Source organism: Acinetobacter sp. YH01010 (assembly GCF_013420775.1).
In the GTDB taxonomy this organism is placed as follows: Bacteria; Pseudomonadota; Gammaproteobacteria; order Pseudomonadales; family Moraxellaceae; genus Acinetobacter; species Acinetobacter amyesii.
In genome coordinates this window covers 173,014-230,684 of sequence record NZ_VOYF01000004.1, presented here as the reverse complement: position 1 = coordinate 230,684, position 57,671 = coordinate 173,014, and the positions used below count along the sequence as shown (strand labels likewise).

At 40.9% G+C, this 57,671-nt stretch carries 59 protein-coding genes and 1 pseudogene (1 of these 60 running past the window's edge); 14 read left to right on the top strand and 46 right to left on the bottom strand.

From position 1 onward, the window contains the following. Positions 1-577, bottom strand: the 5' portion of a protein-coding gene (locus FTT77_RS05635) for an acetyl-CoA carboxylase carboxyltransferase subunit alpha (protein WP_078189570.1). It extends 248 nt beyond the left edge of the window; only the first 577 of its 825 coding nucleotides appear in the window; its start codon is at positions 575-577; the stop codon falls past the left edge of the window. A gap of 33 nt (positions 578-610) precedes the next feature. Further along, positions 611-2,131: an exopolyphosphatase gene (gene ppx / locus FTT77_RS05630; RefSeq protein ID WP_078192628.1), complete on the bottom strand. Its 1,521-nt coding sequence runs from the start codon at positions 2,129-2,131 to the stop codon at positions 611-613. A 266-nt stretch (positions 2,132-2,397) separates the two neighbouring features. Between ppx and trxA the strand changes: the two genes are divergently transcribed. The 3 genes from trxA (at position 2,398) to FTT77_RS05615 (ending at position 4,974) form a co-directional block, all read left to right on the top strand. After that, positions 2,398-2,724, top strand: a complete 327-nt coding sequence (trxA, locus tag FTT77_RS05625; RefSeq protein WP_078192629.1) for a thioredoxin — start codon at positions 2,398-2,400, stop codon at positions 2,722-2,724. 323 nt (positions 2,725-3,047) lie between these two features. Beyond that, a complete protein-coding gene (gene rho, locus FTT77_RS05620) occupies positions 3,048-4,316 on the top strand; it encodes a transcription termination factor Rho (RefSeq protein WP_067731074.1) in 1,269 nt (422 codons plus the stop codon). Between the two features lie 412 nt (positions 4,317-4,728). Beyond that, entirely contained in the window at positions 4,729-4,974 is a 246-nt protein-coding gene (locus tag FTT77_RS05615) for a hypothetical protein (RefSeq protein WP_078192631.1), read from the top strand. A gap of 302 nt (positions 4,975-5,276) precedes the next feature. On the opposite strand, the gene FTT77_RS05610 is transcribed toward FTT77_RS05615, so the two are convergent. The 3 genes from FTT77_RS05610 to pheS all read right to left on the bottom strand — a co-directional run bounded on the left by FTT77_RS05610 (position 5,277) and on the right by pheS (position 9,062). Then, positions 5,277-5,573, bottom strand: coding sequence for an integration host factor subunit alpha (locus tag FTT77_RS05610; protein WP_004649746.1), 297 nt, complete (start codon positions 5,571-5,573; stop codon positions 5,277-5,279). Further along, a complete protein-coding gene (pheT, locus tag FTT77_RS05605) occupies positions 5,570-7,951 on the bottom strand; it encodes a phenylalanine--tRNA ligase subunit beta (RefSeq protein WP_180040897.1) in 2,382 nt (793 codons plus the stop codon). Before pheT ends, FTT77_RS05610 begins: the two co-directional genes overlap by 4 nt. Before the next feature lie 130 nt (positions 7,952-8,081). Further along, positions 8,082-9,062, bottom strand: a complete 981-nt coding sequence (gene pheS / locus FTT77_RS05600; protein ID WP_078192633.1) for a phenylalanine--tRNA ligase subunit alpha — start codon at positions 9,060-9,062, stop codon at positions 8,082-8,084. Between the two features lie 159 nt (positions 9,063-9,221). Between pheS and FTT77_RS05595 the strand changes: the two genes are divergently transcribed. Beyond that, positions 9,222-10,250: a hypothetical protein gene (locus FTT77_RS05595; protein ID WP_180108986.1), complete on the top strand. Its 1,029-nt coding sequence runs from the start codon at positions 9,222-9,224 to the stop codon at positions 10,248-10,250. An 84-nt stretch (positions 10,251-10,334) separates the two neighbouring features. On the opposite strand, the gene FTT77_RS05590 is transcribed toward FTT77_RS05595, so the two are convergent. Next, positions 10,335-10,547: a hypothetical protein gene (locus FTT77_RS05590; RefSeq protein WP_111884721.1), complete on the bottom strand. Its 213-nt coding sequence runs from the start codon at positions 10,545-10,547 to the stop codon at positions 10,335-10,337. Between the two features lie 110 nt (positions 10,548-10,657). Next, positions 10,658-11,209, bottom strand: coding sequence for an adenylate kinase (locus FTT77_RS05585; protein WP_180108987.1), 552 nt, complete (start codon positions 11,207-11,209; stop codon positions 10,658-10,660). A gap of 573 nt (positions 11,210-11,782) precedes the next feature. Between FTT77_RS05585 and FTT77_RS05580 the strand changes: the two genes are divergently transcribed. Beyond that, the gene (locus FTT77_RS05580) at positions 11,783-12,925 is read left to right on the top strand and encodes a hypothetical protein (protein ID WP_180108988.1); all 1,143 of its coding nucleotides are present in this window, start codon (positions 11,783-11,785) and stop codon (positions 12,923-12,925) included. Positions 12,926-13,002: 77 nt separating this feature from the next. On the opposite strand, the gene rplT is transcribed toward FTT77_RS05580, so the two are convergent. After that, positions 13,003-13,362 (bottom strand): 50S ribosomal protein L20, encoded by a 360-nt coding sequence (gene rplT / locus FTT77_RS05575; protein ID WP_004647525.1) that lies wholly within the window; start codon positions 13,360-13,362, stop codon positions 13,003-13,005. A gap of 11 nt (positions 13,363-13,373) precedes the next feature. Next, the gene (gene rpmI, locus FTT77_RS05570) at positions 13,374-13,568 is read right to left on the bottom strand and encodes a 50S ribosomal protein L35 (protein ID WP_065994397.1); all 195 of its coding nucleotides are present in this window, start codon (positions 13,566-13,568) and stop codon (positions 13,374-13,376) included. Positions 13,569-13,791: 223 nt separating this feature from the next. On the opposite strand from rpmI, the gene FTT77_RS05565 reads away from it, so the two are divergent. Both FTT77_RS05565 and FTT77_RS05560 read left to right on the top strand, forming a co-directional pair. After that, positions 13,792-15,045, top strand: a complete 1,254-nt coding sequence (locus FTT77_RS05565) for an MFS transporter (protein ID WP_180109054.1) — start codon at positions 13,792-13,794, stop codon at positions 15,043-15,045. Between the two features lie 104 nt (positions 15,046-15,149). Continuing rightward, complete coding sequence (locus FTT77_RS05560) at positions 15,150-15,884, top strand: energy transducer TonB (protein ID WP_180108989.1); 735 nt, start codon at positions 15,150-15,152, stop codon at positions 15,882-15,884. Positions 15,885-15,939: 55 nt separating this feature from the next. Here the strand turns inward: FTT77_RS05560 and FTT77_RS05555 are convergent, their stop codons facing one another. Further along, positions 15,940-16,368, bottom strand: a complete 429-nt coding sequence (locus FTT77_RS05555; RefSeq protein WP_180108990.1) for a YqaA family protein — start codon at positions 16,366-16,368, stop codon at positions 15,940-15,942. Positions 16,369-16,380: 12 nt separating this feature from the next. Beyond that, complete coding sequence (locus tag FTT77_RS05550; RefSeq protein ID WP_078189584.1) at positions 16,381-16,665, bottom strand: hypothetical protein; 285 nt, start codon at positions 16,663-16,665, stop codon at positions 16,381-16,383. Between the two features lie 179 nt (positions 16,666-16,844). Between FTT77_RS05550 and FTT77_RS05545 the strand changes: the two genes are divergently transcribed. Beyond that, the gene (locus FTT77_RS05545; RefSeq protein ID WP_257224703.1) at positions 16,845-17,258 is read left to right on the top strand and encodes an energy transducer TonB; all 414 of its coding nucleotides are present in this window, start codon (positions 16,845-16,847) and stop codon (positions 17,256-17,258) included. A 30-nt stretch (positions 17,259-17,288) separates the two neighbouring features. Here the strand turns inward: FTT77_RS05545 and FTT77_RS05540 are convergent, their stop codons facing one another. After that, positions 17,289-17,906, bottom strand: coding sequence for a glutathione S-transferase N-terminal domain-containing protein (locus FTT77_RS05540; RefSeq protein WP_168378472.1), 618 nt, complete (start codon positions 17,904-17,906; stop codon positions 17,289-17,291). Positions 17,907-18,177: 271 nt separating this feature from the next. Between FTT77_RS05540 and FTT77_RS05535 the strand changes: the two genes are divergently transcribed. Beyond that, entirely contained in the window at positions 18,178-18,573 is a 396-nt protein-coding gene (locus FTT77_RS05535; RefSeq protein WP_180108992.1) for a hypothetical protein, read from the top strand. Between the two features lie 59 nt (positions 18,574-18,632). Here the strand turns inward: FTT77_RS05535 and infC are convergent, their stop codons facing one another. Further along, entirely contained in the window at positions 18,633-19,181 is a 549-nt protein-coding gene (infC, locus tag FTT77_RS05530; protein WP_078189588.1) for a translation initiation factor IF-3, read from the bottom strand. A 5-nt stretch (positions 19,182-19,186) separates the two neighbouring features. Next, on the bottom strand, positions 19,187-21,109 hold the full coding sequence (gene thrS / locus FTT77_RS05525; RefSeq protein WP_078189589.1) for a threonine--tRNA ligase: 1,923 nt from the start codon (positions 21,107-21,109) through the stop codon (positions 19,187-19,189). 401 nt (positions 21,110-21,510) lie between these two features. Here thrS and FTT77_RS17580 point away from each other — a divergent pair. Beyond that, positions 21,511-23,048 (top strand): annotated as a pseudogene (locus tag FTT77_RS17580) (glutamate synthase-related protein). Positions 23,049-23,111: 63 nt separating this feature from the next. On the opposite strand, the gene FTT77_RS05515 reads toward FTT77_RS17580, so the two are convergent. Beyond that, on the bottom strand, positions 23,112-24,263 hold the full coding sequence (locus tag FTT77_RS05515; protein ID WP_180062964.1) for an alanine racemase: 1,152 nt from the start codon (positions 24,261-24,263) through the stop codon (positions 23,112-23,114). Positions 24,264-24,320: 57 nt separating this feature from the next. Beyond that, a complete protein-coding gene (locus FTT77_RS05510) occupies positions 24,321-25,601 on the bottom strand; it encodes a D-arabinono-1,4-lactone oxidase (protein ID WP_180109055.1) in 1,281 nt (426 codons plus the stop codon). Between the two features lie 535 nt (positions 25,602-26,136). Between FTT77_RS05510 and FTT77_RS05505 the strand changes: the two genes are divergently transcribed. Beyond that, a complete protein-coding gene (locus FTT77_RS05505) occupies positions 26,137-27,777 on the top strand; it encodes an acyl-CoA synthetase (protein ID WP_180050163.1) in 1,641 nt (546 codons plus the stop codon). 175 nt (positions 27,778-27,952) lie between these two features. Here the strand turns inward: FTT77_RS05505 and yjgA are convergent, their stop codons facing one another. From yjgA to mazG, 9 genes are all read right to left on the bottom strand, one after another. Then, positions 27,953-28,486, bottom strand: a complete 534-nt coding sequence (yjgA, locus tag FTT77_RS05500; protein ID WP_078189593.1) for a ribosome biogenesis factor YjgA — start codon at positions 28,484-28,486, stop codon at positions 27,953-27,955. A 2-nt stretch (positions 28,487-28,488) separates the two neighbouring features. Further along, complete coding sequence (locus FTT77_RS05495) at positions 28,489-28,758, bottom strand: HPr family phosphocarrier protein (protein WP_067763492.1); 270 nt, start codon at positions 28,756-28,758, stop codon at positions 28,489-28,491. After that, entirely contained in the window at positions 28,755-29,606 is an 852-nt protein-coding gene (rapZ, locus tag FTT77_RS05490) for an RNase adapter RapZ (protein ID WP_078189595.1), read from the bottom strand. The genes FTT77_RS05495 and rapZ overlap by 4 nt, the downstream gene beginning before the upstream one ends. A gap of 22 nt (positions 29,607-29,628) precedes the next feature. Beyond that, entirely contained in the window at positions 29,629-30,477 is an 849-nt protein-coding gene (panC, locus tag FTT77_RS05485; protein ID WP_078192648.1) for a pantoate--beta-alanine ligase, read from the bottom strand. Between the two features lie 3 nt (positions 30,478-30,480). Further along, a complete protein-coding gene (panB, locus tag FTT77_RS05480) occupies positions 30,481-31,290 on the bottom strand; it encodes a 3-methyl-2-oxobutanoate hydroxymethyltransferase (protein ID WP_180108993.1) in 810 nt (269 codons plus the stop codon). Positions 31,291-31,336: 46 nt separating this feature from the next. Next, the gene (gene folK / locus FTT77_RS05475; RefSeq protein WP_180005386.1) at positions 31,337-31,822 is read right to left on the bottom strand and encodes a 2-amino-4-hydroxy-6-hydroxymethyldihydropteridine diphosphokinase; all 486 of its coding nucleotides are present in this window, start codon (positions 31,820-31,822) and stop codon (positions 31,337-31,339) included. After that, complete coding sequence (gene pcnB, locus FTT77_RS05470) at positions 31,819-33,288, bottom strand: polynucleotide adenylyltransferase PcnB (protein ID WP_180059693.1); 1,470 nt, start codon at positions 33,286-33,288, stop codon at positions 31,819-31,821. Before pcnB ends, folK begins: the two co-directional genes overlap by 4 nt. Before the next feature lie 134 nt (positions 33,289-33,422). Next, on the bottom strand, positions 33,423-33,854 hold the full coding sequence (locus FTT77_RS05465) for a ComEA family DNA-binding protein (protein WP_180108994.1): 432 nt from the start codon (positions 33,852-33,854) through the stop codon (positions 33,423-33,425). Next, entirely contained in the window at positions 33,832-34,626 is a 795-nt protein-coding gene (gene mazG, locus FTT77_RS05460) for a nucleoside triphosphate pyrophosphohydrolase (protein ID WP_180059691.1), read from the bottom strand. The genes FTT77_RS05465 and mazG overlap by 23 nt, the downstream gene beginning before the upstream one ends. A 104-nt stretch (positions 34,627-34,730) precedes the next feature. Between mazG and FTT77_RS05455 the strand changes: the two genes are divergently transcribed. Both FTT77_RS05455 and FTT77_RS05450 read left to right on the top strand, forming a co-directional pair. Continuing rightward, positions 34,731-35,507 (top strand): SDR family oxidoreductase, encoded by a 777-nt coding sequence (locus tag FTT77_RS05455; protein WP_180108995.1) that lies wholly within the window; start codon positions 34,731-34,733, stop codon positions 35,505-35,507. A 165-nt stretch (positions 35,508-35,672) separates the two neighbouring features. Then, a complete protein-coding gene (locus FTT77_RS05450; protein ID WP_180007221.1) occupies positions 35,673-36,092 on the top strand; it encodes a hypothetical protein in 420 nt (139 codons plus the stop codon). An 86-nt stretch (positions 36,093-36,178) separates the two neighbouring features. On the opposite strand, the gene FTT77_RS05445 is transcribed toward FTT77_RS05450, so the two are convergent. Then, positions 36,179-36,820: a 4'-phosphopantetheinyl transferase superfamily protein gene (locus FTT77_RS05445; RefSeq protein WP_180007220.1), complete on the bottom strand. Its 642-nt coding sequence runs from the start codon at positions 36,818-36,820 to the stop codon at positions 36,179-36,181. 277 nt (positions 36,821-37,097) lie between these two features. Between FTT77_RS05445 and FTT77_RS05440 the strand changes: the two genes are divergently transcribed. Beyond that, positions 37,098-37,667 carry a hypothetical protein gene (locus FTT77_RS05440; RefSeq protein WP_180050144.1) on the top strand — a complete coding sequence of 190 codons (570 nt, stop codon included), beginning with the start codon at positions 37,098-37,100 and terminating at the stop codon, positions 37,665-37,667. Between the two features lie 74 nt (positions 37,668-37,741). Here FTT77_RS05440 and der read toward each other — a convergent pair whose 3' ends face one another. The 20 genes from der to FTT77_RS05340 form a co-directional block, all read right to left on the bottom strand. Beyond that, positions 37,742-39,151, bottom strand: coding sequence for a ribosome biogenesis GTPase Der (gene der / locus FTT77_RS05435; protein ID WP_078189606.1), 1,410 nt, complete (start codon positions 39,149-39,151; stop codon positions 37,742-37,744). A gap of 173 nt (positions 39,152-39,324) precedes the next feature. Beyond that, positions 39,325-40,470 (bottom strand): outer membrane protein assembly factor BamB, encoded by a 1,146-nt coding sequence (gene bamB, locus FTT77_RS05430; RefSeq protein ID WP_078192659.1) that lies wholly within the window; start codon positions 40,468-40,470, stop codon positions 39,325-39,327. Then, positions 40,467-41,165, bottom strand: a complete 699-nt coding sequence (locus FTT77_RS05425; RefSeq protein ID WP_078189608.1) for a tetratricopeptide repeat protein — start codon at positions 41,163-41,165, stop codon at positions 40,467-40,469. Before FTT77_RS05425 ends, bamB begins: the two co-directional genes overlap by 4 nt. Positions 41,166-41,195: 30 nt before the next feature. Continuing rightward, positions 41,196-42,491 carry a histidine--tRNA ligase gene (gene hisS, locus FTT77_RS05420; RefSeq protein ID WP_180005380.1) on the bottom strand — a complete coding sequence of 432 codons (1,296 nt, stop codon included), beginning with the start codon at positions 42,489-42,491 and terminating at the stop codon, positions 41,196-41,198. Between the two features lie 3 nt (positions 42,492-42,494). Then, positions 42,495-43,616 (bottom strand): flavodoxin-dependent (E)-4-hydroxy-3-methylbut-2-enyl-diphosphate synthase, encoded by a 1,122-nt coding sequence (gene ispG / locus FTT77_RS05415; protein ID WP_078192661.1) that lies wholly within the window; start codon positions 43,614-43,616, stop codon positions 42,495-42,497. 23 nt (positions 43,617-43,639) lie between these two features. Beyond that, on the bottom strand, positions 43,640-44,434 hold the full coding sequence (locus FTT77_RS05410) for a RodZ domain-containing protein (protein WP_180042023.1): 795 nt from the start codon (positions 44,432-44,434) through the stop codon (positions 43,640-43,642). After that, on the bottom strand, positions 44,425-45,228 hold the full coding sequence (gene pilW, locus FTT77_RS05405) for a type IV pilus biogenesis/stability protein PilW (RefSeq protein WP_180108996.1): 804 nt from the start codon (positions 45,226-45,228) through the stop codon (positions 44,425-44,427). Before pilW ends, FTT77_RS05410 begins: the two co-directional genes overlap by 10 nt. A 15-nt stretch (positions 45,229-45,243) precedes the next feature. Beyond that, positions 45,244-46,479, bottom strand: a complete 1,236-nt coding sequence (rlmN, locus tag FTT77_RS05400; protein WP_180024403.1) for a 23S rRNA (adenine(2503)-C(2))-methyltransferase RlmN — start codon at positions 46,477-46,479, stop codon at positions 45,244-45,246. Positions 46,480-46,602: 123 nt separating this feature from the next. Further along, the gene (gene ndk, locus FTT77_RS05395) at positions 46,603-47,034 is read right to left on the bottom strand and encodes a nucleoside-diphosphate kinase (protein WP_078189614.1); all 432 of its coding nucleotides are present in this window, start codon (positions 47,032-47,034) and stop codon (positions 46,603-46,605) included. A 109-nt stretch (positions 47,035-47,143) separates the two neighbouring features. Next, positions 47,144-47,344: a Fe-S cluster assembly protein IscX gene (gene iscX, locus FTT77_RS05390; RefSeq protein WP_078189615.1), complete on the bottom strand. Its 201-nt coding sequence runs from the start codon at positions 47,342-47,344 to the stop codon at positions 47,144-47,146. A gap of 121 nt (positions 47,345-47,465) precedes the next feature. Continuing rightward, positions 47,466-48,017: a phosphatase PAP2 family protein gene (locus FTT77_RS05385; protein WP_180108997.1), complete on the bottom strand. Its 552-nt coding sequence runs from the start codon at positions 48,015-48,017 to the stop codon at positions 47,466-47,468. A 192-nt stretch (positions 48,018-48,209) separates the two neighbouring features. Then, positions 48,210-49,487 carry a glycosyltransferase family 4 protein gene (locus FTT77_RS05380; RefSeq protein ID WP_373686702.1) on the bottom strand — a complete coding sequence of 426 codons (1,278 nt, stop codon included), beginning with the start codon at positions 49,485-49,487 and terminating at the stop codon, positions 48,210-48,212. 119 nt (positions 49,488-49,606) lie between these two features. Next, positions 49,607-49,891 (bottom strand): sensor histidine kinase, encoded by a 285-nt coding sequence (locus tag FTT77_RS05375; RefSeq protein WP_168378455.1) that lies wholly within the window; start codon positions 49,889-49,891, stop codon positions 49,607-49,609. A 57-nt stretch (positions 49,892-49,948) separates the two neighbouring features. After that, entirely contained in the window at positions 49,949-51,031 is a 1,083-nt protein-coding gene (locus FTT77_RS05370; RefSeq protein WP_180108999.1) for a 7TM diverse intracellular signaling domain-containing protein, read from the bottom strand. Positions 51,032-51,043: 12 nt separating this feature from the next. Continuing rightward, positions 51,044-51,523: a hypothetical protein gene (locus FTT77_RS05365; RefSeq protein WP_180109000.1), complete on the bottom strand. Its 480-nt coding sequence runs from the start codon at positions 51,521-51,523 to the stop codon at positions 51,044-51,046. A 369-nt stretch (positions 51,524-51,892) separates the two neighbouring features. Continuing rightward, on the bottom strand, positions 51,893-52,303 hold the full coding sequence (locus FTT77_RS05360; RefSeq protein ID WP_078189619.1) for a hypothetical protein: 411 nt from the start codon (positions 52,301-52,303) through the stop codon (positions 51,893-51,895). Between the two features lie 13 nt (positions 52,304-52,316). Further along, positions 52,317-54,626, bottom strand: coding sequence for a fimbria/pilus outer membrane usher protein (locus FTT77_RS05355; protein WP_180109001.1), 2,310 nt, complete (start codon positions 54,624-54,626; stop codon positions 52,317-52,319). A gap of 5 nt (positions 54,627-54,631) precedes the next feature. Next, the gene (locus FTT77_RS05350) at positions 54,632-55,360 is read right to left on the bottom strand and encodes a molecular chaperone (RefSeq protein WP_180005391.1); all 729 of its coding nucleotides are present in this window, start codon (positions 55,358-55,360) and stop codon (positions 54,632-54,634) included. A gap of 92 nt (positions 55,361-55,452) precedes the next feature. After that, positions 55,453-55,953, bottom strand: coding sequence for a hypothetical protein (locus FTT77_RS05345; protein ID WP_180005392.1), 501 nt, complete (start codon positions 55,951-55,953; stop codon positions 55,453-55,455). A gap of 834 nt (positions 55,954-56,787) precedes the next feature. Further along, on the bottom strand, positions 56,788-57,612 hold the full coding sequence (locus FTT77_RS05340; protein ID WP_257222505.1) for a hypothetical protein: 825 nt from the start codon (positions 57,610-57,612) through the stop codon (positions 56,788-56,790). Between the last annotated feature and the right edge of the window lie 59 nt (positions 57,613-57,671).

The following is a 57,671-nucleotide window of genomic DNA, read 5'->3' as shown; positions in this document are numbered from 1 at the left end:
TTTCTGCAGTTTTCCACAAAATAGATGCACAGCCTTCCGGTGAAATCACTGAATAAATACTGTGAGATAACATAATCACACGGTCAGCTACGCCGATACCGAGCGCACCACCCGAACCACCTTCACCCAATACCGTTGCCACTACAGGCACCTTAAGTGAAGACAGCTGAGCCAAACTAGTTGCAATCGCTTCAGCCTGACCACGTTCTTCTGCACCCACACCTGGGTAGGCACCCATGGTATCAATAAAGGTAAAGACTGGCAGATTAAAACGCTCCGCCATATCCAATAAACGCTGCGCTTTACGATAACCTTCTGGGTTACTCATACCAAAATTATGCTGTAATTTTTCACGTGTACTACGACCACGGTGCTGACCTACGATCATCACAGGCTGACCATCTAAACGAGCCAAACCACCAATCATCGCACCGTCATCACCAAATAGGCGGTCACCGTGCAAAGCATCGAACTCTGTAAAAATTTCGCCAACATAATCCAAAAACTGCGGACGTTCAGGATGACGTGCGATCTGAACCGTAGTCCAGGCTTTAGATTGAGCTGCTTTATTTTTCATAGGTCGATCATTATCCCTAACTTAACTGGTCTGTTAATTGATAAATTGTTCCGACTGGATATTCAGTTCAATATCCCAATGCTTAAATTGCACCTGCTCATCATGCAAGTCTGCAACCAACAAAGGCCACTGTTTGGCATCACCAGAAACACTAAGTTGCCATTGTTGCGCATTGTCCACGCTTAATTCAATGGCAGGAAGCATCTCATCGCTGCGACTATGATTTAATAAAACTGCTAAACGAAGCAATAGACATAAGTAAACAAGTTTGTTACCACCGACTTTCATCACATCAATGCGCGCGTCACTACGTAACTTACGACGATGATGCGCCACTAAATGTGACAAATGGTTTTGATCAATTTGTGAGAAACCCGGAATATCTGAATGTTGCAGTAAATAAGCACCATGACGATGGTAACCACTATGACTGATCGCTAAGCCAATTTCATGCAAATACGCTGCACGACGCAGTAAATCACTGTCATCACTGGTCAAATTCAGTGCGGTCGCCACACCATTAAACAGTTGTTGAGCGGTATTTACCACACGTTCAGCTTGTTTCATATCTGCGTTGTAGCGACCCATCAACGCATGTACAGAACGGTCACGAACATCTTCATGTTGGAAACGTCCCAATAGGTCGTACATCACGCCTTCACGTAACGCGCCATCAGAATAAACCAATTTATCGATATTCAGCACATCAAAGACTGCATACAAAATGGCAATGCCGGCTGGCAAAACTGCTCGACGGTCTTCTTTTAGACCATCAAATTCCATTTCATTGACATGCTTATATTTAAGCAATTTATCTTTGAGTTTAAATAAACCGTCACGTGTCAGTTCTTCCTGATCGTTGCTCCAGCCCATATTGACACAAATCTGACGACATGCTTTGATCGTGCCACTTGAACCGACAACAGTATCCCAGCCCGCAGCTTTATAAGTGTTGGCAATGCCTGCGATTTCCTTGCGAGCAGCATTTACCGCTTTATCAAAACTTTTCAGGTTAATTTCACCATCAGCAAAAAACGCTTTGGTAAAAGCGACACAGCCCATTTGCACAGATTCTGTATGAATCGGTTCAAACTCTTCACCAATAATCAACTCTGTTGAACCCCCACCGATATCAATCACAAGGCGGCGACCACTATTTGCCATAGTATGTGAAACCCCTAAATAAATTAGACGGGCTTCTTCACGACCAGCAATGATTTCAATTGGTTTTGGTAAAATTTCAGCGGCTTTTTGGATAAATTCATGACCATTTTTTGCTTGACGCAAGGCATTAGTCGCCACAATACGTAAACGGTTAGCTTGTACAGGATTTAAACGCCCCACAAAACGTGCTAGGCAGGCTAATCCTCGTTGCTGTGCGGCTTCAGTCAAATTTTTATTTTCGTCTAGACCTGCGGCAAGCTGTACTTTTTCTGACATTGATGCAACTTTTTTCACTTCACCATGGTCTACGCGTGCGATAGCCAAGTGGAAGCTGTTCGATCCCATATCGATAGCAGCAAGTAATTCTTCATCAATCAAAAAATCAGACATTATTCAAAAAAACCTGTTCAGAATTGTGCTTAGATTAATTCACATACATGCAATTTAAAAGCCATTTATGAGTAGTTCGGGCGGAACTTATCGATTTTTTATCTAAAGCAATGATAGTCATACACGATCATCGGCATCGTGATCATCCATTAGACAAACTGACCATTCAGGTCGAAAATTTACATAACCCCCTACATTGTTATAGTTGGCTATGTAATACTTATAAACATAGAGTCAACTTAAAAATTAATTCCGGAGCAAAATCCATGTCTGGCAATATCGTAAATACAACTGATGAAAACTTCCAAGCCGATGTACTAGAGTCTGATACTCCTGTACTTGTAGATTTCTGGGCAGGTTGGTGTGCTCCTTGTAAAGCCATTGCACCTGTACTTGAAGTACTTTCAACTGAGTTTGAAGGCAAAGTTAAAATCGTTAAAGTAGACGTAACTTCTTGCGAACAAACAGCTGTAAACTACAACATCCGTAACATTCCTGCATTATTAATGTTTAAAAACGGCGAAGTTGTAGCAACCCAAGTCGGTGCCGCACCAAAATCTAAATTGACAGCTTTCATCGAAGAAAACATCTAATATTTTTTCGATAATAACACTCGAAAATACGCTGTTTTACACAGCGTATTTTTTTGGTTGATAAATTGACAAATGCTGTGTTCTCTCTTATATTGTTTACTCAAGAAATTAAGGATCTCAAATCCTGTCATTTTCTTACAACACAACACATAAAATGCCGCTCGGCAACAGAATTGTTTTTCACATCTCTCTTCATATAACGAATCAGATCTCTGAATTGTTTTGTGCAAACCAATTGCTATCGTTTCTTGCATGATCGCGGCACATTTGTTGCTCCCTTTTCCAACCTGTACCTCAGAATTTTAGATTCTATCTGACCACCTATGAACTTAACCGAACTCAAGAAAAAACCGATTGGCGAACTCATCAAGATTGCCGAGTTTATGGGCCTCGAAGGAATGGCTCGTAACCGTAAGCAAGATATTATTTTTGCCATCTTAAAGCGCCACGCAATGAACGGCGAAGAGATTTTTGGTGATGGCGTTCTAGAAATTCTGTCGGACGGCTTTGGTTTCTTACGCTCTGCAGCGGGTTCTTACCTAGCCGGCCCTGACGATATCTATGTGAGCCCATCACAAATCCGTCGCTTCAACCTTCGTACTGGTGACACTATTACAGGTACGATTCGTCCACCTAAAGAAGGCGAACGTTACTTTGCATTATTAAAAGTTAATCAAATTAACTACGACACACCAGAAAACTCACGTAATAAGATTCTTTTCGAAAACTTAACACCTTTATTTCCAACCGAACAATTGGTAATGGAATTAGGTAATGGTACAACAGAAGACTTAACTGCGCGTGTGGTTGACTTGGTTGCTCCGATTGGTAAAGGTCAACGTTCAATTATCGTTGCACCGCCAAAAGCGGGTAAAACCATGTTGTTACAAAACATCGCACAGTCGATTGTTCGTAACAATCCTGAATGTTTCTTGATTGTCCTTCTAATTGACGAACGTCCTGAAGAAGTAACAGAAATGGAACGTACTGTTCGTGGTGAAGTAGTTGCTTCAACATTCGATGAATCACCAGCTCGTCACGTACAAGTTGCAGAGATGGTGATTGAAAAAGCTAAACGTCTTGTAGAACACAAAAAAGATGTAGTGATTTTACTTGACTCAATTACTCGTTTAGCACGTGCTTACAACACTGTAATCCCTTCATCTGGTAAAGTTCTTACTGGTGGTGTGGATGCCCATGCTTTAGAACGTCCAAAACGTTTCTTCGGTGCAGCACGTAATATTGAAGAAGGTGGTTCACTGACAATTATCTCAACTGCGTTGATTGAAACTGGCAGTAAGATGGATGAAGTGATCTACGAAGAATTCAAAGGTACAGGTAACCAAGAAATTACCCTAGACCGTCGTATTGCTGAAAAACGTGTGTTCCCTGCGATGAACATCAAAAAATCAGGTACACGTCGTGAAGAGCGCCTAATGTCTGAAGATAACCTCCGTAAAGTTTGGATTTTACGTAAATTGCTTCATACACAAGACGAACTTGCAGCGATGGAATTCTTGCTTGATCGTATGAAAGAAACCAAAACCAATGATGATTTCTTTGATCAAATGAAACGTAAAGCATCCAACTAAGTTGAATGTTTGACTGAAAAGGCCATCTATAACGATGGCCTTTTTATTTGGTTGACTTTGGTTACACAAAGAAACATTTGATGGATTTCCATGTAAACTTATTTTCAAGTTTATGATTATAAAAAATATATTTTAAAAAACCCTATTCTTTTTAGTAGTTTATTTGCTATTTCGCCAATATAAAACTTTCTCTTAATTGTTATTTTCTGTTAAAAAATGGCCGTTTTTCACCTATTTTTAACGGTTTTTTCAAAGTCACTAGTAGCATTTCAAAATACTCAGTGATAGCATACACGCAGACCAGTTAGACTGCTCTATGCATTTTTAATACCTATTCAAATTAGGCATAATAAAAGCACACAACAGACTAACGCAGGTTATTTTTTAATCTCATATTTTAGAGAGTGATGCCATGTTATTCAAAAAAATCGCTATTGCTGCTGCAGTTGCTACTACTTTAGCTTTCGTTGGTTGTGCTAAAAAAACTGAAGAAGCTGCTCCTGCTGCTGCATCTGAAGCTGCTGCTTCTGAAGTAGTTGCTGCGTCTGACGCTGCTGCTGTTGAAGCTTCTGCTGCTGCATCTGAAGCTACTGCTGCTGCTTCTGAAGCTACTGCTGCTGCATCTGAAGCTACTGCTGCTGCTTCTGAAGCTCAATAATCTAACCGATTATTCAGCACAAAAAGAGAGCCCTATGGCTCTCTTTTTTATTGCTTCAAACTTTAAACCCTAGTTCATAAAAAGAGCTAAAATTCAAAATACTAAGCCCATGCTTATTGAAAAATAAAAACTGACAATTTAGCTAAAGGAAAGCCACAATCAACCTCTACGACAACTCAACTCAACTCAACTCAACTCAACTCAACTATATCGTCTCATTTTAAAACGAATATTCTTCAACATGACTTGTGCGATAGATGATGAACACTGCACCTCCTAAATCAAAGGCAAAAAAAAGCAGATCAATCGATCTGCTCATTTCCAACACGTTGACGGAATTTTTGTCCCGCACGGAAGGTCACTACACGACGGGCAGAAATCGGAATTTCTTCACCCGTTTTCGGGTTACGGCCTGGGCGTTGACGTTTATCACGCAACTCGAAGTTACCGAAACCAGAGAGTTTAACTTGTTCCCCAGAGATTAGCGCTTGGCTAATCTCATCGAAGAATAACTCGACCATTTGTTTTGCTTCACGACGGTTTAAACTCGTGAGCTCACTTAAATGATCAGCCATTTCTGCTTTTGTTAATGCTGTCATGAAGCCCTCAATGTCGCCTGGTAAGTGTTTTCCAACACCTGAAGTATGTTATCCATACCGGTTTTGATTTCAGCATCTTCTAATGTACGTGTTGGATGTTGCCATTGAATTGCAAATGCCAATGAGCGCTTGCCTTCTTCGACACCTTGACCAGTGTACACATCGAATAACCAAACTGCGTCTAAAAGCTCACCGCCGGTTTTTTCGATAAGTTGCTGAATTTCACTAACATTAATCTTATCACTAATTAAAAGCGCAATATCACGTCGAACCGACGGAAAACGTGATAATTCTGTAAAATTAGATACATAAGTTTGCAAAACAGCCAATTGATCCAATTCAGCTACCCAAGTAGTCGCCAAATCCAACTCATCTTCTAAAGATGGGTGTAAACGACCGAAGTAACCAATTGATTGACCATTGACTAAGATTTCAGCAGATTGGCCTGGATGCAACCACGTACGTTCTGAACGTACATATTCAACATTTAAACGTGCAGAATTTAAAATCTCTTCTACATCGCCTTTAAAGTCAAAGAAATCCATAGGCTGTGCTTTACCATGCCAAGATTCAGTCGTACGCGAACCTGTTGCAACTAGTGCAAAGGTTGGGATCTGTTTGAGATCATGAATGCTGTTCGCACCTTGATAATCAAAACGTAGACCAAGCTCATAGAAACGCACACGGTTTTGCTGACGGTTCACGTTGTATTGCACACATGGGATCAAACTTGATAATAAGGTTGAACGCATCACTGCAAGGTCGCTAGAAATCGGGTTTGCAAGCGCTAGTGGTTGAACCTGTGGATTCAATTGTTTCTCTAGTTTCGCATCTGCAAAGCTAAAGCTAATCGCTTCTTGATAACCCAAAGCCACTGCAGTTTGACGTAACTGAACCAATTCAAATTGGTCTTGGTATTTCGCTAGTTTGACATCAATCACCGGCAAGCTGATTTGAATATTGTCGTAACCGTGAATACGTGCAACTTCTTCGATGAGGTCTTGATAAATTGCCATGTCAAAACGGTGTGATGGTGGTACAACTGTCCACTCACCTTCTGCTTTCACAGTGACATTACAACCCAAACGCGTTAAAGCATCGGTAATAAATGCAGATTCAACTTTATAACCGAGCAGTTGATCGACTTGCGCTTGGTTCAGTTCAATGGCTTCACGTTTTGGTAATAACTCTACTTTTTCAGCAACAGTAATTGGACCAAACTCACCACCAGCTAAATCAGCAATAAGCTGTGAAGCACGGTGCATTGCCGTCATCGGCAATTCAAAGTCTACGCCACGTTCATAACGCTGAGATGCATCGGTATGCAAACCAAAACTACGCGCACGACCTGCGATATAGAGTTGATCAAAGAACGCCGACTCAAGGAAAATTTCAATGGTGTCATCAGAAACCGCTGAACTTAGGCCACCCATGATTCCTGCAATCGCCAAAGCTTTTTGATCATCCGCAATCACCATCACGTTTTCAGATAATTCAACTTCTTGTTCATTCAACAACGTTAATTTTTCTGCTGCTGTTGCTTGGCGTACACGAACAGAACCTTCAACTTTACCGCCATCGAATGCATGTAGAGGTTGACCCAGCTCCATTAAAACGTAGTTGGTAATATCGACCAAAATACTGTGCTGACGGATGCCCGCACGAGCCAATGCACGCTCCATCCACTCAGGAGTTGGTGCTTTGGTATTGACGTTTTTGATTACACGGCCTAAGTAACGTGGGCAACCATCAGTTTCAACAACAACGTTCTTCTCATCAGTAATTGTTGCAGCAACTTCTTTAATTTCAGGGGCAGTTACAGGAAGTTGATTGATCACACCAATTTCACGTGCAATACCACGAATACTGAAGCAGTCACCACGGTTTGGCGTGATGCTGATATCAATCACATTGTCATCAAGATCTAAATATTCACGCACATTTACACCAACAGGTGCATCGGCAGGAAGCTCTAATAGACCGTCGATTTTATCTTCAAGATCAATTTCAGACGCACCGCACAGCATGCCTTGTGATTCAACACCACGAAGCTTGCCTTTTTTAATTTTGAAATCGCCCGGAAGTACTGCACCAATGGTTGCTACAGGAGCTTTCATGCCTACACGTACGTTTGGAGCACCACAAACGATTTGTAACGGCTCGCCTGAACCGATGTTTACAGTAGTGACACGTAAACGGTCAGCATCGGGATGTTGAACCACTGTTAAAACTTCACCGACTACTACACCAGTAAATGGTTTTGCAGCAGGAGATAAATCATCAACTTCTAAACCTAACATGGTCAGTTGGTCAGAAAGTGTATCGCTATCAATGGCTGGGTTAACCCATGTACGCAACCAATTTTCGCTAATTTTCATTGTATAAAAACCTATTAATTCTAAATTTCTAATCCCCTCTAGCGCCCCTTTAAAGAAAGAGGACGAACCCTAAGTCATGATGGACACCCCCTCTCCTTTTAGGAGAGGTTAGGGAGAGGTATAAAACTGTTTAAGCAAATTGGCGTAAGAAACGCACATCATTTTGGTAGAACATACGCAGGTCATTAATGCCGTAACGCAACATGGCAAAACGCTCTACACCTAAACCGAAGGCAAAGCCTTTGTATTTTTCTGGGTCAATGCCAGCGGCTTGTAAAACGTTTGGATGCACCATACCGCAGCCCAAAACTTCCAACCATTTACCACGTTCATCCATGATATCCACTTCTGCACTTGGCTCTGTGAATGGGAAATAAGATGGACGGAAACGTACTTTCAAATCTTTTTCAAAAAATTCATTTAACAAGTTAACCAACAAACCTTTTAGTTCTGCAAAGCTGGTGTTTTCAGCCACATACAAACCTTCGATTTGATGGAACATTGGAGAATGCGTTTGATCTGAGTCACAGCGATAAACACGACCAGGACACACAATACGGATTGGAGGCTGCTGATTTTCCATCGTACGAATTTGCACGCCTGAGGTATGCGTACGAAGTAAATGATTCGCATCAAAATAGAAAGTGTCGTGCATCGCACGTGCAGGATGATGACCCGGAATGTTCAATGCTTCAAAGTTGTGATAATCATCTTCAACTTCTGGACCAGTCGCAACAGTAAAGCCAGCTTTGGTAAAGAATTGGCAAATACGTTCTTGAACTTGAGTCACAGGGTGAATACTACCCACCGTTTGACCACGGCCGGGTAAAGTAATATCAATCGTTTCGCTAGCAAGCTTTTGTTCTAATGCAGCTTTTTGTAATTCAGCTTGACGAGCAGTCAGTGCGCCAGTAATCGATTCACGAACGGCATGAATTTGAGCACCAAAAACTTTACGTTCTTCTGGGTCCATTTTACCGAGCGACTTCGATTGTTCCGCGAGCTGGCTTTTCTTCCCTGTAAATTGCACTCGCACTTGGTCGAGTGTAGCAAGGTCCTCTGCTGCTGCAATCGCAGCGAGCGCTTCAGTGGTCAGGGCTTCCAGTGACATAGTAACTCTCAAAGCAACAATTTAAAAAAATAATATAAACCCCTTATTCTAACAGTTTTTAGCCGTTATGATGAAGCGCATTCACAAGTTAAAATTGCATTAGCATCAAGTTTTAAAAAAAGTATAAGATAAACACAATATCAATGGGATCCAATCTTTATGGCACTCGATCCAATCTGGAAACAACAGCTCACACTCGTCACTTATGGCAATGAATTTCTCAACCAAGGTTTGAGTTTTCATCGTTGGTTGAATCACCACATTTTTGATCAGCACAGTTTCCATTTTCGTGATTTGCTTTCACAGCATTTATTGGCTCAACATTTCCAAATTTGGCTAGAGGGCTTAAAAAAACAAGGGGTACAACGCTTAAGTTTACATAGCTCTAGCTTGCTGAATGATGAACAAAATCCGAATGCTAACGTTGAACTTCTTCCCTTTGCCCATTTTATTGTGAGCCACGAACAAAATAAAAAGCAGGCATGGATTTTTGGTAAAGAACTTGCCGAGTGGTATAACGCAGAAAATGACTATGAAGCACCGGCATCCCAACAACTGCAAATTCGTCGAGAAACCTTTTGGCGCTATGAGCTGAACCATAAACTCATTAAACGCATCGAAGCAGATATGCAGTTACCAAAATGGGATGATATTCATAACTTCACTGAAGCAGAATTATTTTTACAAAAACCTGCGGAAGGTTTTATTGAGCCGGAGGTGTTAGGCACACCTTATTATGGTACGCAGCCCGATCTAAGCAGCGAATCGAATGAATCCGCAAAACTCGCACTCTTGCCAACGGATGCACAAGCAGATTTCGCACATGACAGCTTACATCGCTTAGATGCATTAAACCGCCATATACAGTCTAAAATTCAGCATCCCTATCATGCAGATGGCAGCATCTATACACCTGAAGAACAGTTAAATTTACGCCATTTTGCTCAAAAAACTGAAGATTTAACGGCTAAATTTATTGTAAAAGTCGCCAATCACTATAAAACTGCACGTTTAACTCCTGTGGTCGAAAGCTCTCCTCTGGATGGATTTAAAACTGAGCAAAGAAAATCAAATCCTCAGCATGCACACACGCCAAATCCAACCCATAAACCCGGTGCAGGTGGAGTGATTACCTTAATTATTATTACGGTAGTGATTTGCTTATTGGCTTATTACTTCGGACTTTAACTGTATAAATGTGATCAACACTAAAAAGCCCTTCTCATGGAAGGGCTTTTTTATGAACATGCTTATGTATGAAAGACCTCAAAATTATGAGGTCGTTAAATAATTAAACGGACGAATTTCTAATCGAACGCGATGCTGATCGGCATGTTGATTAATATAATGACTGACAGAGACTACTTCCCCCTCAAGCTCTGCGTCTGCACCATACATGATTTTGACTGCCTCACCTTTGCGGGGAATCATTTCGAGCTCTACAGTAATGCTACCTTGACCCATACCAACTATTTCAGCCAACATTTTATTTTCCTTTTGTTCTTTTCTATCCATACATTAGGCATGTCGCAAAGCGCGGTATAAAGATTATTTCTGTAACTTAACTGCACTTTTTATTGATAAAACATCAAAACTTAAACATCAAAAACATAAGAGTCCAATTGTTCTAAAAATGCATCAACTGCATTTGCAGACTTTAAACGAATCCATTGAATATGTTGATATTCAGGTGCATTCATCATCTGTAGATATTTTTCACGATTCTTTTTATGGGTCTTAATCATCCACCAGACAATGGAATCTCGACCAAACATCCGCCACAAACTTTCCTGATTATTTGAATCTGGCCAAAGATCTTGTTTGGACTTAGCCCGAGAAAATGCGCGCTTTACAGAGCGGTATAAATTGACTGGAAACGGAAGGTCTAACCATATCACCGTATCTATTTCAGACCATTTAACAGGAATCGTTCGAGTATAGTTGCCATCAATAACATAACCATTTTTCGCTTTAGCAATTTCAGCTCCGATACGTGCAAAAAAGATTTCGTCAGGACACTCCTGCCAATCATCTAGCCAAAATAGATTATCCAGTTCTATATAATTTAGTCCTAATTTGTCCGCCAAAGCTCTGGAAAAGGTTGATTTTCCAGTGGCCGATGTACCGACTACATTTATTCTTTTCATTGTCATGATGATCTACTTGAGTCTGGTGAATCTACTTCAAGATAGCAGCATTGGATCTGTAGGTTAACTTTTATTCTTCACGATAATCTAAAAGATCTGCATCGATATTGATAAAGTCAGGTTCAATTGCAGTATAAAAACACACTTTTCACAGACTATATTGATCCAATAATTTTTCAGTTGGTATTTATCCATTCATTTATGGCCGCCCCCCTATCTGCACGCCTTATAAAAAAAACAGATTCTAGCTGTCCCCAGATGAATGAATTAATTCTGCCCGCAATTATGATGAACATGCGCAATATAAATACCTTCCCGTTCTGAGCGAAAAGCGCCGTGTGCATGTGCGGGCCTTCAACTGAGCATTAAACAAACCGGCCAGGCAACAAGATCGAAGCTAAACATTGAAATCACGACATAATACGCACAAACCGTGGCTCGGGGCGCAGCACCTACCTAGCCTATTCATTTTCAGATATAATTTAGCGCTAAGCATCGATCAAATATTCAAAATTTAAATATAGTAACCAAACACTTAAATATAAAATTTCAACATAATTATTATGAGACTTTATGAAAACAGAATTTGACATTTATGCTAAAAAACCGCTGATTTCATGGCCAACAATTTTAATGCTTATTTTACTAGGCATTGCGATGGTCTTTATTATACCTTTTTTCAAATGGTTTAGAGATCAAGCTCAACCGCTTAACGTCAGCATAGTGATTGAATACCTGCAATTCACCCTAAAAAATTTCCCGATTTACAAGCTGCAAGCCGATCATGCCCAGCTGATCCTGCTCTACATCGTATCTATAATTGTCATTGATTACTTAAAAACGCAGATTAAACTGGTCATTACGCCTGATAAAATTTATTACCGCTTGTGGAAAATACCTCTCAGCACATTCATTCAGCGGCAGGAGGTAGAATACTGTCAATTTGCCATTCTTGGTATAAAACGCCCAAAACGGATCTCATGGCTGCAGCGTCCCATTTATCAGACTGCCAACAAAGAAAATCCACAGCTTTTATTCTTCCCCCTTAAAAATGTTCAATCTCAACTGCACCTTGCATGCTTAAGTGAACATGAAAAAGGGCAGCTGATTCAAATACTCAAACAATATTATAATTTTCAGGATGAGATTGCGGCGCTGACGCTTTCTCAAGAAGATTTGCAAAATTTAATTCTGCAAACCAAGATCAGCCCGCGGATCGCCTACCTGCTTATCGGCAGCGTTCCTATTGGTATTTTGGGCTTATATTTAAACGCGCAAGCGCAGTTCTTTTACATTTCCAATTATCCGGTTTTGCTGTGTTTGGCCATTATTTTTCTGCTGATTTTCATTCCAAGCGTATTGTGGATACAAAAAGATATTCCCAAAATGGCGTTTACAGGAAGCGTGCTGTCCAGTACATTTTTAACGCTGAGCCTGAGCTTTTTTCTAATGCCGGTATTGCATAGTTATTATGCTTTGCATTTTGGCACTCATAAAATGACCGATGCGCAATTACTCTCAATGGATGCAGATGGTCAGAAATGGTTGTTATTAGACAACCAGCAAACTTTTCATATTTTACCCAAAACACCTTTCTACAACACGCACTTTAAAATAAATGCAATTTATGAATTTCCCATTTATTATCATTGGCATAACTATCATTTTCAGCACCGAGACCTTGCTTATGTCCAGCTTAAAACAAAAACCGATTAATATTGGTTAAGCTTACATAAGAATTTAAAGCCCAAAAAAAGACCGCTAAAAGCGGTCCCTTTTTAAGTCATAAAGACTTATGCAGCTAATGCATCTTTAGCTTTAGAAGCTAAAGCAGCAAACGCAACTGCGTCATGCATAGCGATGTCAGCAAGTACGCGACGGTCGATAATCACTTGAGCTTTTTTCAAGCCAGCGATCATACGGCTGTACGACAAACCATTTTGACGAGCACCAGCATTGATACGCGCAATCCATAGAGCACGGAATTGACGTTTCTTTTGACGACGGTCACGGTAAGCATATTGACCTGCTTTGATTACTGCTTGGAACGCTACGCGATATACGCGTGAACGAGCGCCGTAGTAACCTTTAGCACGAGCAAGAATTTTTTTATGACGGCGATGAGCCTGTACACCACGTTTAACACGAGCCATTTATAATCTCCTTAGATGTATGGGCACATACGGCGAACTGAAGCAACGTCACTTACGTGAACCATTACACAGCCGCGTAATTGACGGATACGCTTAGCAGATTTTTTGGTCAAAATGTGTCGTTTGAACGCTTGGTGACGTTTAAAACCGTTTGCAGTTGGCTTGAAGCGTTTAGCTGCACCACGGCGAGTTTTCATCTTAGGCATAAGAACCTCTTTTGAACACCTGTTCGGCACGTCTGCACCATTGCAAAGACGCCCTGCAGGTAAGGGAGCGAGTATTCTAAAGCATCTTTGCTCAAAACAAAAGCGAATCTTTCTACCGAATATCGAACTTAATTAATTTTCTGATATAGATTTTCCGATGATTTTATAAGCGATGCCCAATAAGGCTTATATAATGTCGGCACGCCAACTATTAATGTCCATTATGAAACCTGCACAGGATGCTTTTGCAGCCCTACGTTATCGGGATTTCTCGATTGTTACGCTCAATCAATTTTGTCTGACCTTAGCCATTTTGATTCAAGAAATTATCGTTGCTTATTCACTGTATCAAATCACCAAAGACCCCTTAACACTGGGCTTAATTGGTTTAGCCGAAGCAATTCCTTTTATTGCTCTCTCTTTGTGGGGAGGATACTTTGCAGATCGTTTCAATAAACAGACCATTATGAAAATTTGTCTGTTTTTTTCTGTACCGATGCCACTGATTCTTTGGGGGTTATTTCACCAATATGGTCTCGGCCAAATTGATGTCACCCAACTGTCTTGGGGGATTTATGCGGTCATTTTTGGGCTTGGAACGATCCGTGGTTTCTATAATCCCTCGGCAACGTCGCTTAAACCTTTTTTAATCCCGCGGGAGCTCTATGCCAATGGTGCAACATGGACAACGATTGGTTGGCAAAGTGGGGTGATTATTGGGCCAATGCTTGGCGGTTTTATGTTGGCATTTTTAGGCCGTGAAACCAGCTTACTCAGTGTTGCGGCGCTACTAACGGTCTGCTTCGTTCTCATTAACCTACTCAATAAACGCAGTTTTCCTAAAATTGAATCTGACAATTTAAAAGATAGTTTAAGTGAAGGTTTTCGATTTATCTGGAAGACCAAAATTGTCCTTTGGGCGATTTCACTCGATTTAGTTTCTGTGCTTTTTGGTGGCGTGATTGCCCTCTTACCGATTTTTGCCGAAGATATTTTAAAAGTGGGGCCTGAAGGTTTAGGCTACTTACGGGCAGCACCGTCTATTGGCGCCCTGATCACCATGATTGCATTGACCAAATTCCCTCCAACTCATCATGCATGGCGTAATATGTTATTGGCTGTAGCGGGTTTTGGTGTATTTACCATTTTATTCGCATTTTCAAGCCATCTTTGGTTATCACTCTTTGCACTAGCAATGACCGGCGCATGTGACAGCATCTCTGTAGTAGTTCGCCAAACCATTTTACAGCTCTACCCGCCCGAAAATATGCGGGGTCGTGTTGCTGCGGTGAATGGCATGTTTGTTTCTAGCAGTAATGAACTTGGAGCTTTTGAATCTGGATTGGCTGCAAAATATATGGGCACGATCATGGCGACAATCTTTGGTGGCTGTATGACCATGGCTGTAGTTGCAATCAGTTGGGCAAAAACCCGTGACTTGTTTGGGATCGACATTACCCATCAGTCAAAAAAATAATGGCATATTTTCCATTTAAACCTTGCCAGTATTTCCAATACAGGAAATACTGCGCAGCAATATCGACGCATTCATCACTCACTTTGTGATCTTAGAATAGACTTATGAAACAATATCTGTGCTTAACCCTTTTGGCCTGCGCTCCATTTTCTACAGCGTTTAGTGCTTCAACCAAAACCCATCAACTTCCGGCACAGAATATTGAAGTTGCTCCTGCGCATTTAACCACGCGTTTAAATTGGTCGGTTTTCCCAAAACCAGTATATGCCAATGAAGACCTCAAGCAACGTGATCGCGCAGCCATTATTCGTGTCACAGCGAATGCAAAAGGTACAATTACCGATGCAAGTGTTGAAGAAAGTACAGGTGTCGATCAACTCGACCGAATCTTAATTTCTGCTGTCAAAAAAGCTAAAGTCAAACCACATTTAGAAAATGGTGAAGCCAAAGCCATTATTGGCTATCAAGCGTTTAATTTGAGAGTTAAAGGCAATACACCTGAATGTGATTTCAACTTTGATTCAAAAGTTTGGAATGCACAAAGTGCAGATAAGAAAACGCCATTCCAATATGTATCTCAACCAAAATTAGATCTCACTAGTCATGAGTTGAAACAGCATGATCGTAAAGTCAAATTTAACTTTAAAGTGGATAAACACGGACAAGTAAAAAAGGTCAAGATCAAGCAAGGCTCTGGCATTTATGCACTTGATCAGAAAATCGTTGAAGCATTGAGAAATAGTCAGATCTCGGTTAAACGTACTGCGAGCACCCTATGGGTCTACAAAAAGTCGAACTTTAAAGATGAAATTCAGTTTAAAGTGAACGGCTGTAAATAAATAATAGATGCAACATTTCAAACAGGGATTGAATGTTTCAATGCCCTGTTTTATCTCAGAAAAAACCTAAAAATATAAGATAAATACAGAGATAACGTCCTGTTTTCGCCACGGTCACCATGAACACAAAGCGCCAGAAGTCTGCTTTCATTAAACCCGCGATTAAAGTAATTGGGTCTCCAATAATCGGCAGCCAACTCAGTAGCAAAGACCAATAGCCATATTTGTGATAAATACCCTGTGCCTGCTGCATTTTCGACTCTGACACGGGAAACCATGTTTTATTTTTATAATGTTCTACTTTTAAACCGAGCCACCAATTCACACAAGAACCGAGAATATTACCAATACTGGCCACCACAATCAGCAGCCATGGATTATGTTGACCATAGCTCAACAAGCCGAGCAATACGGCCTCGGACTGTAAAGGAAGTAAGGTCGCAGCCCCAAATGCCGCGAAGAATAAAACTAAAAATGACCACATCGAAACAAATGCTTAAAGACCTAATTTTTTCTTCGACTTCAAATATTCAAAATTTGACCAAAGCACTGCGGCAATAATCACAACGATTCTCGACCATTTATATTGTGAAGAAATCGGTTCAATCGCAGCCCGCATCAAGTTTTGATCCTTGGTATGTAAATCTGCAAGAATATTTTGCACATGCACAATTTCCGCGACAAATAGCACTAAGCAGCCTGCAATACCAAAAATAATACTCCAATAGATTCTTGGGTTATTTTCAACAATACGGGTAAAATTTAAGAAAAAGTCTTTCATCGCAAAATCGTCCAACTAAGCCGTCAACAACGCGTTCTTTTCGGCAGCGCCGCATTCTAACACAGCGTTAGAATTTTCTTCCGTCCTATCTAAAATCTTAAGGTGAGTCTTTCCGCACTTTACTTTTATGCATGAAACTTCTAATCTGCCACGCAAATATTGAAAAATTTAAAAAATTTATGAAAAAAATTCTCAGCCTAAGTTTTATCGTGTTCTTACAAAGTTTGACTGCTTTATATGCACAAGTTCCTTCTGAGATTGCCAAACAACACGTGATTACACAAGATCAAATTATTTGGAAAAAGCGACCTATTTTCAACTTCAACAATGACGAACTTGGCAATCAAAATCGTGACCTCAGTTTCAAATTATATGTTTTAGCCACTGGCGAAGTAAAAAAAGCAGAAGTAATCAAAAGCTCTGGACTCACGCACATTGATAAGCGGGTTGAACAGTCACTTTTACGTGCCAAGTTCAAACCTTATATCAAAAATGGTGTCGCTTACCCCTTTGTTGCCGTACAGCCCTTTTCACTCAAGACACTGAAAGAAAACCAAAGACCTTGGTGGAAAAAGCTTCTATTCATTTCATAAAAAAAAGAGCATGTTTCCATGCTCTTTTTTTTAAACGTGTATTGCTAAGGCTTTTTGTACCGCTGGACGGGCCGTCAGTCGATCGATATAGTCTTTCACGTATGGATAATCTTCCAGCTGAATTTGCTGCCATTCATGACGCAGTGCCCAAGGCAGAATAGCCATATCTGCAATCGAATACTCTCCAGCCACAAATTTTTGACCAATCAACTGATGGTTCAAAACTTTATATAAGCGTTTAGACTCATTTACATAACGTTCAGTTGCATACGGAATACGTTCAGGTGCAAAACGACTAAAATGATGATTTTGTCCTAACATGGGCCCAAAACCACCCATTTGCCACATCAACCATTGTTCAACTTCAACGCGCTCAAACTCATCTTCTGGATAAAACAAACCTGTTTTACGTCCAAGATATTGCAGAATCGCACCAGACTCAAAAACTGAAATCGACTCTCCTCTTGGGCCATTCTGATCCACGATTGCAGGGATTTTATTGTTCGGAGAAATTCTCAAAAAGTCTGGCTGAAATTGATCATTTTCCAAGATATTAATCGGAAAAATTTGGTATTCCAAACCCATTTCTTCTAAAGCGATGGTAATTTTATGTCCATTGGGTGTGCCCCAATAGTAGAGGTCAATCATATATTTTTCCTATGAATATTCTCGTTTTTAGTTCAGGTTATGCAATTTTATCTGCATTTTATAACATGAATTTAATACAAAAGCCTTAAGCCTAACTGAATTTTTCAGCGACATTTATGCACTTTATTTATTTAGTATTCTCTAAAATTTTGGCTTTACAGTATTTATAATTTAGCTCATATTTTATGCTAAGAAATGATTTTTCCAATATATTCCAAACAAGACAAATCCAATAATCTCAAATAAAAAATCAACTTATACAGGTTCAATTATGAGCTATATGCGACAAAACACACTCAATCCCCTCGGTATTTTTGTGGTTTTATTCTTTTTATTGGTTGTACTGCTGCTCCTGATGTTTGCTTGGCCACATTATAAAGTCTGGAAACAAGGCATGGACGGTCAGGCTGCTCTAGCAGAAGCTGAACAATCGAAAATGATTCAGGTCCAAGTGGCAAAAGCTGAACTTGAAAGTGCCAAACTGCGCGCCCAAGCCATTAAACTCGTGGGACAAGCCGCCAAAGAATATCCCGAATATCGAAAGCAAGAATTTATTGGTGCCTTTGGTGAGGCACTAAGAGATGGTCGTATTCAACAAATTATTTATGTCCCAACTGAAGCCAATATTCCTATTGTTGAAGCAAGCCAGCAACGACTAGCTGAATAATTCAAAATTCAGACATAAAAAAGCCCTGCATCCGCAGGGCTTTTTTCATCAAGAGATGCTTACTTTTTCTTTTTAGGACCAAGTAGCATACCCATTTGACGACCTTCCATTTTCGGTGATTGTTCAACAACACCTACTTCAGCAACGTCAGCTTCAATTTTTTGTAATTGAGCAAGACCAAGCTGTTGGTGTGCCATTTCACGACCACGGAAACGAAGCGTGATTTTTACCTTGTTGCCTTCTTCAAGGAACTTGATAATCGCACGTAGTTTAACGTTGTAGTCACCAACATCAGTACCAGGGCGGAGTTTGATTTCTTTCACCTGTACTTGATGCTGTTTTTTCTTCGCTTCTTTTTGCTTTTGTTTTAGATCAAACAAATGCTTGTTGAAGTCCATGATTTTGCAGACTGGTGGCTCGGCATTGGCAACGATCTCAACAAGGTCAAGATCTACTGCTTCAGCAGCGCGCAAGGCGTCAGTAAGAGATACAATCCCTTTTTGCTCGCCATTTTCGTCTACTAGACGGACTTCTTTTGCACGAATTTCATCATTCAAGGCAGGACGGTTTGATTTTCCGCCCTGTTGATTACGGTCAGGCTGTTTAATCGCTTTTACTCCACAATGTACCGGCCGCGTTCGGCTACGGCTGCTTTTACTAGGTCAACGAATGCATCAATTGACATAGTACCCAAATTTTTTCCAGAGCGAGTACGGACGTTTACAGTACCTTCCTCAACTTCACGGTCCCCAAGAACCAATAAGTAAGGAATACGCTCTAAAGTACGTTCACGAATCTTAAAGCCGATTTTCTCATTTCTCAAGTCTGAAATCGCACGGATACCGCTTTCTTTAAGTTTAGCGACGACTGACTCACATGCTTCAGCTTGTGAATCGGTAATGTTCATCACACATGCTTGAATTGGAGACAACCAAGGTGGCATGAAACCAGCATAGTGTTCAATAAGTATACCAATAAAACGCTCGAAACTGCCAAGAATTGCACGGTGCAACATTACAGGCTGATCACGGTCGTTATCTTCAGTCACATAAGATGCGTCAAGACGTTCTGGTAAGTTAAAGTCACATTGAATTGTACCGCACTGCCATACACGACCTAAGCAGTCTTTCAATGAGAATTCAATTTTCGGACCGTAGAATGCGCCTTCACCCGGTTGAAGTTCCCACTCTAAGCCAGCAGCATCTAAAGCGTCTGCTAAAGATTTTTCTGCCATGTCCCAAAGTTTGTCATCACCCACACGTTTTTCTGGTCGTGTCGACAACTTCATTTGTACTTCTTCAAAGCCGAAGTCTTTATAAACGTCTAATGTCAGTTTAATAAAGTCTGCAACTTCAGTACCGATTTGTTCTTTAGTACAGAAGATATGCGCATCATCTTGTGTAAAGCCACGTACACGCATAATGCCGTGTAATGAACCCGATGGTTCGTTACGGTGACATGAACCAAACTCAGCCAAACGAATTGGAAGATCACGGTAAGATTTCAAACCTTGGTTGAAGACTTGCACGTGACATGGGCAGTTCATTGGTTTTACAGCATAGTTACGGTTCTCTGAGTGAGTCGTAAACATGTTTTCAGCATAGTTTGCTGCGTGACCTGATTTTTCCCAAAGCGTGAAATCAACCACTTGCGGTGTACGGATTTCTTGGTAACCGTTGGCTTGTTGAACTTTACGCATGTATTGTTCAAGCACTTGGTAAATCGTCCAGCCGTTTGGATGCCAGAACACCATACCCGGCGCTTCTTCTTGCATATGGAACAAGTCTAACGCTTTACCAATTTTACGGTGATCGCGTTTTTCAGCTTCTTCAATACGTTTAATGTAGGCAGCTAACTGTTTTTTGTCCGCCCAAGCTGTACCGTAAATACGTTGTAGCTGTTCGTTTTTCGCATCACCGCGCCAGTAAGCACCAGAGATTTTAGTCAACTTGAACGATTTTAAGAATTTAGTATTTGGAACGTGCGGACCACGACACATATCCAAGTAGTCTTGATGATAGTACAAGCCCATTTCAGTTTCTTCAGGCATGTCTTCTATCAGACGCAGTTTGTATTCTTCGCCGCGTGCAGTGAACTCTTTGATCACTTCATCACGTGGAGTCATTTTTTTGATGACATCATAGTCTTGGTCGATGAGCTTTTTCATGCGCTCTTCGATTGCTGCCATGTCATCTAAAGTAAACGGACGTGGCATCCAGATGTCATAGTAGAAACCTTCTTCAATGACAGGACCAATGACCATCTTTGCTTCTGGGAACAATTGCTTAACTGCATGACCTACCAAATGCGCACAAGAGTGACGAATGATGTGAATACCATCTTCATCTTTAGGCGTGATAATTTGTAGGCTAGCATCTTCTGTAATTAAATCAGATGCATCAACTAAACGATCGTTTACACGACCCGCAACTGTATTTTTTGCTAGACCAGGACCGATGCTTTGAGCAACTTCCATCACAGACACGGCATGATCAAATTCTTTTTGATCGCCATTAGGCAAAGTGATAATTGGCATATAAAAATCCTTAAGGAGTGATGCCCCGTACAATGGAGCATGTCACCGCGAGATTATGATCGAGGGAGACCCTCAAAAGATAAAAACGGTGGATAAATAAAATTCGACCTAAATTTTACACGCCCTGCCAACTTTAATAAACCTCTAATCCCATAGAAGTTGATTTTTCTGCCGCCTTTTACAAGACTCCTGATAATTCAAACAGATTTCAGCCGAAATGCGCTTTATGCTGTCAACATAATAATCACGTTCTAATTCATAAAATTATTCCGAATTTCGAACACCTATACCCACTGAACTCTCTATGTAGGCAGGTATCATGCAAGCACATTCACTTATATCTTGGTCTAGTTTAAAACCGCTCCAAACCCGCTTATGCCCTTGCAGCCAATGTCGATCTTGTGGTCTTACGGCTCGAAGATGATGATGTAGAACAAGTCGTGGTCATGTATGGTCGCTGTCAGCATCGCGGCGCACTCATGGCCGATGCCCATATTCAAGGAGATAAAATCGTCTGTGGGCTGCATGGCTCTCACTATATTTATAAAACTGGCATCAACCCACGTTATCTGAATAAAAATCTGCAAAAGTTTAAAGCGTGGGTGGAAGGCGATCAGGTGTATGTCGATCTTGAAGAAATTCAAGCGTGGGAAAAAAGAAATCCTCAACAATATAAGCGTGATCAATACCAAGGCCTATATGCTGACTCCGCGCCCGCGCCAGAAGAACCATATAATAAATTGATCTTGGAACTCGCACGAAATGGCTTAAGTAAATTTGGACATCATGGCCCGACAGCGGCAATGGGCGTGCCTTTCAATCAACTTCCGAAATGGGATGATATTCAACTGATCACCGCACAACTGTGGAAAATTCCATTGTTAGATAATGCACCCGTAGCAACCGAAGTGGTGATTGGCCCAAATGCTAAAAAACCTTTAAAACTCAACATTCCCGTGTTTGTGTCAGATATGAGTTTTGGTGCGCTATCTCAAGAAGCCAAAGTTGCCCTTGCAACAGGTGCTGAACTTGCAGGTACAGGCATTTGCTCAGGTGAAGGCGGAATGCTTACTGAGGAACAAGCGGCTAACTCCCGTTATTTTTATGAACTCGCGTCTGGTCGTTTGGCTATGACATCGAAAAAGTCAAAAAGTGTCAGGCCTTTCATTTTAAAGGCGGTCAAGCTGCAAAAACAGGTACGGGAGGACATCTTCCAGGCCATAAAGTGATTGGAAAAATTGCAGAAGTACGTAAATTACCAGAAGGCACCGCTGCTATTTCTCCTGCAACCTTCCCCGACTGGACGCATCTATCACAATACCGTGAATTTGCAGAATATGTCCGAGTAGAAACCGGCGATATCCCGATCGGCTATAAACTCTCTGCACAGCATATTGAACGTGATATTGACGCAGCACTGAGCATTGGTGTGGACTATATTATTTTAGATGGACGTGGCGGTGGTACAGGTGCAGCCCCAACCTTGTTCCGTGACAATATCTCAGTACCAACCATTCCTGCGCTTGCACAAGCACGTCGTCATTTAGACCGTTTAGGACGGTCAGATATTAGTTTAGTGATCACAGGTGGACTTCGTGTACCCGCTGACTTTATTAAGGCACTCGCTTTAGGTGCAGATGCCATCGCGATTTCAAACTCTGCCATGCAAGCCATTGGCTGTTTAGCTATGCGTGCCTGTCAGACCAATGATTGTTCTGTCGGCATTGCCACACAACAAGATCATTTACGTCGTCGTTTAGAAATAGACAAATCGGCACAACAACTGGCGAATTTTCTAAATGCATCTGTTGAACTGATGCAAGTCATGGCTCGTGCCTGCGGACATCATCATCTGAATCAATTCTGCAAAGATGACCTGACCACATGGAAAAAAGAAATGTCGAACCTCACGGGTATTCACTACAGTGGATTTGAGTAAGCTTCAAATCATGAGCTTTTTTCAAAACCATTGAACCTAAAAAGAGTCCATACGGGCTCTTTTTTATTCTCTGAAGGTTTCAAAGGCCATGAATTGAGCGGCTTGGTACAACCAAAGCTGTGCAAATTGAGGGATGATCATTTCACTTTGTGCAGGACGTAAAAAAATATAATCATCTACGTCTATGCTGCTTGTCTGTGGAATTTGCACAAGTTCCTGATTACTACTGCGACCATATAATGCATGGGGCTGACTGCCTTGAGGATAAACATAGTCCCCACGCCAATAACCTCCATAAATAAACACAGCCTGAGACTTTGCCCAACGACTGAGCCATTCTAACTGTGGTAATTCTGTCCTTGGCAACACTTTTAGCACGGGTGCGGCGATCCATAAGGCACTTTGAAAAGCGTGCAATTTTTTCAATTCAAAATCTACGGGTTTTAATAACATCGAGCCAAATGAAACTTCGTTACAGACACTTTGCTGACAATGAAAATTAAAACTAGGACTACCACCACCATTCCAACAGGTGTGTTCATCACAAAAGGTTGGGTAGCGCTGTTCTACATAAGCTTTGAATTGTTGATAACTTTGCTGGGACTGTTGATAAGTCTGTTCAGCAGATTGGATCAGCCGTGGAATCTTCGCCACATGTGCGTCATAGCCCATTAATCCTGAAAATTTTAAATGTTGGGGATGTTGAACGATTACATCCAAAACAGCCTTTAGCTCATCGATCGTTTTCAGACCTCCACGGTGTAGCCCCACATCGATTTCAATATTGATGCGTAGACACAGTTGATGCTGCTCAGCAAATTTGAGGTATTGGGCTAAACGCTGTTCACTATCAATCAGCCATTGCACTTGCGATTGCGTTGCCTGCAAAAATGCCTTGTCTGCATGGTGCAAGGCCTGAATCGGCATCGGTTTCCCAAACAACACATCGGCTTGCGGCATCGATTCGAAAAGTGTTTTCAGATGTGCAAAATGAAATAGCATGAAACGCTGTGTCTGAAGCTGTGTAGCACAATGTTGGAGCAATGCCATGCACGCCAAGGATTTCACTACCAAGCGCGGATACAGACTATGTGGTATTTGCTGCTGAGTGATCACCAAGTTGTGATTTAATGCGTCAACATCCACGATTAACTGGGGCATCCCCGTCCCGTTTTGCTTTAACAGCGTATTCAACTGTTGAAAATATGCATCCATGCCATCCCCTTTTTCATATCGTTCAATTGGTCTTCAGTGTTTAACCTTCCACGACGCTTATTCAATCAGTAATTGCTGTAGCTCTGGACTGAGCCACTTTTGCTGAGGATCTAATTCTTGTCGAATATTCAAAAAATCTTGCCACTTGGGGTACACATTTTGAAGCTGCCGCGCATTTAGGCTATGCAATTTCCCCCAATGCGGACGCCCGCCATATTTTAAAAAAATCGGCTCCACGAGCTTAAAGATGACTTGATAATCTTGCTTATAGAACTGATGCACCGAAATTGAGGCCGAATCTTGCTGATAAAACGGACTGAGCCAAATATCATCCCCACGTACAAGTCGATATTCTAGCGGGAAAAACATCGGAACCTTATGTCGTCGAAGGGTATGCAAAATTTCTTCTAAACAATTCATCCCGTGTTGCAGCGGAATCTGGTATTCCATCTCATTAAATTTGGTACTTCGAGCAGAAGGAAAAATTCGACTTGACCAGTCTACGTTGATCGAAGGTTTGACAAAAACACCTAATAATTTTTGTAGCCATGGATTCAGTGGTGGAAAAATTCGCGTCAATTCTGCACAAAGTTTGAGTAATACGTCGTCATCTAACCACTGTTCTTTTCGAGGTTGAAGGTTATCTTCCGTCTCATCTAAGGTTTTTAAAATAACCTGATCGGCATGACTAAATGCCCAGAACTCAATATGTCGATGTTCATATTGCCATTGCTGCATATTCTGCAAGACATCTTTCAGCGGACATAATCGCGTTTGTTCTTTGAGTTTATACATCGGTCGGTTTTGCAGCTTTACATGCGTCAGCACGCCTAAACTCCCGAGTGAAACACGCCCTGCTTGGAAAATTTCGCTGTTCTGTTCAGCACTGCATTGTATTAATTCGCCCTGCGCGGTTAATAACTCAAAACCCGTAACCAATGCCGATAAACATGGTAATTCGAGTCCGGTACCATGTGTTCCTGTTGCGATAGCTCCAGCCAAACTTTGACGATCAATATCTCCTTGATTCATCAGTGCTTGATCAAAAGCCGCGAGCTTCTCCCCCAAATCAAATAATCTTGTGCCAGCTTGGACGGTACTTTGGCAGCGTTCAGCATCGATATCTAGAATGCCTTTGAGATGATCTAAACGTACTAAGGTATCTGTAGTTTTTGCCAAAGGGCTAAAAGAATGCCCTGCACCGACCATACGAATCTTGGGATGGGATTGCACTATATCCATTAATTGCTCAAGATTTTGCGGTTGTATAAATGACTTCGGGATCGACTTCTGAGCACCTGACCAATTTTCCCATGCAATGTCGTGTTGAATTGTCATATTCATCCTTGTCGCCATACTTTTTATTGTATTTAGCCGTATTGTTTTATTTTTGATTTCCGCTTTTGCAATGTTAATGCGCAAGCCATCTTGATTTTTTACTTAGATTATACGAAGTTAAGCATCTTCTCAAATTTAAGTTTATTGTTATAAAACAGTAAATAAGCCACGATCAATTAAAGAAAAAATCATTCGTTTATACCCCCACAAAGACTATTCAAGGCGCTCTACATTATTCGTTAAGCATCATTCAAACCGAATCAACAAAGAAGATCACACACGGAAATATCTGCCAAATTAGTATAAAAAACCAACAAACCCTGTATATTTTTCAACTAAATTATTTATGCTAAAAAATCAATTTTGAGAACCACAGGGTTCATTTTCGTCACTTTACTGTTTTTATTTTATTCAATTTCAATAACTTAAAAATTTAGTGTAAATACTCGACTAAAGCATAAATGCAGAGAAGCTACGGACTGAATTATTGTTAAGTTAGATTTAAAACAAATAGACATGGACTTGGAGTACCACGATGGTTAGCGCATACGATGAATTGCCACGGACCCCGGCAAATTTTGTGGCACTTTCGCCTCTACGTTATTTAGAGCGTGCAGCTTATATTTATCCTGATCAGGATGCCATTATCCATGGCAATCGTCATATTTCATGGCGCCAAACGTATAACCGCTGTCGTCAATTTGCACATCAGTTGCAACAATTAGGCATTGGCAAAAACGACACTGTGTCTGTGTTATTACCGAATGTTCCTGCTATGGTTGAAGCACACTTTGCCGTACCAATGGCCGGTGCTGTACTGAATACGCTAAATACACGTCTTGATGCGAAAACCATTGCCTTCATGTTGGAACATGCGGAAACCAAAGTCCTGCTGGTTGACCCTGAATTCACTCAAGTAGCCACAGAAGCTTTAGCTTTAATCGATCAAGACATTTATGTCATTGATGTGGCAGATGCTGAATTTGAAGGTACAGCACAACCGATTGGACAAATCGAATTTGAAGACTGGTTGGCGCAAGGTGATGCCAACTTTGAATGGCACTTACCTCAAGATGAATGGGATGCCATTAGTTTAAGCTATACCTCGGGTACCACAGGGAATCCAAAAGGCGTGGTGTATCATCACCGCGGCGCATATATCAATGCAGCGAGTAACATCATTGCTTGCGGCATGACGCCACGTGCAACGTATCTGTGGACGCTTCCTCTATTCCACTGTAATGGCTGGTGCTTTGCTTGGACAATGGCAGCCAATGGCGGAACCAATATTTGTCTACGTAAAATCGACCCTGAACTGATTTTCAAATTGATTGCAGAACACAAAGTAGATTATTTCTGCGGTGCGCCAATCGTACTTTCAATGATGATCAATACGCCTGAAGAGAAAAAAGCACAATTTGACCATCGCGTTGAAGTGATGGTTGCTGGTGCAGCGCCACCTGCTGCGATTATTGAAGGGATGCGTAATATTGGTATCAATGTCACACATGTTTACGGTTTGACTGAAACCTATGGTCCATCAGCACTTTGCGCATCGCAAGCTGGTTGGTCTGATCTTTCCATTCAAGAACAAGCACAGTTGCATTCTCGCCAAGGTGTGCCATACCCGCTTCAAGATGGCATGAAAGTCATTGATCCTGAAACCATGTTACCTGTTCCGCATGATGGCCAGACCATGGGTGAAATCATGTTCCGTGGCAACATCGTAATGAAAGGCTATTTGAAAAACCCAGAAGCAACGGCTGAAGCCTTTGCCGGTGGCTGGTTCCATACCGGCGACTTAGCAGTCTGCCAACCTGACGGTTATGCCAAAATTACTGACCGCTCTAAAGATGTGATCATTTCAGGGGGTGAAAACATTTCATCGCTCGAAGTAGAAGAAATTCTATATCAACACCCTGCTGTACTGACCGCTGCAGTGGTTGCAAAACCTGACCCTCGTTGGCAAGAAGTGCCTTGTGCCTTTATTGAATTAAAAGCAGGTAAAGAAGCAACGCCTGAAGAACTGATCGAATTCTGTAAGCAGCACCTTGCACGTTTCAAAGTACCTAAAGATGTAGTGATTACCGAAATTCCAAAAACCTCGACAGGTAAACTTCAGAAGTTCGTTCTCCGTGAATGGGCTAAAGAGCGCGCTGTTGGTGAATTTGGTTAATATTAAAACTCAAAAGCCAAGCATGATTTTTTCAATCATTTAAGCAAAAAAAGCGACCTAATCAGGTCGCTTTTTTGATGTGAAGTCTATAACTTCACGTTTTGCTTCAATGATCAGATCATGTTGAATTCTCTGATCATTGAGCTATCTAAGTACCTGGTTATCTAATCATGCATTAGTTATCAGATAATAAAGCCACTTGTTGAATGTAGTTAAACAATTTCAACTTTGACGCAGTCAGTTCTTCTTCGCTTACATTTTTTGCTATATCACGTTGAATACGCAAAATATGCTGACGAATAGGATGATGTTCAGCAGCATTATGTGCTTTCATGAACTCTTTAATGACGGGATCACCTTGGGCAATCATACGTTCAGTCCAGCGTTGAAGCTGCGCTGTTTTTTTCGCACCTTGCTGCGGGGTTAAGTAAGATAAAATCATGGTTTCATCTTCATTACGCAGTAATTTACCTACACGTTGAAACTGACGGCGTCGCGCTTCATGTGAAGTAATGGTTTGTGCATCAAGTAGTGCTTCGATCAGACGCTCTTCTACAGGAAGATTTTTAATCTGTTTAGGATTCAGTTTTGCAAGTTCCTCGCCCAAAGCAGCCATACGTTGTACAGCTTTCTTTTGCTCAGTTTTACTTGCACGTCCTTCTAAGGATTCAAAGTCTTCTTCGGTATAGCGGTTCGGTCGACGTGCCACGTTTAATCTGCCTCGTAAAATTTTGCTGCAAACAGTGCTTGAATTTCAGACAAAGCTTTTTCTTCATCTGCACCTTCAATCACTAAGCGTAAAGTTGTGCCCTTGCCTGCGCCAAGCATCAGCAAAGACATAATATTTTTGGCATCTACTAATTTTCCACCCTTACCAATTTGAATCGACGAGCGAAATTTGGTCGTGACTTCGATTAGCTTGCCAGATGCACGCGCATGTAAACCCAGTTTATTAATTACGTCAACAGTTGTGTCGATCATGACCAGTGCTTCATTTCTCTATGTAGAACCTGAATAGACCATTTTGCCTCAAGTGCTTTTTTTAGTCTATCTACGATATATACCGAACGGTGTTGCCCACCTGTACACCCGATCGACACCGTCATGTAATGACGATGCCCTTCGGCAAATGCCGGCAGCCATTTATCCAAAAAATTATAAATATCTTGGAACATTTCATTGGTTTGTTCACTTTGTTGTAAAAACTGACGAACTGGCTCATCTAATCCTGAATACTTACGCAATTCCATATCCCAGTGTGGATTGGGCAAATGACGGACGTCAAAAACATAATCTGCATCGAGTGGAATACCATGCTTATAGCCAAAAGACTGTAAGATCAAAATTAAATTATCTGCCTGTCCGAGTTTAGACAGCAAGGTATGTTTTAAATCATGTACGCTCTTATCAGTAGTATCAATATGTACTGTCGAGCGTAATTGAATCGGCAACAGTAAAGATTTTTCTTCCTGTATGCACTCATTTAAACTTTTGAAACGACTTGCCAACGGATGGGGACGTCGAGATGAACTGAATCGCGCAATCAATTCCTGATCACGCGTGGTCAAATAAATAATATCGACTGAGCCATGGCGTTGTAGCTGTTGAAAAACCAAATCGAACTCTTGTAAATCTGCACGTGTACTGCGGACATCCACACCCAGTGCCAATTGTTCAAGATTATTTTCTGAATCGAGTTTTTCAACAATTTCGGGGAGTAAGGCCAATGGCAAATTATCGATACAGTAATAGCCCAAATCCTCAAGTATCTGTAATGCAGATGACTTTCCAGATCCAGATTGTCCTGTAACAATTAAAATGCGCTTCATCGCTTGCTACCCCATAGCCGTTTTAAACTGCAGTATATTTAACCTGCATATTATCAATAAGACGTGTTGCGCCTAATTTAGCCGCAATAAACAACACCACGTCTTGATCAAATTCTTCAATTTTCTGTAATTCAGGTGTACGTGCTTCAACATAGTCCACAACAAAACCCGCTGCTGTCAATGTTGCTTTAATATTCGCTAACACATCTGCCAGTTGAGTTCCAGCATGTAATTCTGCCTCAGCCGTTTTCAAGCTTTGGTAAATCGTTGGTGCAATCGCACGATTTTCCGCACTTAAATAACCATTACGTGAGCTCAATGCTAAACCATCTTCGGCACGAGTAATCGGCACACCAATCACTTCTAGTGGAATATTTAAGTCACGTACAAACTGACGAATCACTGCAAGTTGCTGGTAATCTTTTTGCCCAAAGAATGCAAAATTCGGTTGAACAATATTAAAGAGTTTTGTCACAACAACAGCAACACCGTCAAAATGACCCGGACGCTGTTCGCCACACAAATCATTGGTAATGCCGCCCACGCTAATATTGGTTAAGCGCGGTTTGTTGCCATACATTTGTTCAACAGTCGGCGCAAACACGATGTCACAACCCACTTCAGCCAATAAGTGCTGATCTTGTTCCAAAGTGCGTGGATAGTTGTCAAAGTCTTCATTTGGACCAAACTGAATTGGGTTAACGAAAATACTCACCACCACGACATCACACAGTTTACGTGCTTCACGAACTAAATTGAGGTGACCTTCATGCAAGTTCCCCATCGTTGGTACAAAACCAATGATTTTACGCGCAGCACGTGCTGGATTTAGCGATGCACTTAAACCTTGAATCGTTGTTTCAGTTTTCATGTCTTACAGCTCAATTTGGAATGTATGTTCTTTGGCAGGGAAGCTACCATCTAGTACGGCAGCATGATACGCCTTAAACGCATCCACAATTGCCGTTTCCCCTGCTTGCTCTTTCATAAAGTTGCGAACAAATTTCGCCACGTGACTAAACGTCAGTCCCAGCATATCTTGTTGAACCAAGACTTGAGCATCCGTTTCTGCACCGGCACCGATCCCAATCACAGGTGTATTTGGGAATAATTCACTAATTTCTTTACCCACTTGGGCAGGAACACATTCCAAAAGTAAAAGTGCTGCACCTGCATCAACCACAGCTTTACAATCTGCAATGAGTTGATCCGCAGTTTCGCGTGTACGTGCTTGCACTTTATAACCGCCAAACACATGAACCGATTGCGGAGTTAACCCTAAATGCACACACACTGGAATACCATTACGGGTCAATACTTCAACTGTTTCTGACAACCATGCGCCACCTTCCAATTTGACCATCTGTGCGCCTGCTTGCATCACAGTCTTTGAATTCACCAAAGCGTCATTCAAAGTGGCATAGGTCATAAATGGCAAATCAGTCAAAATAAACGCATGTTTATTGCCACGACGCACTGCTGCAGTGTGATATACCATATCTTCAACAGTGACAGGTAAAGTTGAGTCATTCCCTTGAATGGTCATCCCCAATGAATCACCAATCAGAATACTATCGACTTCAGCAACTTCCATTGCTTTTGCCATGCTCGCATCATAGCAAGTCAGGCAGGAGAATTTGCGGCCTTCCGCTTTAAATTTTTTCAAGTCACTTAGACTAATCATTTCAATATTCCTCAGATGACGGCTTTCTCAAGTGGTCATACAAAAATTAAAGATGGGCCCAGTTTCCTGCATCCAATACAGTTAAATTTGGATTATTCAAAATAGGTAAATCTTTTAATGGTTGTCCTTTAATCTGTAGATTCTCATCTAAATCCAACAAAGGTTTCAACACAAAATCACGTTCTAAAACACCAACATGAGGCACCGTCAAACGTTCATTTTGAATGTGCTGTTCACCATAAATCAGTAAATCTAAATCCAGTGTACGCTCCCCCCAATGACGTAGGCGTACACGCCCCGACTCTTGTTCAAAGCGTTGCAATTCATCCAACAAGGCCAAAGGTGCTAGATCCGTTTCTAATGCAACCGCTGCATTTAAATAATTCGGCTGATCTTGTGGACCCATTGGCGGACTTTGGTACAGTTGTGAGACTTTCACTGTACCGAGTGTCGCAAGTTTATGCACCGCTTCACTGAGGATCTGTAGAGAATCACCTAAATTACTGCCTAAACCAATATATGTCAGCGTCATTGTGTTGGCCCAAAAATAACCTGAGTCAAATCTCGTTTCACACGTTTACGTTTTAAAATCGGATGATCTGCACCAATTTCACCACTGGCTGACGCTGCCACGATTGACACTGTCGCTGGACTGTTGGCATGTGATTTAGGCTTACGTTGACGGCGACTTCTGCTTTCTGGTTCATTCACCAGCGGTTCAATTTCAACTTGCTGATGTGCAGAAGTTTTGGCTTCCACATCTTCATGCGCCGCTTTACGACGACTCTTGGCACGTTGACGATTGTATTGGCTAATTGCCAGTTCTTTTTCGTCAGTGCTCATCTGCTGATAAGCATCCCACCACTGGCCCATACCTTGCGTGCTTATATCGCCCGATTTTTCACGCAGCAGCAGAAAGTCAAAGCCTGCACGGAAACGTGCATGACCTGAAAGTGCTTCAATTTGCTGTGGTTTTGGATTCAGCAAACGGGTTTGCATTTCCCAAACTTCACGAATAAATGTTTCGGCAAAGCGTGGAATAATGGTTCGTGTAGCCTGACGTTTCAATACATCTAAGCCTGCTTGAGCACGTGCTTCAGCAGGAACAACACCTTTATTTAGATAGAACGTACAACGCTCTTGGAACGGAATCCACAATAACACGGCATAGAAAAATGCAGGGTTAATGGTTTTCCCAATCGAAATACGTTGATCGGTATTTTTTGCAGCCAACTCAATAAATGGGGTTACGACTGGTTTGATATCTGCAAATAATTGATACCAAATACCAAAATCGATCAGCATCGGTAAGACGCGATTGAGATGCCCCATAGTAAAGAGTTTTTGTGACTCGTCGTATAAACGATGTGGAGACACATCACGCAGCAATTGAGTAAGTTCTGGAGTAAAGACATCCAGAATTTTTTGATCAATATTAAAGTTTAATTTGGCTGCAAAACGTAAAGTCCGAAGCATCCGCACAGGATCTTCTTCAAAACGTAATTGTGGATCACCCAATAAACGCAACGTTTTATGCTTAATGTCATCTACTGCATGACAAAAATCTAGCACTTCACCTTTGCGTGGTTGGTAATACATTGCATTGATCGAGAAGTCACGACGTGCAAAGTCTTGCTCAATCGTACCCCAATTATTATCACGTAAAATCATGCCCGCAGCAGAAGTCACGGCTTTTTTAGGCGGCGCACGGAAGGTCGCAACTTCGATCAGTTCACGTCCTGAGTAGACATGCGCCAGCTCAAAACGACGACCAATAATTCGGCAACGTCGCCCGAAGACTTCTTTCACCTGAGCTGGTGTCGCATTAGTTACGGCATCAAAATCTTTAGGTGCATGACCCAACATTAGGTCACGGACACCGCCACCCACGATATAAGCTTCATAGCCTGCCTTAGTTAAGGCATCAATCACATCTAAAATGGAAGAAGGTAATTGTGTGGTTGATAAACCACATTTGGACGCGCGCAAAGTTTGCAAAAGACGCTGTCTCCTACGTCTGAACGTAAAATTCTTAAGATGTCGCTAATGATATCTCTAACACAATCAAAGGGCAATTTGATTATCTCGATGCTCAAGCTGAGCTTAACCTAATTCTTTTTTTTACACTTCACTTAAAGTGCCAATTTTGCTTTATTTTTAGCAAACAGCGCAGGACCGATTCCCTTAACCTGTTGAATATCATCAATGCTTTTAAATAAGCCATTACTTTTACGATATTGCACAATGGCTTCTGCTTTTTTCTGACCAATCCCATGTAATGTTTGCAGTTCATCGACTGAGGCTGTATTTAAGCGTACCTGATCTGATCGGCTATTTTGCTGAGTGCTGGGTCGTGACAAATAATAGTTGGTATTGCTCGGTGCAGTTGTCGCTTTGGACTTCGAGGCCTCAGATTGCTTTTTTAATTGCTGATCTTGAGCTTGCTGCATGGCTTTCCATTCCGCGTAGCCCGAAGGGCTTTGAGCATAAGTCAAATCTGCCATTAAACCCAAAACCAAGACAAGTAGTTGCGTAAAGTATTTATTCTTTAGGATGCGGTACATATTTAGCCTGTTGTTTTAATTGTTGTTTTGCCTGTTCCCACAACTGATCCATTTCAGTCAGAGACAGGTCTTCTACATGTTTTTGTTGTAATGTGGCTTGTGCTTCAATATAAGCAAAGCGGCTTCTAAATTTATGAATGGTACTTAAAAGTGCCATCTCACTTGAGATGCCAATCTTACGTCCAACATTCACCAGAGAAAATAAGCAATCACCAAATTCATCAAATATTTCGTCGGATTTTTTGCCTGCCAAAGCCTCTTTTAATTCCCCCAGCTCTTCCTCAAGCTTGCCATAAGCCCCTTCAATATCTGGAAAATCAAAGCCAATTTTCGCCACATTTTTTTGGATTTCATCTGCTTGGCTTAATGCAGGAGCATGTTTAACTTCATCTAATCTAGATACTGATTTCCCTGCTTTTTCTTGTTGTTTAATCTGTTTCCATAGTGTTGCCACATCATCCGCATTGAGTGCTGAGAATTGCTCTGCCTGAAACACATGGGGATGACGGCGAATTAATTTATCTGTAATGGCTTGCACCACATCTTGAAAATCAAATGCGCCTTGTTCGCTATACATCTGCGACTGAAAAACCACTTGTAGTAATAAATCCCCCAGTTCATCTCGTACATCATCACTCTGACCTGAACGAACTGCCGCTTCAACTTCATAGGCTTCTTCGATGGCATAACGAGTCAAACTTTCTGGGGTTTGCTTTTGATCCCATGGACATTTTTCACGTAATTCTTTCATCACTGCTAATAATTGTTCCATGTGAACTCCAGCTATTTACTCATCAGTACATTGTTTCGATTACAGAATTTGATATGCTCAAAATTCACTCAAGGAATGAGCAACTCAATTCAGGGAAGCATAACATGCAAAGTATTTTTATTAGCGGTGCAGGACAAGGGATTGGCGCAGCAATTGCGCGACTGTTCATACAACAAGGATATAAAGTTGGGCTCTACGACATTAACCAATCTCAAGTTACCTCCTTAGCTGCCGAACTCGGTAGCCATGCCAAAGCTGGACATTTAGATGTAACACAACCAGAGCAATGGCAAAGCGCTTTAGCTGAATTTGTTGCATGGGCAGGTCAGCTGAATATCTTAGTCAATAATGCCGGAATTCTGCATTCAGGCAGCTTTGAACATACGGAACTGTCTGCACACCACCGAACAATTGATATCAATGTCAAAGGGGTGATAAACGGTTGCTATGCGGCATTCCCCTATTTACAACAAAGCAATTTTGCTCGTGTGATTAACCTCTCTTCAGCTTCAGCAATTTATGGACAAGCTGATTTAGCCAGTTATGCCACATCTAAATTTGCTGTACGTGGGTTCACTGAAAGCTTGGATATTGAATGGCAAAAATACAATATTCGCGTTTTAGATGTGATGCCTTTATTTGTTCAAACCGCGATGGTGCAAGACATGGATGCCCAAAGCATTAAGAAAATGGGCATCAATCTTCAACCGAGCGATGTCGCTCAGCAAATTTATGCCTTGGTACAAAAAAAGGATACGGTCTTAATGGCCACACATACACCTGTGGGGATGAAAGCTAAATTTTTGTTTAATTTATCGAAGTTTAGCCCGCAATTTGTCAACCGCTTAAGTAATATTTGGATTGCACAAAAACACAAATAGTAACGTGTTACTAATCATTTAATTTTGCAATCATATTTGTACGCAAATTACACAAAGTTACACAATTGTCACATTTTAACAGGACAAAATTCCTTTTTTTGAATAATATTCACCCGCCCATTACTTTCGGGCGTTTATTTTCTAACAATAAAAGTGAATTATTTCATGAAAAAATTACTTGTTCTTGCAACTGTTACTTCTATTTCAATTTCTGCTTTTGCTACAACTCAATTCGCATCTTCAGAATTAAAAGCGATGGATTGTGCAACTCTTGCTGTTGAAAAAGCGAATGCTAAGCGCTCTTTAGAAGCTGCTGACAAAAACATTGCAAACATCCAAGCATCTGCTCAAGCGCCAGGCAAATCATTGAGCAAATTTGCTGGTTTAGCGGGTGGCGCTCTTGCTGCTTTCGGTGGTAACTCTGAAAAAGCTGCTCGTGCAGGCAACATTGCAAACAGCTTGGCTGGTGAGCAAGATACTTCAGAAGCAGGCAACCTTGAACTTCAACAAGCAAACAAATCTGCTGCTCAAGCAAACATCGACAATATTGGTATCTACCAAGGTTCTAAAAAATGCAAAATCTAATCTAAAGCCAGTTTAGATTAATTTAAAAAAAAGCCCTGTTCAGCCAGAACAGGGCTTTTTTCATGATGATTTTATTTCATACCGATTTATAAGACATTCAACTCAATATTAGGCAAATGAAAGCCTCGGCAAGATTGTTCACTTTGCCATGCCACCGTCAACATGACATGCGGCAGTTGAATATTCTGATAAGCAAAAGTGCCAATTGCGGGATGGCTACACATCCCACCATTCTGCTCAGGATGACACTGTGTATTCAGTTCATTCAGGTTCACTCGAATCCCTAAACCTGACGCTTTAAGTACCGCCTCTTTGGTGGTCCAAACTTTAAACCAAAAATCAGGATCATGCTCACAACTGTCCCAATTGAGCAATTCTTCGGGATGAAAGCTGTGTTGAGCCATCGCATCAAAACGAACTTTTCGATTTAAATCCTCAATATCCACACCAATATTGGCGATTTTTTCACTGCTGGCCAAAACATAATGCTGCTGGCTATGACTATGATTAAAATGAAAGTGTGGAAAATCAGGAAGAAAAGGCTTACCAAATGCAGACTTTGAAAAATCTGAATTTTCAACTGACCTATTTAGCCGCTGCGCAAGTAATTGATTGCGATATTGGTAAATGGCTTGTTTACGCACGGCAATTACCTCTTGACGACTCAAGCCATGCGGCTCCACAAAGAAGTCAGTAATTGCACTATATTCAAGCTGAATTTTCGCCATAAGTTGTTGATCCAATATCTTTTACACTACGTCCATGACGCTATATTTTATGCGACACTCCGACACAAAATACACCACATTACAGATGAGCGCATCGGTCCTTTGACTCGTCGAGATTTTAAAACTCAGTTTAAAAATATTTCTAACCACTTAAGAAATACTTAATATTATAAATATATTCAAATACTTAAGTATAATAAATATTTCAAATACATCTTCAATTAGATAAAATACTCTAGATTCTTATAACTTTAATTTAAAACTCGGGGTAAACCAGATGCTAAGAAAAATCACCTTAATCAGTTCACTTTGTGTCCTACCATGTTTCGCTCAAGCAGGTTTATTGGATGCGGCCGTTGCAGTGATGGGTGCCAAAAATGGCGCGATCATGGACCAAGCTGAAGCACGTATGAATCAAAGCCGTCAAGAAGCTGCCTATGCCGTAGCTCAAGCAGACCGTGGCTATGCCTCAAATTTCAATCAAGCTAGCCAAACCAACAATAGTGTTTATAGTACCAGTTATTTAAAAACCTTAGATTGCACTGACCTGAGCGTTGAGCGTAAAACCTTTGAACGTACTTTAGAAGCATCGCAACTGGCATTAAGCCAAGCGTCTGCACAGCAAAATAATCAAGTTTCAAAATGGGCAGGTCTTGCTGGCAACGCGCTATCCGCATTTTCAGGTCAATCTGAAACAGCGGCGCGTATGGGACAATTTGCTACAGCTTTTTCTGGCAATAAAAATACACAACAGGATAGCAGCAGCGCACAGCAATCCATGGAAGTTGCTCAAGCCAACCTGGATAATATTGATATTTACCGCCAAGCTAAAAAGTGCAAAAACTAATTTCTACATCTTTTTAGATAAATAAAGTGAAAAAAAAGCCTGCATATCTGCAGGCTTTTTTTGTTCATCTAAACTTAGCGTTTGAATTTCTTTTCCGCTTTTTTGAACTTCTGAACATAACGACGTTTACGTGCCGCCGTACGCTCATCGATTTGCGACTTACGACCTTCAAATGGGTTATCAGAGGTTTTAAATTCAATTTTGACTGGCGTACCTTCAAGTTTATAAACTTTACGAAACACGTTTTCTAGGTAACGACGATAGTCATTTGGCGTTTTATCAACTTTGTTACCATGAATCACAATCGTCGGTGGATTTTGTCCGCCCATATGCGCATAACGCATTTTGATACGACGACCTTGAACCATTGGTGGTTGGTGCGCATCAGTTGCATCATTCAAGATTTGAGTGATTTTCGCAGGTGATACTTTCAAATGAGAAGAATCATAAGCACGGTGGATCGATGGATAAAGATCACCAACACCTGTACCGTGAAGTGCAGAAATTAAGTGAATTTTTGCCCATGGAATAAAGTCAAAACGACGTTCAACATCTAATTTACACTGTTTACGGTCATAGTCAGACATGTTGTCCCATTTGTTGATGGCAATCACCATCGCACGGCCTGCTTCAAGCGCATAACCGATCAAATGCAAGTCTTGCTCAACGATCCCTTCACGTGCATCGACAACAATAACCACAACATGCGCATCTTTCATCGCTTGTAAAGTTTTCACAATCGAGAATTTCTCGATCATTTCGTCCACTTTACCTTTACGACGTACACCCGCAGTATCGATTAATGTGTATTTACGGCCATCACGTTCAAATGGGATATAAATCGAGTCACGTGTAGTACCTGGTTGGTCAAATGCAACCACACGGTCTTCACCCAACAAACGGTTCACTAGAGTCGATTTACCCACGTTTGGACGACCAATAATCGCTAAACGTAAGCCTGTGTCTTTATCGTGTTGTTCTTCACTTTCATCTTCAGGCACTTCAGCTAACACTTCTTCAAGCATTTGCTGAACACCACGACCATGGCTGGCAGCCACTTGAAGTGGTTCACCCATACCCAATTTGAAGAATTCAACTAAAGCTGCTTCGGCATGTACACCATCAACTTTGTTGGCAACAAGATAAACTTTTTTACCTAGCGTACGTAAGTCACGTGCAATTTGCTCATCAGATGCCAATAGGCCTGCGCGCGCATCGACCACGAAGACAATAATATCTGCTTCATTAATGGCAGTTTTTGACTGTTCTGCCATGTACGAGTCGATACCGCCCTCAGTTTCGCCAATACCCCCAGTATCAACGACGATAAAGGATTTATTTTGATAAGTCGCGTCACCATACTTACGGTCACGAGTCAGACCGGCAAAGTCAGCAACGAGAGCATCACGGCTCTTGGTTATCTGGTTAAACAACGTTGATTTTCCGACGTTCGGACGACCAATGAGCGCAATTACGGGTTTCATAGATTAACCTTTATTCCAGATCAGCCAGTTTGGTCTGGTCTGAACATCAGAAAGCTTAGGAAGAATGGAAATAGGATAAATGCCTAAAATAAATAAAAACACGGGGCATTGATGATTCAATCCCCCGCGTTAAAAATACGGTTTGGCTTATTTTAACATAAGCCGCAGAAAAATTAACGGTTCTGCCAAATGCTTAATGCACCCTTACGTGTCGACACATATAATTGGTTGTCAATTACACGTAGTGAACGTACTTCACCACTGGTTTTAGAACGACCAACCAACTCGCCTGTCGCTGGGTTGATTAAGTGAAGTACCCCATCCAGATCACCAACCACAAGGTCTTGACCTAACATCACTGGGTTACTCAAATTACGATTAAGCAATTGGTCATTTTCCCACAATGTTTGACCAGTGGTAATTTCATAAGCCACAATTTTACCATCAGTTTGTGCCACAAAGACACCATTGCCCGCAACTTCAGGACGCTGAATGCTGCTCGCATCATTGCTCCAGATCACTTGTTGTGAGGCAAGATCAAGCGCTGTCACTTGGCCTTGATAACTGGTGGTAATTAAAAATTGACCTGCTACAGTCGGTTCACCGTCAATATCAATGAGACGTTGTACATCTGAACGACCGTCTGACACTGCAACACGACGCTGCATTTTCGGAATACCGCTCAATGCATCAATCACATAGATATAGGCATTTGAAGAAGCGATGAGAACATGACGTGCATCAAGTGATACCGGTGCTGCCATACCACGTAAACTAAATTGCACATTTGGCAAGTTATAGGTCCAAGTTTGTTGACCCGTTGCCACATCGTTTGCGTATACCGTACCATCGTTGGTGACTGAAATAACGCGACCTGCTTGAATCAACGACGGTGAAAGTAACGCGCCGGTTAATTGCGCCGTCCACTTTTGCTCACCTGTTGCCTGATCCAATGCAAATAATTGACCTTTTGCATTACCGACAACCACAATACCGTCAGCAGCTTCTACACCTGCAGTCAAACCTTGTTTAGAGATTTTCTTCTGCCATAAACGCTCTTTGCCTTTGTAGGCTTGAACTTCACCGTTAGGATTTACGCTAAAAACAACGCCGTTATCTGCATCCATACGTAAACGCAGTGGATCTGCTTCTTCAGTTGAAGCCACACTGTTTGAAAATACAGGTGCTAAAGTTTTTGCCTGTTCCAATTTTGGTAAAGGATTTGGTTTTACTTTTTCTACTTTTCCTTTATTTGCACAACCAGCCAAAGCAAGTGTTAAAACTGTCAGCGCACAGGTAATTTTGTATTTTCTATTCATTCAGTTGCTTCCACTTGTGTATCTATAATCGGACGTTCAATTTCAGGATCATCAACTAAAACGCCTACACTTTCGAGTTTAATTTGTAAAATTTGACGTTCTTCTTGTCGCTCAACCAAAGCATCCCATGCACTTTGATAAACTTTCTTTGCATTTTCGATATCATTTTTCGCAACATAGACATCGCCACGGGCTTCATCTGCAGTTGCTTGAAAAGCAGGTTCTTTAACCGCTTCTAAAGTTTTTAATGCTTCATCAAATTTCTTTTGTGCCAATTGTGCATACGCCAAACGTAATTTCACCAATTGAACTAAGCCTGCATCATCAACTTTTGAATTTTCAACTTTTTTCAAAGCTTTTTCAGCGTTGGCATAATCCGCTTTATCATACGCCAATTTTGCCATAAGCAACTGAGTTTGGATGGCTTGTGGCGAATCTGGCGCTTCTTTTACAATTTTATCTGCAGTCGCAGAAAGTTGTGTAAAAGCGTCACCCGTCGCCGACTGAGCATCATCCATTAACTGCTGGACTTTGGCTGTTTGCATTTGCGATTCAGCCAAAGTTTTCTTCTGCCAGTATTCCCATCCGAAAAAGGCAATCAACGCAATTAAAATGCCGCTAACAATGGCAGAGCCATATTTTTTAGCAAACGATTTTAAATTATCAAGTTGTTCTTCTTCACTCAATGCGCTCATGAAATTACCTTTTTCCTTATGTTATAGGGATTATTTTGAAGAAATTTTTTCGATAATGAAGGCAACAAAGTCTGCCACATTCACTTCGTGTTGTTCTGCAATCGCTAGCTCTTTTACCAGCACTTGCCCTGCTGCTTGCTCACGTTCACCGTAAATCACAGCAAATAAAGCACCCGATTGGTCAGCTTTTTTCATTTGCGATTTCATTGAACCTTGTGAACCAACTTTTAAGCGAATGTTGCTACCCGCCGCTTCAAGTTGATCACGAATTTGTTCAGCAAGTACCAACGCTTTACCTTGAGTTGCAGGATCTGAAACCAAGAATAGCTCACAGTCACGCACAGGGGTATTATCTTCCACTTGTTCAAGTAGAAGAAGCAAACGCTCCATACCCATTGCAAAACCAACAGCAGGCACCGACTGGTCTGCTTTACCTTTAAGCTGACCGACTAAACCGTCATAACGACCACCAGCACATACCGTTCCTTGAGAACCTAAGTGTGTAGTTGTCCATTCAAAGACCGTTTTATTGTAGTAGTCGAGACCACGAACCAATTTTTGATTGATCACAAAACCAACACCAGCATCAGTCAAATACTGCTGCAATTGAGCAAAGTGAGCCAACGTTTCTTCACCCATAAAGTCGTGAAGTTTTGGCGCATTTTCCAAAATGCTTTGTGTTTTTGCATCTTTAGAATCCAAAATACGCAGTGGATTCGTGGTTAGACGACGCTGTGAATCTTCATCTAAGTCATTTTTATGTGACTCTAAGAATTCAACCAATGCTGCACGATAAGCTGCACGTTCATCAGACTCACCTAAAGTATTGAGTTCTAATTGAACTTTATCTGCAACGCCCATGCGTTTCCACAAACGCGCAGTCATTAAAATCAATTCTGCATCTTGATCTGGTGTTGCAACACCAAAAGTTTCTACGCCAAATTGATGGAACTGACGGTAGCGACCTTTTTGTGGTTTTTCATAGCGGAACATTGGGCCGACATACCATACACGCGGTGTAGCACCACGAAGTAAGTTATGTTCAAGCATTGCACGTACACACCCTGCTGTTCCTTCTGGACGCAAAGTCAAAGACTCAGGCGGATTACCTTTATCTAGGAATGTGTACATTTCTTTTTCAACGATATCCGTTGCATCACCAATAGAACGTTTGAACAGATGAGTCTGCTCCACAATCGGCAAGCGAATTTGCTGATAACCATAAGCATCCATCAGGCTTGATAGATGCTGTTCTAGACGTCTCCATGCAGGACTTTGCGTAGGGAGAATGTCATTAAAACCTTTGATTGCGACGATTGAACTCATGATCTACTCAGAAAAACTTGTGCGAATAATCTCTTTAGCTTTAGCGTCTTCAAGATCGCTAACACGTTGACGAACCATCGCTTCGATTTCGTCAACCAACTGATTTGTGTCAATTAAATGGCTCTTTTCGCCATTACGATACACCAGTGAACGCGGACTTGCACCTACTACACCAATATCGGCTTCTTTGGCTTCACCCGGACCATTTACTTTACAACCAATCACCGATACATCCATTGGGGTACGAATATCTTCTAAACGCTCTTCCAATGTTTGCATGACTTTGATGACATTAAATTCTTGGCGCGAACAACTTGGGCATGCAATAAAGTTAATGCCGTTTGAACGTAAGCCCAATGATTTTAAAATATCAAAGCCAATTTTGATTTCTTCTTCAGGCTCTGCGGCCAATGAAATACGCATGGTGTCACCAATGCCTTCCATCAACAAACCGCCTAAAGCGATAGCAGATTTGACTGAACCCGTGCGGTAGACACCTGCTTCAGTCACACCTAAGTGTAATGGGTTATCAATTTGTTTAGATAACAAACGGTAAGCATCCATAGTCAGGAATACATTCGATGCTTTGACTGACACTTTAAATTCATGGAAATTTAAACGGTCTAAAATATCAATATGGCGCATTGCAGATTCAAGCAAGGCCTGACCTGTAGGCTCACCATATTTCTTTTGAATATCTTTTTCCAGTGAACCGGCATTGACACCAATACGCATAGAGATGTCATTATGTTGTGCAGCAGCTACCACTTCACGAATTTTAGCTTCTGAGCCAATATTACCCGGGTTAATACGCAAACAATCTGCACCAAGGTCTGCAACACGTAAAGCAATTTTATAATCAAAGTGAATATCGGCAACCAATGGCACTTGCACACGTTTACGAATTTCACCAAAAGCTTCAGCAGCTTCCATACTCGGTACAGAAACACGCATGATGTCCGCACCGACGTCTACACAGCGCTGAATTTGTGCCACGGTCGCTTCGACATCACAGGTTTCAGTATTGGTCATACTTTGGATGCTGATCGGCGCATCACCACCGACATACACCGAACCTACTTTAATTTTACGCGTTGGACGGCGCTTAATTGGATTTTCAATCATTGTTCAGTCTGCTCTGTTGTCCCTTAACGTGATAAACGGAAATCTGCTTTGCCGTTTACGGTATATGGTGACAATGAAATATTTTCATTATTTAAGCTTAATGACACTACAGTTGCATCATCCAAACGAATTTGGAATGGTGTTTCACCGTTTAAGTTGAGCGTCGATGCTTGACGACCAGTCGCCAACACCTTACCCGTCGAATCAACAATATGTACTGAAGTCGGGCTACTAAAGGTCAATGTCAATTGATCACCGCTGACTGTTGCATTCCCGCCATTCATGTCGAGGACTTGAACTTCTGAAGCGACATCATTGGTCACAGCGTCTTCATTATCGCTGCCCGAGGTCATGCCCTGAATCGCTGCCACGATCGCACCAATGACCAACAACACCGCCAATGCAATCAGACCCCGTTTGATCCATTTACGATTACGGTCACGATTAGAACCGGGTAATTTACCCATTATTTTAATCGGTGAATTGTTTAACGCGTGATTTGGCAACAATCCCGTATCGTTGGCATAAATATCATCAAAACGTTGAATGATATTGGTTGCATCAACTTTTAAATATTTGGCATAAGTGCGGTAGTAACCTTTAATAAAGGTCGCTTCAGGCAATGACTTATAATCATCTTGCTCAAGTGCAGTCAGTGTTTTTAATGGAATATTGAGTTCTGATGCGACAGCTTCAAGTTCCAGTTTTTGCGTAATACGTACTTGACGTAAATACTCACCTGGGCGTTGTACATTTCCTAATGCATTTGGAGCTACGCTCGAACCATTCGATTGCGGTGAATTAGGATTTACTTCCATACGGCCTCAGTACTGTACTGTAATTGCAAATAGCGTTGGTATTCAGGACTTTCTGGGAACAAAGCACGTAACTGGTTAACCAGTACTTGCATACCCAAATTGTCGCCATTGGCACGCGCTGTTCGAATGCCAATCCAGAGTGCACGCGCACCCTGATTTTTTTGTCCTACTGCACGTACAAATTGTTCATACATTTGTGTGGCAGCAGGGAACTGCTGATTCAAATAAAAGATTTCAGACAACTCTAACATTGAAACATAGGAATCACGATTAGCCTGCAAAGCTTGTTTGAATGATTTTTCAGCATTCGCCACATCGCCCACTTTCAGGTAAATACGACCTAAATTTTCCAATGCTTTGAAACGTTGCTCATAGCCAAGTGTAGACCCAGCAATCGACAACTGTTCAATCGCGTCATTATAGCGCTCAACTTGATATAAGTACGTACCGTAGTTGTTACGTGCTTGCGAATTTTTTGAGTCAGCTGAGATCGCCCGCTTAAAATAACTGTCTGCTTTTTCTAGATTCTCTTTACTGCCTTCTTGTTGCAGCAAGACACCCATCATCATATTGGCCTGTGAATCACGTGAATTCACTTCTAATGCTTGGTCTAGGGCACGCTTTGCAGCATCCAAGTCACCAGATTTTAGATGTTCAACAGCCAATTGAGTTCGAATCTTTACAGCTTTTTCAGGGTCTTTCTTACCCACATCAGGGGTTTGACACGCACTTAATGCTAAAACCGATGCACATAAAGCTGAAACGAAAGTGAACTTATACGTTAACTTTTTCAATTGGCTGCCTCTTTATTATCCTTGTGAGCGCAGTATCTCATTTTGCTGCGCAACTTTCTTTTTCCATTGCTCCGCACGACGAGTACGGTCAGCAACTTGCCCCACGAGTTGTCCACACGCAGCGTCGATATCATCACCACGTGTCTGACGAATCGTACACACAAAACCGGCATCAGACAAAGTTTTTTGGAAAGAAATAATACGGTTACGGCTTGAACGACCGTATGGCGCATGCGGGAACGGGTTAAACGGAATTAAATTAATTTTGCTTGGTAAGTTTTTCAACAGCTTTAACATTTGCTGTGCATGTTCAGGATGGTCATTTACACCATCTAACATCACGTATTCGATGGTCACGTGTTTACGCGAACTTTCATTACCATCTTTTGCGATATAACGCTGACACGCTGCAATCAACTGTTCCAACGGATATTTTTTATTGATCGGAACTAGTTCGTTACGTAGTTCATCATTTGGCGCATGGAGTGAAATTGCCAAGGCTACATCAATGTCTTGTGCCAATTGGTCAATTTTAGGCACCACACCTGAGGTTGATAAAGTCACACGACGCTTCGACATGCCATATGCAAAGTCATCCAGCATGATACGCATTGAATTCAATACGGCATCATAGTTCAACAGTGGCTCACCCATACCCATCATCACCACGTTGGTCACTGAACGTTCACGATCAGCAACTGGCACATCTTCCATATAAGAGAAGTTCGCCATCCACAGCTGACCAATAATTTCAGCTTGGCTCAAATCACGTTGGAAACCTTGTTTCCCAGTTGAACAAAATGAACAGTCCAGAGCACAGCCCACTTGTGACGAAATACACAAGGTCTTACGTGCGCCGGTTTTATCTTCTGCAGGAATGAGCACGGTTTCAACCAATGAGCCTGCACCATCACCCACACGGAACACCCATTTACGAGTACCGTCTTTTGAATAATTTTTATGCACCACTTCAGGCGCTTTAATTTCACAAATCTTTTCTAGTTTTTCACGCAATTTGCCAGAAATATTGGTCATTTCAGCAAAATCAGTCACGAAGAACTGATGAATCCATTTCATCACCTGCCCAGCACGGAACTTTTTCTCCCCCATATCTTCGAAGAATTTTTCCATTTGCGGACGTGACATGCCCAGTAAATTCACTTTCTCCACAGTATTTTGCTGCGTCGGAGCGGATGGAGATTGTTGCTGTGCATCAGAAACAGCTGATGTAGCGACTACTTCAGTACTCATGTGTAATTACCTAAACCATGTCTAAAGATCAAAGGAGAAGCTCAGTTATTGAGCAAAGAATTATTCAGAGAATAAAAAAACCAGACAAGCAGTATACCACTTATCTGGTTTGAATACTTCGAATTAACGAGTACGTGGAGCGATCTCAGTTTGAGCGAAGAAGTAGTTAACTTCACGATCAGCAGATGCTACAGAGTCAGAACCGTGAGCAGCGTTTTCGTCGATGCTTACAGCGAAGTCTGCACGGATAGTACCAGGAGCAGCTTCTTTAGGGTTAGTTGCGCCAAGGATTTCACGGTGAGCAAGAACTGCGTTTTCGCCTTCAAGAACTGAAACTACAACTGGACCAGAAGTCATGAATGCAACTAAGTCACCAAAGAAACCACGTTCTTTGTGCTCAGCGTAGAAGCCTTCAGCTTCAGCTTGAGTCAAGTGTTTCATTTTAGTTGCAACGATTTGAAGACCAGCTTTTTCGAAACGAGCAAAGATGTCGCCGATGTGGTTTTTAGCAACTGCGTCTGGTTTAACGATAGATAAAGTACGTTCAATAGCCATGAGAGGCTCCTTAAGTCAATTTGACGTGAAAAATTTGCCGCATTATACCGAATAATGCGCTATTTTCTGCTTTTGCTATACAAAAAAATTGCTTTTTTCGATGTAGGGATTAACTTGCCTCATCAATCCAGGCCATCTGAATTCCCTCAAGCAGACCTTCAGTCGACTTTTCTGGGTCATCAGTGAAATTTGGCAATGCACATACCCATGCATGTAGGTCAGTAAAGCGAATCCATTGCGGATCAACATCAGGGTGAGCTTCATACAGCTCAATTGCGATATCAATGGTATCTGTCCAGCGTAAACCCATGGGTCTTCCTAACATCGTCTATAGAATGATGGCTTACTTTAACAAATTTCAGCAATTGGACGTGATAAACCCTTTTAATTTTTTTATTACCAGATTTTGCAATTGAGATGTCCGCATCAGACTATAAAAGCAAACCGAAAAGAGGCGCACAGAGAATAATCGCCGCACCCACTGCAGCGCCTATTGCAGCACCCACAGCCACATCACTTGGGTAATGCAAACCTAAGATCATGCGAGATAATGCCACCAATAAGCTAAAGGGCAACATTAAGACCAACAGCATGGGTTGAATATAGCCCAGCACTGTTGTTGCCATGACCGCATGTAGAGTATGCCCCGATGGAAAACTAAAATGATCTAGTGGGCGTTCACCTAAGCGAATCACTTGATGCACTTGGTATGGTCTTGGGCGCACAGTTTTCTTTTTGAGGAGTTTATAGATCGTGGTGCCGACGGAACCACCCAGTAATACATAGACGATTTGTACACTGTAGGAGATGCCCTGCACGATCCAAACCGTCGCCAACATGACATACCAAAACACACCATCACCAAGTCGACTAACCATTTTAAATATGTCAGCAACAACTTGTTGATGTGAAAAATGATTGAGATAAATACAGCCTTTTAAATCGAGATGCAGCATTCTTGTTTTTGCATTTTTTAAATTCATCGCTAATCTCCTATCTACAGTCAAAGCCTGACTGTGTTGGGGTTGAGCTAGATTTGTGTTGTTATTTTTACAAGTTTAGATCTGTGTTTGACTCAGCTTAGGTTCTATTTTTGACAGTGCAATGATGCTTTGATGACAGTTCAATGAATATTGGTTATGAGGATGCTCAACTTCTCTATACAACCAATAGCGCTAGCTCCATTGGCTCATCATGGCTTGATCCACCACGCGATATAGCGCTTGCTCAAATTGTTGTACAGGATATTGCCATCCGATTTTAGCAGCGTCTTTTGCCGCCTCGATGCCCATTGTTTTTAATTTAGAGCGTTGCGGCAATTGCTGCATAAGCCGAATAAATTCATCGGTTCGAGATAAGTGACATAACCATCCCGTTTGCTGATTCCTCACGTGCAATTGGGCACATGCGGCATTATATGCAATCACAGGCAATCCGCTGGCCATTGCCTCCAAAACCACATTACCAAAGGTCTCAACCTGACTTGCGAAAACAAAAACATCCGCACTGGCGTAGGCTTCCGATAAAGCCTGACCGCTTAAACTTCCCATAAAAATAACATCTAGTGATTTTGCCAGTTGCATTAATCGTTCACGATCTGGCCCATCCCCCACAATGACCAATTTCGTTCGTGCATCCATGGCCAACATCGAACGATAGGCTGAAATTAAAACATCTACCTCTTTTTCAGGAGATAGCCGACCGACATAGAGCATCACGCGGGTATGTTCATCTGCTTGCCACTGTTGTCTCAGTTCTGCTCGATAGTGTGAGGGAGAAAATCGACTATGGTCCACACCTCGCCCGACCACCACCAATGGGCAACTAAAACCTAATCGATGCAAGGCATCTGCAGTATCTTGGCTCGGTACACAGGTGAGTTGAGTATTGTTATGAAACCATCGTAAATAATGCTGTACAGGCTTCATTAAAAACGCTAAATCAAAGAATCGACTAAAATCATGAAAGGCCGAGTGAAAGCCACTGGACACAGGAATCTGTAAAGAACGCGCCAGTTGAAGCATAGCAAAACCCAAAGGCCCTTCAGTGACTATATGCACAATGTCGACTTGGGCTTTTTTTAAAGCTTTACTGAGTTTGATCAGTTGCGGCCAGCCAAATTGTAAACCTGAATACTTAGGAATCGACTGCGCTCGAACCAAACACTCTTGATCAGGTCTGAAATCCTGACAACTTTCGGACTGTTCAGGGCGTATTAAAAATATTGAGTTGCCTTGTTGCTGCAAGCCTTTACACAACTGCAATAAAGAATGTGCAACACCATTAATTTCTGGCGCCCACGTATCTGTAACAATGGCGATTTTTAGACCTGGACGGATTAATGTTGAGACCGTTTGCACATCCATTCGTGATTGCATATGCTTAAATTGGAACTGAAATCGCGCAGGTTCATCCTGCATACGCCCTAAATTAATAGCCGATTCTGTCATGATCTTACATGCTTCTTATAAATGTATAGTCACAGTTTAAGCAGCAGTTTTTTGCATTTTGATGATTATTTGATGACAGTTTATTGAAAAAAATTGACTAATTTCTTCTACAAAATCATGATTTATCCGTAATTTTTAATCACTTTTAAAATCGTCTGACCCGCACGAGAAGTGATTTGCATATCTGCGTTCATCCGCTCTAAATGCCCACTCATACTACGAAGCCCCACACTCAAACCGGCTTGATTGACCAAATTCACATCAAACCCCACACCATTGTCTTCTACTTCCATTATCAATGCCGAGTTTTCATAATAAATCCGAATCTGCACCACGGTCGCATGACTATGCTTCACAATATTGGTTAATGCTTCTTCGGCTACACGCTGTAGGGTTAAACATTCCATTGGAGTAACATCCACTTCCCATTTTGCAGGAACTGACCATTTAGCGTGTATATCGAGCTAATCAAATAACTGATTAAAACGGTGCCTAAAGGGTGCCATCCATAACAATGGGGTTTCAGGCAGTTTGGTGCCTAAACTTGAACCGCTATCAATGATATGTCGTAAATCATCTCTTAAAATTTTCAACATCGATAAAAATTGCGAATTGGTCAGATCTTTGGAACTCTGCTCAACCGATGCCATTGAACGAACCAAGGAGCCACCTAAGCCATCATGTAGCTCATGTGCAATTTGAATACGCTCTTGCAAGCGGGTATTTTCCATTTCTAACTGATAATGATTTTGTAGGGTATGCGTCAACTCTTCCTTTACTTGAGTGACCGTTGTTGCCAACGTTTGATTAAACTTTTCAATTCGTCTCACACTTTTAGTCAAGCGTAGTGCAAAAATAATCGCCACACCCAAGGTTGTTATCGGGGAAGCATATGCCGAAATCAAATCCCCTTCATTCATCATTAAGCGCCAACCGTCATGGGCACCAATTGGGACATAAATCAACAACATAATCCCTGCCAGCAACTTGGCTTCAACTTGTCCTGATTTATAAGCAATCCACGAAAATGTCAGGCAATTCAGCATATAGCAAGCATAGCCCACCATAAAACTCAAATCTAAGACAGGTTGTACCAAAGACTGTGGTGTAAAAAAAATCAAGCAACCCAATACAAAAACAGTCATCCCCATGACTTTTTCAAGACGTGGAAATTTTCGTCCTGCAAAACGCCAAGGATAGAGACAAGTCGCTGTCGTAAAACAAAGAAAGATAAAGATATGCAAACGATAGAAATCTAGCGTTGATAGCCCCCAAAGCGTCTCGGTAGCTAAAAGTTGCCCAACGTATAGCACCCAAAGAAAACTGGTTATGGCATACCAACCAAAAGCGTTCTCTTCGCGTCGAAACAGCCAAACCAGCCCCGCAATGATCCCCAAGATAAACTCAAAAATAGTGGTGTAGCTATGCAAGCCTCGCATAGCCAACCAATGTTTTTCATACACTTTGGTATTATCGTGATAGCGGTTTAAACTAACCTCACCAAGCCCTGGATTCAGTGCATTGACGCCCACCACTCGTATCAGCACTTCATTCTGACCTTACTTTAGGCTGTTGGGTGGAATTACCCATTGCCGAGGCATATTCCAACTTCGTGACAAAGGCTCTTGTAATGAATCATCCTGCCAAAACAGCTGACCATTCAAATACACTTGCCCTGCCATATTGATGTAACTCACCATCAAAGAAAGCGGATCTGAGCCTGCATCTTGACACGTGTATTGCCATTTCAAGCGATACCAAGCTGTGCCAGAATAATTATCCCAACGATCTTTCCAACGATCTGGTAACTTTTCTATCGTTTGCCAATGCTCATGCCCGGTCAATTCTCCGCTTGGCATCTGCGCCTGAGCGACTTCTTGACTGACTAATTTTGACTGACATGATTGGGCAATAGCTTGTGGACTTAGCCCAATTGCACCAAATACAAGACAAAGAACGGTAAATTTCAGCTTTAAAGGTTTAATTAGAGAAATGAGGACATTTAAAAATGTCAGACGTGTTTGAACGCAATACGCCAAGCACATCGAACCTTTTTTCCGACATGCGCAACTTGGAGCATTTGAATGATAGCGATTCAATACTGACCTTCCCCGTTAGCCGAAATAAAATGGCTAAAATAAAAACAAGATCACATATTAAACCTATGAACTCTAATAAGAAAAACTTTTTCTGAATTATTTATTCTTAACGCTATATCGATATTTTAACATCTCGAATACTCAAGACATTCACATCCAACTTTATATTTGCAACAGAGAATGGAGCTACTTAGATTGAAGCTAGAGACTCACATTAATATCTATACTCAAGCTTCAATCTAGCGACATGAACTTAGCACTCTGCATATAATCACCTTAACCATGAAATAAAATCACTCGCTAAGCCTCTCAAAACACCATATTTACAAAGACTGTATCGCGGTAGATTCCTGCAGGTGTCGTTGCATTCACTCGCTCCACCAAACGCACAGCAATCACATAGTTATTTTTGCCAGCGCCTTGCTCTGTAGAAACATTCCACAGATTTTCCATCGCACCTGAAACAGTCATTCGTGTTTTGAGCTTAATCGGGCCATTCGTCACAAAACTACTGCCCGAAGTATCCTGCAAATTACGGCTATTAAAGCGTATGCGGTATTTACCGGAACAATCGACACTAAATGAACTCGCCGCTTGACTATTATAGTAATTCGCCAAGCGCATATTGGTTTCACTGATTCGTCCCATTTCACAACGACTCGGTGCAGCAAATGTTATTGAACTAAATAACGCTGCTGAGATGAGTAAAATACTTTTCATTGGAAATACTCCTTTATTTACACTGCAATGTAATTAATTCAGGAGTTTGGTTTTCTACCTTTTTCGGCACTGTTAATGCTGTTTGGCAAGATCGACCACCACTGGTCCTCACCGTCAACTTGTAGTAGCCTTCAACCAAACCATATAACATTACCGTGCCATCTGAACCCACTGGATAAACATCAGCTTCTGGGGTATCAATTGCAACTTCACTTCCTGCAACAAATTGATGACCTTGTTCATCCAATATTTTGACCAATATTTGTTGTGTATCAAATACTGAAAAACTAATGTTATAACCACGCTGTCTTAATGCGACTAAACGATGTGCAGCATTTGGAACTTTGCTTTCGATCGGTAATTGATTTTCATCAAATGAAATATCGTAATTAATATAAGGAACGATATCGTGTACAAAGGCATAGCCTTTTTTATTGGTTTTCGCGACTGGAGACATTGAACGCATGACATCAATATCTTCACGACCACCAACATTCACTAAAGCAAAGGCATTATCGACAAAACTGGTCAATGCGTATTGACCACCCAACCACACCATAGCGCCACGGTAGCCAACCTGTGTTGTTGAATCATTTTCACTATAGAGATGACTTAAGGTTAAATCACCAACATCAGTGGACAAACCACCATAGGCATTTAATACCGTTTCATCATTACGATAATCCACACCGAGCGCATAATTTGCACCATATTCACCGAATGCATTTTGAATGAAACGGACACCGCCGGATTTATTGGTACCCGCATCAGCCTGAATACGCTTACCACCACCAAAATTATAAGAAAATGTAATAAAGGCACCTGAGTCATCGCTATCTCCAAATTCTTGGAAATAGTTGGCGGTATACATTAAATTCGGTGTAATTTCGCGACTCACACCCACAGTGAGCATTTTGCGATCCTCTAACTCAAATAAAGGATCATTAGATTCATACTGGGTTTGTTCGATATAGTTCAGATTTAAATTTTGAAAGAATGGAAAATTAGCAAAACTCAAATACGCCATATTTTCAAATTTTGGAAAAATATGATTATCTTCATAACCTAACGCCCGATAATCATTTGTAGCGTAGCGTGAACTCACACCAAAATTAAGTTTCCCGAAATTACGACTGATAGCCAAACCTGCAGAATAGCCATCGTCATTATCGGTTTTACTGCCTAAAAAAATACTGTCTAAAACAAACCATCGATTGACCGCTTGCGTCCATAGCAGTCCTGCATTTTTTACTTTGTCACTATAGGTAGCACTTGCACCCAACGTGGTACGACTGGTGACACCTCTACGCCAATAGGCTGAACTGAAAAAATCGCGATAATCGCTATTTTCTTCGTCATAACTGAAGCGTAGTTTCCCTAATGATATGTTGTAATCATTTAAATTTTCTTTGAGCAATTTACTGCTAATTAACACCGGAAAACTTCGAACAGTGGTATTCCCCAATACATCTTGTACAACCATTTGCGCTGTACCAGCACTTTCAATATTGGCACCTGTTTGTAGGTTATAATCTCCAGGTGAAATCTTTTTCTGATAAATATTTACGCCATCAATATATAAATCAACAGTCGAAGGTAAAACTGCACTACCTTTTAGACTTGGAATATTCCAATACACAAAATCTGGACGTGACGTATAGTCTGTACCAAAACTCAAACCACCAAATCGCACACCATGAATTAATGCGCTATAGGCAGAGGTCGTATCACCAATAATCAGCTTGGTCGCATTTTTGGAGAAATCAAACTCAAGACTACTATTTAACCTTACAAATTTTTCTTCACGATAATCATCCCCTTTATTATTTCGATAAAAGGCATTATTTCTTAAAATCCAATTGTCTTTAAACACCCCAAGTTCAGGCAGTACACCAAAATTATTATGTTGAGTGTTATTTTCAAAGTGCATTTCATAATTGAGAAATGCACCAAAATTTGCAGGCATCGGCTGACTGATTAAGGCATCCGTTTCTAGCCCAAAGAAATATTTTGATGGAAGATTAATTTTGATAGCTTGCAATTGAGGATCAAATCCAGAATGAATATCTTGATCCGTTACCAAACAAAATGAATTTTTAGTTGCATGTCGTTTCAGAATTTCTACTTTAATTTGCAGCTTATCAAGATCTGCGCACTCTATATAAAACTTGTTATTTTCAGTCAGTAATAATACTTCGCTCTTGCGGTCTACTTCGTTTACCCAAATACTGGTTGGAAATAAATCATCAGGCATATCAACAGCTTCTGCATGAGCAGAATTAGCACATAAAATACAATATAGAAGCAATGTAATTCTATTCATAGCCACTACTCAACTAAATTAAACTCCAAAGGAGTGTCACCTTTATCTGTTTCCACAACGACTTTATAATTACTAGCGCCTTGTAAAGAAACACTCCCGATGTCGTATTGGTTTTTACCTAATGCCAATAAATATTTCATATCGGAAGATTCAGCGACTGTTTTCTTGCTTTTATCGATGACATAAAGTTTTTGGATTTGAATGTGTGATTTTGCTAAATTTTCAACCTGAATAATGGTGCGACCATTCGATTTTTTAGCAATAAATTTCAAATAAGCGGGTTCTTGTTTGCCGACAAAAAATGGCACATTAATACTTAATAACAGTGCAATTTTCGATTCAGAGTTCGTCACTTGAGGTAGCTCAGTATAAAGAATACGCCATGCTTCTTCTTGTTGTAGGTTCATACTTTCTACAGATTGAGTAAAACCCACACGAACCATTTGTTTTGAATTTGGTTTTAAAATAAAGTTCTTCGGATTGATAATAATATTGGATTCAGGTGAAAGAACATCTTCCCCTGCGGCATTTTGAGTCCATTTAAATGCTTGAGCCTCAAAAATACGTGGTGTCTCATCATCCCCTTTCGACTCCAAAGTAAATGTCGCACTGCGTTGTTTAGATTTATCGGTTAAATATAACTGCACAGGGCTAATTGAAATACCTGCAAATATTTGAGGACTCAATAAGCAAGTCATTAAACTAAATGAAACGACTTTGAATAAACTTTTCATATACCCACCCCAGTACATTTAAATATTATTATCAATTCAAAAATAAAAAGAAGTTGACCCTAACTGTGTAGAATCAACTCCCTAAATTTGGATTAGTAAGCTACTTTGATATATAAAGTATCTTTGTATGTACCAGCACGTTGAGTACCTGAAATTGTATTTTTTGGAGCTACAGATACAGCAAAGTTATCAACGCTCATACCAGCTACAGGTGTAGAACCGATTGGATAATTCACACCACCTTTTGAAGTCGTGATTTTTGTAAATACTTTATCACTAGTGGTTTCATGTTTTACAAAAGTATCTGCACTTGAACCCGCGTTTAGCGTAGATAGATTTAATGTATATGGAGTGTTCGTTGTAACTGTAAAGCCACTAGCACCCGTATAACTGTCTTCAACGAGTTTGATGTCTTTACCTACCAAAAGCTCACATGCTTTAAGAATCTGTAACTTTATGTCGATTTCGCCTTCACACGGCGCACCGCCACATTGTTTAGATTCTTTTTTACCACCAGCGATTGCAGATGTTGCTGGAAGTGCTACGAACAATGTTGCAGATAGTACTGCGGTTAAAATTTTAGATGTAGACATTTCACTTCTCCATTCTCATATGAGATTTATTAGTATGTGCATCAAAGGATATTTATTAAGAAAAACTAATTAATCTTACTTTCCCTAGGTGCTGATTCATTCTTAATCATGTGGAGAAAAAAAGAACCTAATGCGGAATATTCACACGAATATTCATGTAATATTATTTTTTACGAATATTTAAATTATGTGGTTGTAATATATTAAATATTTTTAATTTTTATATTTTTATTTAATTTTTCTCTTTATCCCAAATTTTGGGGATTTTTTTCATATCCCTATTTTTTGGTATAACATATCTTATTGTTTTTATTAAATTTAGTAACATTAAAAATAATATAGGCTGTTACATATTTCACCAAATATTTGTGAAATAGTTCAAAATAATTTTCAAACAAACCAATAATATTTGAATATTCAACTATATTAATAGTAAAGGCCGATTAAATTTTATTTTTAAATAGAATCTCGAATGTATAATCACTACTTTCAGGTATGTCTTTTGAAACGCAATACAAGAATTACGTCACCAAATACTGAGCCTTTGTATTAAATTACAGGTTTTGAAACACGTCTTAGTTTCCAATGTTAAGCTTTTGTAAATCATATTTTCTTTCTTTAAATTTCAGTTTTTTGTTTTTCAAATTTTTAGAATCTCATTTATTACATGAAATATCATGTATGTTAAAATTCAGTCCCTCTCTTTCAACCCTCTTTTTACTTTGATTTTTTATTCAAAATACTGACTACCTCATTTAAAAGTATCTACATTCATCTTTAGAAAATTCTATAAATAAAAAAAGCCCCAAGTTATGGGGCTTTTTAAAATTTAACTTACTCACTGACTGGATAAAGCAATCCTTGATCGACTCGAAAGATTTGACCTGATCCAAAGTCGATCTGCTGCAACTCTCCTTTTAATTTTGGGAAGCCAGCAATTTTTTCCAATTGTGGTGAGCGTTGAAAATTCTTCGTTTTAGGATTGTACATCCAATAAATAAATCGCTTATCTTCTATTTTTCGACCATCAGAGGTATCTGAAAGTACAACATCATAGTATCCATCAAAGTTTACATCTAAGAATCCCATACTATTCCCAAAAGCATTAAAGCCTTGTAATGACTGTAGTACTTTGCCATTTGATTTATTAACCACATCTACGCGTTTTAGAGACTTCCCATAAGGTTGGTCTGCGGATTGCACCCCATAAAACTTAAACAGCAGGATAGGTTTATCTGCAGCTTTAAACGCAGGTTCAAACTGTAGATAACTTGTAGATGGTGGTGCCGTTTGTTCCGTCAGTTCAGCTTTAAAGTAGCCTGTATTTGCATTCAATGTACCTGCCAATCGATAAGCTGCTGCAGCACTTTGTTCCGTCCCAACATTGACTGAATTCAAGTCAATAAAATCTGCTTTTTGAGTCCCTTTAAAGTTAATTTGTTTGGGCTCTTGCAGATCAGTCAACGTCCCGTGCGGATTCCATATGCCAGCATACAAATCTAAGAAATAGCGTCCTTCAGTCGAGCGAAGCATCCGCTGCATGGATATGCGAACATCAGGTAAAGGCTTTAACTCAGACAGTGTTATATCTGCATCTTGTGCAAAACTCACCACAGGTAGACAAAGAGCGAGTAAAAGAGAGAGTTTTGATATTTTCATTGCAATTACACACTCCATGCAGCATGAATAATGCCTACTCTATCACAACCTAAATTCAA

Bases quoted from the DNA above. Each gene is read 5' to 3' on its own strand.
- ppx (WP_078192628.1), bottom strand. From the start codon at position 2,131: ATGTCTGATTTTTTGATTGATGAAGAATTACTTGCTGCTATCGATATG.
- trxA (WP_078192629.1), top strand. From the start codon at position 2,398: ATGTCTGGCAATATCGTAAATACAACTGATGAAAACTTCCAAGCCGAT.
- rho (WP_067731074.1), top strand. From the start codon at position 3,048: ATGAACTTAACCGAACTCAAGAAAAAACCGATTGGCGAACTCATCAAG.
- FTT77_RS05615 (WP_078192631.1), top strand. From the start codon at position 4,729: ATGTTATTCAAAAAAATCGCTATTGCTGCTGCAGTTGCTACTACTTTA.
- FTT77_RS05610 (WP_004649746.1), bottom strand. From the start codon at position 5,573: ATGACAGCATTAACAAAAGCAGAAATGGCTGATCATTTAAGTGAGCTC.
- pheT (WP_180040897.1), bottom strand. From the start codon at position 7,951: ATGAAAATTAGCGAAAATTGGTTGCGTACATGGGTTAACCCAGCCATT.
- pheS (WP_078192633.1), bottom strand. From the start codon at position 9,062: ATGTCACTGGAAGCCCTGACCACTGAAGCGCTCGCTGCGATTGCAGCA.
- FTT77_RS05595 (WP_180108986.1), top strand. From the start codon at position 9,222: ATGGCACTCGATCCAATCTGGAAACAACAGCTCACACTCGTCACTTAT.
- FTT77_RS05590 (WP_111884721.1), bottom strand. From the start codon at position 10,547: ATGTTGGCTGAAATAGTTGGTATGGGTCAAGGTAGCATTACTGTAGAG.
- FTT77_RS05585 (WP_180108987.1), bottom strand. From the start codon at position 11,209: ATGAAAAGAATAAATGTAGTCGGTACATCGGCCACTGGAAAATCAACC.
- FTT77_RS05580 (WP_180108988.1), top strand. From the start codon at position 11,783: ATGAAAACAGAATTTGACATTTATGCTAAAAAACCGCTGATTTCATGG.
- rplT (WP_004647525.1), bottom strand. From the start codon at position 13,362: ATGGCTCGTGTTAAACGTGGTGTACAGGCTCATCGCCGTCATAAAAAA.
- rpmI (WP_065994397.1), bottom strand. From the start codon at position 13,568: ATGCCTAAGATGAAAACTCGCCGTGGTGCAGCTAAACGCTTCAAGCCA.
- FTT77_RS05565 (WP_180109054.1), top strand. From the start codon at position 13,792: ATGAAACCTGCACAGGATGCTTTTGCAGCCCTACGTTATCGGGATTTC.
- FTT77_RS05560 (WP_180108989.1), top strand. From the start codon at position 15,150: ATGAAACAATATCTGTGCTTAACCCTTTTGGCCTGCGCTCCATTTTCT.
- FTT77_RS05555 (WP_180108990.1), bottom strand. From the start codon at position 16,368: ATGTGGTCATTTTTAGTTTTATTCTTCGCGGCATTTGGGGCTGCGACC.
- FTT77_RS05550 (WP_078189584.1), bottom strand. From the start codon at position 16,665: ATGAAAGACTTTTTCTTAAATTTTACCCGTATTGTTGAAAATAACCCA.
- FTT77_RS05545 (WP_257224703.1), top strand. From the start codon at position 16,845: ATGAAAAAAATTCTCAGCCTAAGTTTTATCGTGTTCTTACAAAGTTTG.
- FTT77_RS05540 (WP_168378472.1), bottom strand. From the start codon at position 17,906: ATGATTGACCTCTACTATTGGGGCACACCCAATGGACATAAAATTACC.
- FTT77_RS05535 (WP_180108992.1), top strand. From the start codon at position 18,178: ATGAGCTATATGCGACAAAACACACTCAATCCCCTCGGTATTTTTGTG.
- thrS (WP_078189589.1), bottom strand. From the start codon at position 21,109: ATGCCAATTATCACTTTGCCTAATGGCGATCAAAAAGAATTTGATCAT.
- FTT77_RS05515 (WP_180062964.1), bottom strand. From the start codon at position 24,263: ATGGATGCATATTTTCAACAGTTGAATACGCTGTTAAAGCAAAACGGG.
- FTT77_RS05510 (WP_180109055.1), bottom strand. From the start codon at position 25,601: ATGACAATTCAACACGACATTGCATGGGAAAATTGGTCAGGTGCTCAG.
- FTT77_RS05505 (WP_180050163.1), top strand. From the start codon at position 26,137: ATGGTTAGCGCATACGATGAATTGCCACGGACCCCGGCAAATTTTGTG.
- FTT77_RS05495 (WP_067763492.1), bottom strand. From the start codon at position 28,758: ATGATCGACACAACTGTTGACGTAATTAATAAACTGGGTTTACATGCG.
- rapZ (WP_078189595.1), bottom strand. From the start codon at position 29,606: ATGAAGCGCATTTTAATTGTTACAGGACAATCTGGATCTGGAAAGTCA.
- panC (WP_078192648.1), bottom strand. From the start codon at position 30,477: ATGAAAACTGAAACAACGATTCAAGGTTTAAGTGCATCGCTAAATCCA.
- panB (WP_180108993.1), bottom strand. From the start codon at position 31,290: ATGATTAGTCTAAGTGACTTGAAAAAATTTAAAGCGGAAGGCCGCAAA.
- folK (WP_180005386.1), bottom strand. From the start codon at position 31,822: ATGACGCTGACATATATTGGTTTAGGCAGTAATTTAGGTGATTCTCTA.
- FTT77_RS05465 (WP_180108994.1), bottom strand. From the start codon at position 33,854: ATGTACCGCATCCTAAAGAATAAATACTTTACGCAACTACTTGTCTTG.
- mazG (WP_180059691.1), bottom strand. From the start codon at position 34,626: ATGGAACAATTATTAGCAGTGATGAAAGAATTACGTGAAAAATGTCCA.
- FTT77_RS05455 (WP_180108995.1), top strand. From the start codon at position 34,731: ATGCAAAGTATTTTTATTAGCGGTGCAGGACAAGGGATTGGCGCAGCA.
- FTT77_RS05450 (WP_180007221.1), top strand. From the start codon at position 35,673: ATGAAAAAATTACTTGTTCTTGCAACTGTTACTTCTATTTCAATTTCT.
- FTT77_RS05445 (WP_180007220.1), bottom strand. From the start codon at position 36,820: ATGGCGAAAATTCAGCTTGAATATAGTGCAATTACTGACTTCTTTGTG.
- FTT77_RS05440 (WP_180050144.1), top strand. From the start codon at position 37,098: ATGCTAAGAAAAATCACCTTAATCAGTTCACTTTGTGTCCTACCATGT.
- der (WP_078189606.1), bottom strand. From the start codon at position 39,151: ATGAAACCCGTAATTGCGCTCATTGGTCGTCCGAACGTCGGAAAATCA.
- bamB (WP_078192659.1), bottom strand. From the start codon at position 40,470: ATGAATAGAAAATACAAAATTACCTGTGCGCTGACAGTTTTAACACTT.
- FTT77_RS05425 (WP_078189608.1), bottom strand. From the start codon at position 41,165: ATGAGCGCATTGAGTGAAGAAGAACAACTTGATAATTTAAAATCGTTT.
- hisS (WP_180005380.1), bottom strand. From the start codon at position 42,491: ATGAGTTCAATCGTCGCAATCAAAGGTTTTAATGACATTCTCCCTACG.
- ispG (WP_078192661.1), bottom strand. From the start codon at position 43,616: ATGATTGAAAATCCAATTAAGCGCCGTCCAACGCGTAAAATTAAAGTA.
- FTT77_RS05410 (WP_180042023.1), bottom strand. From the start codon at position 44,434: ATGGAAGTAAATCCTAATTCACCGCAATCGAATGGTTCGAGCGTAGCT.
- rlmN (WP_180024403.1), bottom strand. From the start codon at position 46,479: ATGAGTACTGAAGTAGTCGCTACATCAGCTGTTTCTGATGCACAGCAA.
- ndk (WP_078189614.1), bottom strand. From the start codon at position 47,034: ATGGCTATTGAACGTACTTTATCTATCGTTAAACCAGACGCAGTTGCT.
- iscX (WP_078189615.1), bottom strand. From the start codon at position 47,344: ATGGGTTTACGCTGGACAGATACCATTGATATCGCAATTGAGCTGTAT.
- FTT77_RS05385 (WP_180108997.1), bottom strand. From the start codon at position 48,017: ATGAATTTAAAAAATGCAAAAACAAGAATGCTGCATCTCGATTTAAAA.
- FTT77_RS05375 (WP_168378455.1), bottom strand. From the start codon at position 49,891: ATGGAATGTTTAACCCTACAGCGTGTAGCCGAAGAAGCATTAACCAAT.
- FTT77_RS05360 (WP_078189619.1), bottom strand. From the start codon at position 52,303: ATGAAAAGTATTTTACTCATCTCAGCAGCGTTATTTAGTTCAATAACA.
- FTT77_RS05355 (WP_180109001.1), bottom strand. From the start codon at position 54,626: ATGAATAGAATTACATTGCTTCTATATTGTATTTTATGTGCTAATTCT.
- FTT77_RS05350 (WP_180005391.1), bottom strand. From the start codon at position 55,360: ATGAAAAGTTTATTCAAAGTCGTTTCATTTAGTTTAATGACTTGCTTA.
- FTT77_RS05345 (WP_180005392.1), bottom strand. From the start codon at position 55,953: ATGTCTACATCTAAAATTTTAACCGCAGTACTATCTGCAACATTGTTC.
- FTT77_RS05340 (WP_257222505.1), bottom strand. From the start codon at position 57,612: ATGAAAATATCAAAACTCTCTCTTTTACTCGCTCTTTGTCTACCTGTG.